65 protein-coding genes and 1 tRNA gene (1 of these 66 only partly in view) are annotated in these 55,023 nt (G+C 65.1%); 24 read left to right on the top strand and 42 right to left on the bottom strand.

Annotated elements, in window-relative coordinates; translation table 11 throughout:
• Both gnd and ACIA76_RS13620 read right to left on the bottom strand, forming a co-directional pair.
• Positions 1-591, bottom strand: partial view of a phosphogluconate dehydrogenase (NAD(+)-dependent, decarboxylating) gene (gnd, locus tag ACIA76_RS13625; protein ID WP_397152095.1) — the 5' portion only. 438 nt of this gene lie to the left of the window's left edge; the window shows 591 of its 1,029 coding nt (coding positions 1-591); its start codon is at positions 589-591; its stop codon lies beyond the left edge, outside the window.
• Positions 592-769: 178 nt separating this feature from the next.
• Positions 770-1,855, bottom strand: a complete 1,086-nt coding sequence (locus ACIA76_RS13620; protein WP_397152562.1) for a DUF4185 domain-containing protein — start codon at positions 1,853-1,855, stop codon at positions 770-772.
• Between the two features lie 180 nt (positions 1,856-2,035).
• Here ACIA76_RS13620 and ACIA76_RS13615 point away from each other — a divergent pair, with 180 nt between their 5' ends.
• Positions 2,036-3,187 carry a diguanylate cyclase domain-containing protein gene (locus tag ACIA76_RS13615; RefSeq protein ID WP_397152094.1) on the top strand — a complete coding sequence of 384 codons (1,152 nt, stop codon included), beginning with the start codon at positions 2,036-2,038 and terminating at the stop codon, positions 3,185-3,187.
• A gap of 121 nt (positions 3,188-3,308) precedes the next feature.
• Positions 3,309-4,472, top strand: a complete 1,164-nt coding sequence (locus ACIA76_RS13610; RefSeq protein WP_397152093.1) for a GGDEF domain-containing protein — start codon at positions 3,309-3,311, stop codon at positions 4,470-4,472.
• Here the strand turns inward: ACIA76_RS13610 and ACIA76_RS13605 are convergent.
• On the bottom strand, positions 4,444-6,270 hold the full coding sequence (locus ACIA76_RS13605) for an acyl-CoA dehydrogenase (RefSeq protein WP_397152561.1): 1,827 nt from the start codon (positions 6,268-6,270) through the stop codon (positions 4,444-4,446). The two genes, ACIA76_RS13610 and ACIA76_RS13605, sit on opposite strands and share 29 nt — an antisense overlap.
• A 434-nt stretch (positions 6,271-6,704) precedes the next feature.
• Between ACIA76_RS13605 and ACIA76_RS13600 the strand changes: the two genes are divergently transcribed.
• The gene (locus tag ACIA76_RS13600) at positions 6,705-7,310 is read left to right on the top strand and encodes an alpha/beta family hydrolase (RefSeq protein WP_397152092.1); all 606 of its coding nucleotides are present in this window, start codon (positions 6,705-6,707) and stop codon (positions 7,308-7,310) included.
• A gap of 1 nt (position 7,311) precedes the next feature.
• On the opposite strand, the gene ACIA76_RS13595 is transcribed toward ACIA76_RS13600, so the two are convergent.
• From ACIA76_RS13595 to ACIA76_RS13580, 4 genes are all read right to left on the bottom strand, one after another.
• Positions 7,312-8,010, bottom strand: a complete 699-nt coding sequence (locus tag ACIA76_RS13595; RefSeq protein WP_397152091.1) for a class I SAM-dependent methyltransferase — start codon at positions 8,008-8,010, stop codon at positions 7,312-7,314.
• Between the two features lie 23 nt (positions 8,011-8,033).
• Entirely contained in the window at positions 8,034-9,137 is a 1,104-nt protein-coding gene (locus tag ACIA76_RS13590) for a DUF4185 domain-containing protein (protein ID WP_397152560.1), read from the bottom strand.
• Positions 9,138-9,329: 192 nt separating this feature from the next.
• On the bottom strand, positions 9,330-10,073 hold the full coding sequence (locus ACIA76_RS13585; protein ID WP_397152090.1) for a crotonase/enoyl-CoA hydratase family protein: 744 nt from the start codon (positions 10,071-10,073) through the stop codon (positions 9,330-9,332).
• Positions 10,070-10,852, bottom strand: a complete 783-nt coding sequence (locus tag ACIA76_RS13580; RefSeq protein WP_397152089.1) for an alpha/beta fold hydrolase — start codon at positions 10,850-10,852, stop codon at positions 10,070-10,072. The genes ACIA76_RS13585 and ACIA76_RS13580 overlap by 4 nt, the downstream gene beginning before the upstream one ends.
• Before the next feature lie 232 nt (positions 10,853-11,084).
• Between ACIA76_RS13580 and ACIA76_RS13575 the strand changes: the two genes are divergently transcribed.
• The 5 genes from ACIA76_RS13575 to ACIA76_RS13555 all read left to right on the top strand — a co-directional run bounded on the left by ACIA76_RS13575 (position 11,085) and on the right by ACIA76_RS13555 (position 14,317).
• Positions 11,085-11,309: a hypothetical protein gene (locus tag ACIA76_RS13575; RefSeq protein WP_397152088.1), complete on the top strand. Its 225-nt coding sequence runs from the start codon at positions 11,085-11,087 to the stop codon at positions 11,307-11,309.
• Positions 11,296-11,592 (top strand): hypothetical protein, encoded by a 297-nt coding sequence (locus ACIA76_RS13570; RefSeq protein ID WP_397152087.1) that lies wholly within the window; start codon positions 11,296-11,298, stop codon positions 11,590-11,592. The genes ACIA76_RS13575 and ACIA76_RS13570 overlap by 14 nt, the downstream gene beginning before the upstream one ends.
• A 93-nt stretch (positions 11,593-11,685) precedes the next feature.
• On the top strand, positions 11,686-12,015 hold the full coding sequence (locus ACIA76_RS13565) for a hypothetical protein (RefSeq protein ID WP_397152086.1): 330 nt from the start codon (positions 11,686-11,688) through the stop codon (positions 12,013-12,015).
• 16 nt (positions 12,016-12,031) lie between these two features.
• Entirely contained in the window at positions 12,032-12,568 is a 537-nt protein-coding gene (locus tag ACIA76_RS13560; RefSeq protein WP_397152085.1) for a YdcF family protein, read from the top strand.
• Positions 12,569-12,673: 105 nt separating this feature from the next.
• Positions 12,674-14,317, top strand: coding sequence for a purine-cytosine permease family protein (locus ACIA76_RS13555; RefSeq protein WP_397152084.1), 1,644 nt, complete (start codon positions 12,674-12,676; stop codon positions 14,315-14,317).
• Positions 14,318-14,342: 25 nt separating this feature from the next.
• On the opposite strand, the gene dcd is transcribed toward ACIA76_RS13555, so the two are convergent.
• Complete coding sequence (gene dcd / locus ACIA76_RS13550) at positions 14,343-14,921, bottom strand: dCTP deaminase (protein ID WP_397152083.1); 579 nt, start codon at positions 14,919-14,921, stop codon at positions 14,343-14,345.
• 80 nt (positions 14,922-15,001) lie between these two features.
• Here dcd and ACIA76_RS13545 point away from each other — a divergent pair, with 80 nt between their 5' ends.
• Together ACIA76_RS13545 and ACIA76_RS13540 are read left to right on the top strand one after the other, a co-directional pair.
• The gene (locus ACIA76_RS13545; protein ID WP_397152082.1) at positions 15,002-15,613 is read left to right on the top strand and encodes a trimeric intracellular cation channel family protein; all 612 of its coding nucleotides are present in this window, start codon (positions 15,002-15,004) and stop codon (positions 15,611-15,613) included.
• A gap of 210 nt (positions 15,614-15,823) precedes the next feature.
• A complete protein-coding gene (locus ACIA76_RS13540) occupies positions 15,824-16,567 on the top strand; it encodes a helix-turn-helix domain-containing protein (protein WP_397152081.1) in 744 nt (247 codons plus the stop codon).
• Here ACIA76_RS13540 and ACIA76_RS13535 read toward each other — a convergent pair.
• A complete protein-coding gene (locus ACIA76_RS13535; RefSeq protein WP_397152080.1) occupies positions 16,541-16,927 on the bottom strand; it encodes a hypothetical protein in 387 nt (128 codons plus the stop codon). The two genes, ACIA76_RS13540 and ACIA76_RS13535, sit on opposite strands and share 27 nt — an antisense overlap.
• A 181-nt stretch (positions 16,928-17,108) precedes the next feature.
• On the opposite strand from ACIA76_RS13535, the gene ACIA76_RS13530 reads away from it, so the two are divergent.
• From ACIA76_RS13530 to ACIA76_RS13485, 10 genes are all read left to right on the top strand, one after another.
• The gene (locus ACIA76_RS13530; RefSeq protein ID WP_397152079.1) at positions 17,109-17,717 is read left to right on the top strand and encodes a 2'-5' RNA ligase family protein; all 609 of its coding nucleotides are present in this window, start codon (positions 17,109-17,111) and stop codon (positions 17,715-17,717) included.
• An 83-nt stretch (positions 17,718-17,800) separates the two neighbouring features.
• Positions 17,801-17,874: transfer RNA gene (locus ACIA76_RS13525), tRNA-Gly, on the top strand.
• A gap of 350 nt (positions 17,875-18,224) precedes the next feature.
• Positions 18,225-18,404, top strand: coding sequence for a hypothetical protein (locus ACIA76_RS13520; protein ID WP_397152078.1), 180 nt, complete (start codon positions 18,225-18,227; stop codon positions 18,402-18,404).
• Positions 18,405-18,523: 119 nt separating this feature from the next.
• Positions 18,524-18,778 (top strand): hypothetical protein, encoded by a 255-nt coding sequence (locus ACIA76_RS13515; protein WP_397152077.1) that lies wholly within the window; start codon positions 18,524-18,526, stop codon positions 18,776-18,778.
• A gap of 76 nt (positions 18,779-18,854) precedes the next feature.
• Positions 18,855-19,088 (top strand): hypothetical protein, encoded by a 234-nt coding sequence (locus ACIA76_RS13510; protein WP_397152076.1) that lies wholly within the window; start codon positions 18,855-18,857, stop codon positions 19,086-19,088.
• A gap of 83 nt (positions 19,089-19,171) precedes the next feature.
• Entirely contained in the window at positions 19,172-19,408 is a 237-nt protein-coding gene (locus tag ACIA76_RS13505; RefSeq protein ID WP_397152075.1) for a hypothetical protein, read from the top strand.
• Between the two features lie 71 nt (positions 19,409-19,479).
• Complete coding sequence (locus tag ACIA76_RS13500; RefSeq protein WP_397152074.1) at positions 19,480-20,190, top strand: DUF2786 domain-containing protein; 711 nt, start codon at positions 19,480-19,482, stop codon at positions 20,188-20,190.
• Positions 20,191-20,280: 90 nt separating this feature from the next.
• Positions 20,281-21,939: a UvrD-helicase domain-containing protein gene (locus ACIA76_RS13495; RefSeq protein WP_397152073.1), complete on the top strand. Its 1,659-nt coding sequence runs from the start codon at positions 20,281-20,283 to the stop codon at positions 21,937-21,939.
• Between the two features lie 68 nt (positions 21,940-22,007).
• Positions 22,008-22,232, top strand: a complete 225-nt coding sequence (locus ACIA76_RS13490; RefSeq protein WP_397152072.1) for a helix-turn-helix transcriptional regulator — start codon at positions 22,008-22,010, stop codon at positions 22,230-22,232.
• Positions 22,233-22,269: 37 nt separating this feature from the next.
• Positions 22,270-23,061: a DUF2637 domain-containing protein gene (locus ACIA76_RS13485; RefSeq protein WP_397152071.1), complete on the top strand. Its 792-nt coding sequence runs from the start codon at positions 22,270-22,272 to the stop codon at positions 23,059-23,061.
• Between the two features lie 297 nt (positions 23,062-23,358).
• Here ACIA76_RS13485 and ACIA76_RS13480 read toward each other — a convergent pair whose 3' ends face one another.
• From ACIA76_RS13480 to ACIA76_RS13450, 7 genes are all read right to left on the bottom strand, one after another.
• Positions 23,359-24,003, bottom strand: coding sequence for an ArsR/SmtB family transcription factor (locus ACIA76_RS13480; protein WP_397152070.1), 645 nt, complete (start codon positions 24,001-24,003; stop codon positions 23,359-23,361).
• 274 nt (positions 24,004-24,277) lie between these two features.
• Entirely contained in the window at positions 24,278-25,003 is a 726-nt protein-coding gene (locus ACIA76_RS13475; protein WP_397152069.1) for a hypothetical protein, read from the bottom strand.
• Between the two features lie 39 nt (positions 25,004-25,042).
• On the bottom strand, positions 25,043-26,323 hold the full coding sequence (locus ACIA76_RS13470) for a hypothetical protein (RefSeq protein ID WP_397152068.1): 1,281 nt from the start codon (positions 26,321-26,323) through the stop codon (positions 25,043-25,045).
• A gap of 21 nt (positions 26,324-26,344) precedes the next feature.
• Positions 26,345-27,796 (bottom strand): hypothetical protein, encoded by a 1,452-nt coding sequence (locus ACIA76_RS13465; RefSeq protein WP_397152067.1) that lies wholly within the window; start codon positions 27,794-27,796, stop codon positions 26,345-26,347.
• The gene (locus ACIA76_RS13460) at positions 27,793-28,197 is read right to left on the bottom strand and encodes a hypothetical protein (RefSeq protein ID WP_397152065.1); all 405 of its coding nucleotides are present in this window, start codon (positions 28,195-28,197) and stop codon (positions 27,793-27,795) included. The genes ACIA76_RS13465 and ACIA76_RS13460 overlap by 4 nt, the downstream gene beginning before the upstream one ends.
• 85 nt (positions 28,198-28,282) lie before the next feature.
• Positions 28,283-28,540, bottom strand: a complete 258-nt coding sequence (locus tag ACIA76_RS13455) for a hypothetical protein (protein WP_397152062.1) — start codon at positions 28,538-28,540, stop codon at positions 28,283-28,285.
• 27 nt (positions 28,541-28,567) lie between these two features.
• Complete coding sequence (locus ACIA76_RS13450; RefSeq protein ID WP_397152060.1) at positions 28,568-29,371, bottom strand: N-acetylmuramoyl-L-alanine amidase; 804 nt, start codon at positions 29,369-29,371, stop codon at positions 28,568-28,570.
• 142 nt (positions 29,372-29,513) lie between these two features.
• Here ACIA76_RS13450 and ACIA76_RS13445 point away from each other — a divergent pair, with 142 nt between their 5' ends.
• Positions 29,514-30,113, top strand: a complete 600-nt coding sequence (locus ACIA76_RS13445) for a hypothetical protein (RefSeq protein WP_397152058.1) — start codon at positions 29,514-29,516, stop codon at positions 30,111-30,113.
• A gap of 21 nt (positions 30,114-30,134) precedes the next feature.
• Here ACIA76_RS13445 and ACIA76_RS13440 read toward each other — a convergent pair whose 3' ends face one another.
• From ACIA76_RS13440 to ACIA76_RS13345, 20 genes are all read right to left on the bottom strand, one after another.
• The gene (locus tag ACIA76_RS13440) at positions 30,135-31,703 is read right to left on the bottom strand and encodes a hypothetical protein (RefSeq protein WP_397152056.1); all 1,569 of its coding nucleotides are present in this window, start codon (positions 31,701-31,703) and stop codon (positions 30,135-30,137) included.
• Positions 31,700-32,530 (bottom strand): hypothetical protein, encoded by an 831-nt coding sequence (locus tag ACIA76_RS13435; protein ID WP_397152054.1) that lies wholly within the window; start codon positions 32,528-32,530, stop codon positions 31,700-31,702. The genes ACIA76_RS13440 and ACIA76_RS13435 overlap by 4 nt, the downstream gene beginning before the upstream one ends.
• Before the next feature lie 33 nt (positions 32,531-32,563).
• Positions 32,564-36,181, bottom strand: coding sequence for a phage tail tape measure protein (locus tag ACIA76_RS13430; RefSeq protein WP_397152052.1), 3,618 nt, complete (start codon positions 36,179-36,181; stop codon positions 32,564-32,566).
• Positions 36,182-36,199: 18 nt separating this feature from the next.
• Positions 36,200-36,586, bottom strand: coding sequence for a hypothetical protein (locus tag ACIA76_RS13425; protein WP_397152050.1), 387 nt, complete (start codon positions 36,584-36,586; stop codon positions 36,200-36,202).
• Positions 36,587-36,597: 11 nt separating this feature from the next.
• Positions 36,598-37,248 carry a hypothetical protein gene (locus ACIA76_RS13420; protein WP_397152048.1) on the bottom strand — a complete coding sequence of 217 codons (651 nt, stop codon included), beginning with the start codon at positions 37,246-37,248 and terminating at the stop codon, positions 36,598-36,600.
• A 16-nt stretch (positions 37,249-37,264) separates the two neighbouring features.
• On the bottom strand, positions 37,265-38,002 hold the full coding sequence (locus tag ACIA76_RS13415) for a phage tail tube protein (RefSeq protein ID WP_397152046.1): 738 nt from the start codon (positions 38,000-38,002) through the stop codon (positions 37,265-37,267).
• Between the two features lie 29 nt (positions 38,003-38,031).
• A complete protein-coding gene (locus ACIA76_RS13410) occupies positions 38,032-38,472 on the bottom strand; it encodes a minor capsid protein (RefSeq protein ID WP_397152044.1) in 441 nt (146 codons plus the stop codon).
• Positions 38,469-38,810, bottom strand: a complete 342-nt coding sequence (locus ACIA76_RS13405) for a hypothetical protein (RefSeq protein ID WP_397152042.1) — start codon at positions 38,808-38,810, stop codon at positions 38,469-38,471. Before ACIA76_RS13405 ends, ACIA76_RS13410 begins: the two co-directional genes overlap by 4 nt.
• A gap of 14 nt (positions 38,811-38,824) precedes the next feature.
• Positions 38,825-39,151, bottom strand: coding sequence for a hypothetical protein (locus ACIA76_RS13400; protein WP_397152040.1), 327 nt, complete (start codon positions 39,149-39,151; stop codon positions 38,825-38,827).
• Positions 39,148-39,576: a hypothetical protein gene (locus ACIA76_RS13395; protein ID WP_397152038.1), complete on the bottom strand. Its 429-nt coding sequence runs from the start codon at positions 39,574-39,576 to the stop codon at positions 39,148-39,150. The genes ACIA76_RS13400 and ACIA76_RS13395 overlap by 4 nt, the downstream gene beginning before the upstream one ends.
• 82 nt (positions 39,577-39,658) lie before the next feature.
• On the bottom strand, positions 39,659-40,549 hold the full coding sequence (locus ACIA76_RS13390) for a hypothetical protein (RefSeq protein ID WP_397152036.1): 891 nt from the start codon (positions 40,547-40,549) through the stop codon (positions 39,659-39,661).
• 30 nt (positions 40,550-40,579) lie between these two features.
• Entirely contained in the window at positions 40,580-41,308 is a 729-nt protein-coding gene (locus tag ACIA76_RS13385) for a hypothetical protein (protein WP_397152034.1), read from the bottom strand.
• Positions 41,309-41,410: 102 nt separating this feature from the next.
• Positions 41,411-41,731, bottom strand: a complete 321-nt coding sequence (locus ACIA76_RS13380; protein ID WP_397152032.1) for a hypothetical protein — start codon at positions 41,729-41,731, stop codon at positions 41,411-41,413.
• On the bottom strand, positions 41,728-41,928 hold the full coding sequence (locus ACIA76_RS13375; protein WP_397152030.1) for a hypothetical protein: 201 nt from the start codon (positions 41,926-41,928) through the stop codon (positions 41,728-41,730). Before ACIA76_RS13375 ends, ACIA76_RS13380 begins: the two co-directional genes overlap by 4 nt.
• Before the next feature lie 47 nt (positions 41,929-41,975).
• Positions 41,976-42,149 carry a hypothetical protein gene (locus tag ACIA76_RS13370; RefSeq protein WP_397152028.1) on the bottom strand — a complete coding sequence of 58 codons (174 nt, stop codon included), beginning with the start codon at positions 42,147-42,149 and terminating at the stop codon, positions 41,976-41,978.
• Positions 42,146-43,942 carry a phage minor capsid protein gene (locus tag ACIA76_RS13365; protein WP_397152026.1) on the bottom strand — a complete coding sequence of 599 codons (1,797 nt, stop codon included), beginning with the start codon at positions 43,940-43,942 and terminating at the stop codon, positions 42,146-42,148. Before ACIA76_RS13365 ends, ACIA76_RS13370 begins: the two co-directional genes overlap by 4 nt.
• Positions 43,943-43,959: 17 nt before the next feature.
• The gene (locus tag ACIA76_RS13360) at positions 43,960-45,618 is read right to left on the bottom strand and encodes a hypothetical protein (RefSeq protein ID WP_397152024.1); all 1,659 of its coding nucleotides are present in this window, start codon (positions 45,616-45,618) and stop codon (positions 43,960-43,962) included.
• A 2-nt stretch (positions 45,619-45,620) separates the two neighbouring features.
• Entirely contained in the window at positions 45,621-46,928 is a 1,308-nt protein-coding gene (locus ACIA76_RS13355; RefSeq protein WP_397152022.1) for a PBSX family phage terminase large subunit, read from the bottom strand.
• Positions 46,925-47,452: a helix-turn-helix domain-containing protein gene (locus ACIA76_RS13350; RefSeq protein WP_397152020.1), complete on the bottom strand. Its 528-nt coding sequence runs from the start codon at positions 47,450-47,452 to the stop codon at positions 46,925-46,927. Before ACIA76_RS13350 ends, ACIA76_RS13355 begins: the two co-directional genes overlap by 4 nt.
• A gap of 255 nt (positions 47,453-47,707) precedes the next feature.
• Positions 47,708-47,980 (bottom strand): hypothetical protein, encoded by a 273-nt coding sequence (locus ACIA76_RS13345; RefSeq protein WP_397152018.1) that lies wholly within the window; start codon positions 47,978-47,980, stop codon positions 47,708-47,710.
• Between the two features lie 202 nt (positions 47,981-48,182).
• On the opposite strand from ACIA76_RS13345, the gene ACIA76_RS13340 reads away from it, so the two are divergent.
• The 3 genes from ACIA76_RS13340 to ACIA76_RS13330 all read left to right on the top strand — a co-directional run bounded on the left by ACIA76_RS13340 (position 48,183) and on the right by ACIA76_RS13330 (position 50,354).
• Positions 48,183-48,530, top strand: a complete 348-nt coding sequence (locus ACIA76_RS13340; RefSeq protein WP_397152016.1) for a hypothetical protein — start codon at positions 48,183-48,185, stop codon at positions 48,528-48,530.
• Positions 48,531-49,163: 633 nt separating this feature from the next.
• Positions 49,164-49,412 (top strand): hypothetical protein, encoded by a 249-nt coding sequence (locus tag ACIA76_RS13335; protein WP_397152014.1) that lies wholly within the window; start codon positions 49,164-49,166, stop codon positions 49,410-49,412.
• 261 nt (positions 49,413-49,673) lie between these two features.
• Positions 49,674-50,354, top strand: coding sequence for a hypothetical protein (locus ACIA76_RS13330; protein WP_397152012.1), 681 nt, complete (start codon positions 49,674-49,676; stop codon positions 50,352-50,354).
• A 398-nt stretch (positions 50,355-50,752) separates the two neighbouring features.
• Here ACIA76_RS13330 and ACIA76_RS13325 read toward each other — a convergent pair whose 3' ends face one another.
• The 6 genes from ACIA76_RS13325 to ACIA76_RS13300 form a co-directional block, all read right to left on the bottom strand.
• A complete protein-coding gene (locus tag ACIA76_RS13325; RefSeq protein ID WP_397152010.1) occupies positions 50,753-51,205 on the bottom strand; it encodes a hypothetical protein in 453 nt (150 codons plus the stop codon).
• 351 nt (positions 51,206-51,556) lie between these two features.
• Positions 51,557-52,297 carry a hypothetical protein gene (locus ACIA76_RS13320; RefSeq protein WP_397152008.1) on the bottom strand — a complete coding sequence of 247 codons (741 nt, stop codon included), beginning with the start codon at positions 52,295-52,297 and terminating at the stop codon, positions 51,557-51,559.
• A 3-nt stretch (positions 52,298-52,300) separates the two neighbouring features.
• The gene (locus tag ACIA76_RS13315) at positions 52,301-52,753 is read right to left on the bottom strand and encodes a hypothetical protein (protein WP_397152006.1); all 453 of its coding nucleotides are present in this window, start codon (positions 52,751-52,753) and stop codon (positions 52,301-52,303) included.
• A 7-nt stretch (positions 52,754-52,760) separates the two neighbouring features.
• Complete coding sequence (locus ACIA76_RS13310) at positions 52,761-53,330, bottom strand: class I SAM-dependent methyltransferase (protein WP_397152004.1); 570 nt, start codon at positions 53,328-53,330, stop codon at positions 52,761-52,763.
• Positions 53,327-53,881, bottom strand: a complete 555-nt coding sequence (locus ACIA76_RS13305) for a ParB N-terminal domain-containing protein (protein ID WP_397152002.1) — start codon at positions 53,879-53,881, stop codon at positions 53,327-53,329. Before ACIA76_RS13305 ends, ACIA76_RS13310 begins: the two co-directional genes overlap by 4 nt.
• Complete coding sequence (locus ACIA76_RS13300; protein ID WP_397152000.1) at positions 53,878-54,957, bottom strand: phosphoadenosine phosphosulfate reductase family protein; 1,080 nt, start codon at positions 54,955-54,957, stop codon at positions 53,878-53,880. Before ACIA76_RS13300 ends, ACIA76_RS13305 begins: the two co-directional genes overlap by 4 nt.
• Between the last annotated feature and the right edge of the window lie 66 nt (positions 54,958-55,023).

Raw genomic sequence — 55,023 nt, 5'->3', positions numbered from 1 at the left:
GATGCCGTTGTGCACCATCTTCACGAAGTGCCCGGCCCCGGCCGGACCGCAGTGCAGATAGCCCTGCTCCGACGGCGTCGGCTCGCCGGTGCGGCCCGGGGTGCGCTCGGCGGCCTCGACGCCCGGCGCGATGGACTTCAGCAGCGGCTCGAGATGCGCCACGGTCTCGGTCTCGCCGCCGATCATCAGGCAGTAGCCGCGCTCCAGGCCCCACACGCCGCCCGAGGTGCCGATGTCGAGGTAGTGAATGCCCTTGGGCTTCAGCGCCTTCGCGCGCTTGATGTCCTCGTGGTAGCGGCTGTTGCCGCCGTCGATGATGATGTCGCCGGGCTCGAGCAGTTCGGCCACCTCGTCGATGACGGCGCCGGTGGCGCCGGCGGGGATCATCACCCAGACGACGCGCGGCGTCTCGAGCTGGGCGACGAAGGTCTTGTAGTCGGTGGCGCCGGTGAAGCTGTCGCCCAGTTCGTCGGTGAATTCCTTGATCTGCTCCTCGTGGCGCGAGTACCCGACCGCGGTGTGCCCGTCACGCACGATGCGCCGCACGATATTGGCGCCCATCCGGCCGAGCCCGATCATTCCCAGCTGCATACTCAATCTCCTCGAGTCGTCCGAGCTCCGGCAGGTCCGAGCTCTCAGGTCGCTGTGCCCGCTTCGATTCTCCCCGAACCCGTGTAACGCCCCGAGCGGGCTGCCGATAATCAGATCGGCTCCGTGCAGTTGCCAGACCCCCGACCCGGCAACCGCACGGGGCCTCTCACGTCGGCGGTCACAGCGGCGAGCGCATCAGCACCACGTTGTACTGGTTGTGAACGCCCAGTGCGAAATACAGATCGCTGCCGGTCTGATACGGATAGATCATCGGCGCGTATGCGGTGGGCAGATCGCGGGCATCGACCAGCACCCGCGGCGGACCCCACGGCCCCTCCGGCGCGGGCGCGGTGCGCAGCACGACCGAGTTGAACGGGTCGGTGGTGAGCATCACATACTGGCCCAGATACTGATTCCACGCGACCGACAGCTCGCCCACCCCGCCGACGATCGGCCTGGCGAGGTTGGCGTCCTTGGGTTTCCACGCGCCGCCGTCCCAGTACTCGTAGGCGTCCCAGTTGGCGACGTCGGCCTCCTTGGCGCGCGCGATGAAACCCGGATTGTCGCGACCCGCCGGGGTGCCGTAGCGATAGACGTAGCCGTCGGCCCGGAGGAAGGCCGCCTGCTGGAAACTCTGGAAGCCGCCATCGTTACCGCGGCGGGTGGTGGGCAGTTGCGCCCAGCTCTGTCCGTCGTCGCCGGAGACGGCCAGCGTCGAGTAGTTGGTATCCCAGTGGCCGTCGGCGCCCCACTGGCGCACCGACATCATGCTCATGTACTGGACGCCGTTCACCGAAACGCCCGCGGTGGGAATGAAGCTGATCTCGATGCCCGGAATCTTGGGACTGGGCAGCGGATTGTCGACGAAGCTCGCGTAGCGGATGCCGTCGGCGGGCAGGAGTCCGGCGGGGCTGCGGTACAAGACATTCGACCGCCACGCCCACAGGCTGCCGGTGAGCAGATTCGGCGCGCCGAGCCCGGCCGTGTCGCCGTAGGCGGTCAGCATCTGGCCGCGGCCGTCGTCCCACATGATGCCCAGATCGGTGCCGAGGACGTTGTTGCCGTCGGTCCGATTCGGGCTGGCCATACCGGTGAGCTGGAAGACCGCCTGGGTGGGTCCGGGCAGATGTGGCAGCCCGTTGGTGCCGTTGAGCACCGGTATCGGATCGACGTCGTTCGGATCGGCGCCGGCGGGCGCTGCCGCCACCGCCACCAGGGCGGTCGCGACGCAAGCTCCGGCAAGCGCGGACAGCGATCGTTTCATCACTCTCATGTCCCTTCCGTGAGGCACGCCGAGCCGTATTCTGCCGCGTTTTCTCGATCGATGCGGAACATGCATCACGTTTCGTCGGGGTCAATTCCGCTCCGGCTAGACTTCACACCGTATTTCCGAGCGTTCGTTCTCCAGCTGGCCCCATGTTTTCCCGACACAGGGCGGTACCCGATGAGCAGCAGTCGTTCGATAGTGCGAGCCTGGTGGCGAGACCGGGTCGACTATCGCTGGCTGCTGGACACTTTCGAATCCCATCATGCGCTCGGGCCGATGCGGATCATGGTCGGTTTCGGCGGCGCGGTGCTGTTGGTGATCACCGTCCTGAGCGCGCTGTCGCGGGCCGGCGTCACCGGGACCGGCGGATTCGTCGTCAGCGGACTGGTGGCCGCGCTGGCCGCGGCGTGGGCGGTGCGCTGGTGGTTCTTCTCCTGGCCGAGTCAGGCCGAATCGCTGATCTGGGTCGCCCTCGCCGATATCGCCTCGCCCGCCAACTGCGTCTTCGAGCAGAATCGGCTCTATGGTGCGCTGGGCGCGATCCTGCTGGTGGTGATCGGCGGCTACGTGACGATCTTCCACGGCCCGCGCGTGCTCGCCCTGCATGTCGGCTGGTCGGTGCTGATGGTGCTGCTGCTGTCGGTGCGAATGGTGCTGGGGGATCAGGAGTTCGGCCGTGACTACGCGCTCGCCGGTGCGGTCGTGCTCATCATGGTCGCCGCGACGGTCGTGGTCCTGCCGCCGCTGCATTTCTGCCACTGGCTGCTGCGCCGGGACGCGCTGTCGGATCCGCTGACCATGCTGTTGAACCGCCGGGGACTCGACTACTACCTGTCCCGCTTCATCACCTCCGGCGCGACGCGCGATTCCCGTGGCGCGTATGTGATCACGCTCGATCTGGATCGCTTCAAGACCGTCAACGACACCTTCGGCCATTCCTTCGGCGATGAGGTCCTGGTCGGCACGGCGGATCGGCTGCGCGGCGCGGCCCCGTCCGGCGCGGTCCTCGCGCGCAACGGCGGCGAGGAGTTCGTGGTGGTCGGGCATCTGTACGAGGAGAGCGTGCGGATGATCGCCGAGCGCCTGCGCCGCGGGGTCGAGGCGATGCATGATCTTCCGGTACGGATCACCGTGAGTGTCGGTGGTGCGATCTCCGATACGGAGCAACTCCTGAGCCAAGGCGCCGAGCAGGCGATCCACAAGTTGCTGCGCCGCTCCGATATCGCGATGTATCGCGCGAAGCGCCTGGGCGGAAACGCGGTGGTCATCGCGGATCCGGAGGGGATGAGCGAGGGTTCGGAGCGGCTGCGTGCGTCCGGACCGGCCTGACTGTCCGACGGTGATCCAGCCCACTGAAGTAGTCGATACGGCGAGTAATAGCTAATCTCGGGTTATTGAAGCGGACTGCCCGATGCCGAGAATTCTGCTGCTGACGTGAGGCGGTGGCCTGATGCCCGACAACAGTGCGATCTTCGGAGTCTGGGTGCGCGACCGGGTCGACTACGACTCGCTGGTCCGGATCCTCGGATCCCATATGGCGCTCGGACCGTTGAAGAACATGATCGGATCCGGCGGCATCGTGATGATGGCGATCACGGCGTTGGCGGCGCTCTCGCCGACGGGACAGAACGGCCCGTGGGGCCTGACCCAGGCCGCCATCGCGGCCACCATCGCCGGGTTGTGGACGCTGCGGTGGTGGTTGTTTCCCTGGCCGCGCGCGGCGGAGTCGCTGGCGTGGGTGGCGTTGATCGACGTCAACATCACCGCCAACAACATCATGGTGTCCGATCGCCTGCTGGGGGCGCTGGGGATCGTTCTGCTGGTGACGATGGGCGGATACGTCACGATCTTCCACGGCCAGCGGATTCTGGGTCTGCACCTGGCCTGGTCGCTGCTGTCGATCGCGGTGGTGACGCTCATGATGACGCTCGGGAGCGGGCACGGGTCGGGCGATATCGCGCTGGGCGTGGGCACCTTCCTGGCCAATGTGGTGGTGCTCATCGTCGTGCTGCCGGTCGTGCAGTTCTGCCACTGGCTGGTGCGGCTGGACGCGCTGTCGGATCCGCTCACCGGATTGTTGAATCGGCGCGGATTGGATTCGTGGGCGCAGCGGCTGTTCGGACCGGGCGCCCGCGGTGAGGCCTATGTGGTGACGCTCGATCTGGATCGGTTCAAACGGGTCAACGACACCTTCGGACATTCCGCCGGCGACGAGGTCCTGATCCGCACGGCCGACTGCCTGCGCGCCGCGGCGCCGTGCGATGCGGCCGTCGCGCGCACCGGCGGTGAGGAATTCGTGGTCCTGGGTGTCCTGCGCCGGCAGACCGTCGACGCCGTGGCCGAGCGATTGCGGTCCGCGATCGAGACGATGCCGGGCCTCCCGGTCGCCGTCACCGCGAGCGTCGGCGCCGCGGTCGCCGATTCGTCGTCGTATTCCCGCAGGGACCTGTTCCGCCGATCGGATTCGGCCATGTACCGAGCAAAACGTTTGGGCGGCAACACGGTTGAGGTCGCCGAACCCGACCGAACGACGAAGACCCCGTCGCCACAGTGGGCGACGGGGCCTGTGTCCGGGCCTGCCGGAACTAGAAGGCGGCTTCGTCCAGCTCCATGATGTCGTTGTCCAGGTTGGACAGGACGGCGCGGGTCGCGGTCAGCTCGGGCAGCACGTTGCGGGCGAAGAACTGCGCGGTGGCGACCTTGCCCTGGTAGAACGGCTCGGTCGAACCGTTGTCCAGTGCGGCGATCGCGATCTCGGCCTGACGCAGCAGCTGCCAGCCGATCAGCAGATCGCCGACCGAGAGCAGGAACCGCACCGAACCCAGGCCGACCTTGTACAGCTGTGTGGCGTCGGACTGAGCGCCCATCAGGTACCCGGTCAGGGTCGCGGCCATGCCCTGCACATCCTCGAGCGCGGTGGCCAGCAGCTTGCGCTCACCCTTGAGCCGGCCGTTGCCCGCCTCGGAGTCGATGAACTTGCTGATCTGCCCGGCCACATGGCCCAGTGCCACACCGCGATCGCGGGCGATCTTGCGGAAGAAGAAGTCCTGCGCCTGGATCGCGGTGGTGCCCTCGTACAGCGAGTCGATCTTCGAATCGCGGATGTACTGCTCGATCGGGTAGTCCTGCAGGAAGCCCGAACCACCCAGGGTCTGCAGCGATTCGGTCAGGTACTGGTAGGCCCGCTCGGAGCCGACACCCTTGACGATCGGCAGCAGCAGATCGTTCACCCGCGCGGCCAGATCGGCGTCGGCGCCCGAAACCTGCTCGGCGACAACCGGATCCTGATGCGCGGCGGTGTAGAGGTACACCGCGCGCAGACCCTCGGCATACGCCTTCTGCGTGGCCAGGCTGCGGCGCACATCCGGATGGTGGGTGATGGTGACGCGCGGGGCGGCCTTATCGGTCATCTTGGTCAGATCCGCACCCTGCACGCGCTGCTTGGCGTACTCCAGCGCGTTCAGGTAACCGGTCGACAGGGTCGAGATGGCCTTGGTGCCCACCATCATTCGAGCGTGCTCGATGACGTCGAACATCTGCGCGATGCCGTCGTGCACCTCGCCGACCAGCCAGCCCTTGGCCGGAATACCGTGGCCGCCGAAGGTGACCTCACAGGTGGCCGAGACCTTCAGGCCCATCTTGTGTTCGACGTTGGTGACGAAGGCGCCGTTGCGCTCGCCCAGCTCGCCGGTCTCGTGGTCGAAGTGGAACTTCGGTACGAAGAACAGCGACAGACCCTTGGTGCCCGGGCCGGCGCCCTCGGGGCGGGCCAGCACCAGATGCATGATGTTCGGGAACAGGTCGTCGGCGTCGGCCGAGGTGATGAACCGCTTCACACCCTCGATATGCCAGGTGCCGTCCTCCTGCTGGACCGCCTTGGTGCGGCCCGCGCCGACATCGGAACCGGCATCGGGCTCGGTCAGCACCATGGTGGCGCCCCAGCCCTGCTCGGCGGCGATCTTCGCCCAGCCCTTCTGCTCTTCGGTGGCGTTGTTGTAGAAGATGTTCGCGAAGCCCGGACCCGCGGCGTACATGAACGCGGCCGGCTGCGCACCGAGGATCAGCTCCGCGATGGCCCAGTAGGCGGTGCGCGGGAAGGCGAGGCCGCCCAGCTCCTCGTCGATACCCAGCTTGTCCCAGCCGCCCTCCTGCAGAGTGCGGTAGCTCTTCTTGAACGACTCCGGCAGCGTGACGCTGTGGGTGTTCGGATCGAAGACCGGCGGGTTGCGGTCGGCATCGGCGAAGGACTCGCCCAGCGGACCCTCGGCCAGGCGACGAACCTCGTTGATCATCTCCTTGACCGTGTCGGTATCCAGATCGCCGAAGGCGCCGGAATCGAGAAGCGATCCGAGGCCGAGCACCTCGAAGAGGTTGAACTCCAGGTCGCGGACGTTGCTCTTGTAGTGACCCATGTCTGTACTCACTCTCCGTTGAGTCGGTGCGGTCGGAGGACTGTTCCGTTCCCGCCCACTGTGTTTCCACCGGGTAGCGGGTCGGAGGTCCGCCTACTACTCGCGGGTAACTTACACCGTATATTACCGACGGGTAATGGGCAGTCCAAGGCTCTGACGGCGGATGTGACGCGAAGAACAAGCCCCATCCGCCCCGCCCGTCTCGAGTCGCAGGTCCCGCCCCTTTCCCCTGCGCGCGGACCCCTTCCCGTGCTGGCGGGTTCCTCCCCGGTTCTTTGCGGGCGGACCCCTCCCCTGCGGGCGGATTCCTCCCCGATCCCTTGCCGGCGTATCCCGCCCCTGACCCCTGTGGGCGGGTCTCCTCCTGTCCCATGTGGACGGGTCCCTCCTGTCCCTTGTCCGGACGAAGTCCGGGCAAGGGTTACGGTGACCCCGTGCGCATCGAAACGAGTGCGGGACCTGCGGAGATCGAACTCGACCGCCCCACAGCGGCGGCACTGTTGCTGCTACTGACCCATGGATCCGGCGGCGGAGTCGACGCCAAGGATCTGCTGGCCGTCCGCGACCGCGCGGTCGATCTCGGCATGGCGGTGGCCCGCGTGACCCAGCCCTATCGAGTGGCCGGCCGCCGCGCGCCCGGCTCGGCGACCGTGCAGGATGCGGCCTGGCTGGAAATCGTTGCCGCACTGCGGAAGAAGGTGCGCGGGGTGCCGCTGGTCCAGGGTGGCCGCAGTAACGGCGCGCGAGTCGCCTGCCGGACGGCCGTCGAGGTCGGGGCGAAAGGCGTTCTCGCGCTGTCGTTCCCGCTGCATCCGCCGGGCAAACCGGAGAAGACCCGTCGCGACGAGCTGCTGGCGGCCTCCGAACACGTCGACGTCGTGGTCATCAACGGCGCCCGCGATCCGTTCGGCATTCCCGATCCGGCCGATGCCGCCGAGGTGAAAATCATTCCCGCACAGCCGCATTCCTTCCGTGCGGGCTTCGACGACATCGCCGCGACCGTCGAACCCTGGCTGCGCCGCTGGGCGGCCGCGGGCTGACTCACTCGGTGAGTGCGGCCTGCTCCTCGAGATCGGGGATCAGGCGGGTGGCGATCACGAGCGCGTCGATGGCATCGCGCCCCTCGGTGGCCCGCGGCACGCGATCGGCCACCCGCACCCGCATATGCTCCCCGGCCGCGGCCAGATCGCCCACGACATCCTCGGGTGTGAACAGGATCGACGGATCCTGCGGTCCGCCATGGCCTTCGGTGAGATTGCGGGAATCGTGCCCGAGCACCAGCAGGGTCCCGCCGGGGGAGAGCCGCTCGGCGGCCTGCGTCAGCACCGCGCGGCGCGGCGCGGCGGGAAGATGCAGGAAGACCATGAGGATCAGTTCGAACGGCCCGCTCACCCCGGCCGCCTCCAGATCCGTCACATCGGCGCACTGCCAGGAGATGCGCCCGCGCACCGACCGCGACAGCCGCGTGGCGACCGTCCGCCCCTTATCGATCGCGACCTGCGAGAAATCCACCGCCCGCACCTGCCAGCCGTGCGTGGCGAGCCACACCGCGTTGCGCCCCTCCCCGCACGCCAGATCCAGCGCGCGGGGCAGGGCGGGCGGTTCGGCGCCGGGCTCGTCGGGCTGCAGCTGAATCCGCCGGTCGAGCCCGTACACATGCTCGACGACGGTCGCGTTCGGCGGCGCGCCCCAGACCAGCTCGCTCTGTGAATACCGGGTGTCCCACTCCGCCGCATCCATGCCGCCGAGTGTATGTGCCGCGCCTACAGCGTTGTTCGCATCAGCAGAACGTTGTACTGACTGTGGACCGTGGTGAGGAAGTAGAGATCGCGTCCGGTCTGATACGGGAAGATCGAGGGCGCGTAGGCGGTGGGCAGCTCGCGGGTATCGATCAACACCTCCGGCGGGCTCCACGGACCCTCGGGGGAGGAGGCGCGGCGCATCACCACCGAATTCCACGGGTCGGTGGTGAGCATCAGATACTGACCCAGATACTGATTCCACATCACCGACAGCTCGCCCACCCCCGCGGCAATGGGCGCCGCGGCATTCGGATCGCCCTTACGCCACCGCTCGCCGTCCCAGTACTCGTATTCGCCGAGGTTCTGGATGTCATGCTCGCGCACCCGCGAGATATAGGCGAATTGGTTACGCCCCGAGGGGGTTCCGTATTCGTAGACGAATCCGCCGTCCTTCACGAAGGAGTTCATCTGGAAGTTCGAATTGCCACCCTCATCGGGCCGCCGCGTGAAGGCCAGATCGGCCCAGGTTTCCCCGTTGTCGGCGGATGCGGCCAGGCCCGAGTAATTGGTCGTCCATTGCCCGACCTCATCCCAGCTCTGCACCGACATCAGGCTCATGTACTGCACCCCGTCCACCGCGATACCGGCGGTCGGAATTCGACTGATCTCGAGGAATGGGATCTTCGGGCTGGGAATCAGATCGCGGGCCTGACCGACTCCGTCGCGGACCACGCTGTCGAAGTAGATGCCGTTGGCCGGGTCTTGGGTATGGCTGCGCAGCAGCACATTCGATCGCCACGCCCAGACGCTGCCGGACAGCAGATTCGGAAAGCCCACCCCGGCGGTATCGCCGAAGGCGGTGAGCATTTGCCCCTCGCCGTTGTCCCACATGATGCCCAGGTCGGTGCCGAGCACATTGTTGTTCTCGGTGTGGTTGGGGCTGGCCATTCCGGTCACCTGGAATATCGCGCGGGCGCGCCCCGGCAGCTGCGGCAGTCCGCTGCTGCCGTTGAGCACCGGAATCGGATTGATGGCATTGGGATTCGCTACGGCAGGCGGGCACACGGTGAGGAGCAAGGCCGAGGCACCCGCTACCGATAGCAGAATGGATCCGGTCTTGGTCAAGGTCGATGGGCCTTCCGGGATCTCGCCGATCCGGTGCGGCCCCACCTGAAGATCTGTGACACCGCACACGATCATCGACTTGGCTGGCAATTGTGAAAATGCTAACAGCGCGCCGAGATCCCGCGGGGTTTCACGCTCCGAGGTTTTGGGTATTAAAGAAAAATTTTTATACGGAAGGACCAGACGCCGACGTCAGCGGCGGCCGAGGGCCTGCCGTATCAGGAGCGGTAACTGAGTGGCGCGCTCGATACCGAGCGTGCGCAGGGTTCCGCTCTGCCAACTGCGGTCGAACAATCGTTTGGCGGCGGCCACCGCATGCGGCGAACGGGCCGCGATTCGCTCGGCGAGCTTATCCGCGGCGGCGTGCGGATCCGCGGTCACCTCGGTAACCAATCCGATTCGCTCGGCATAGGCGGCGTCCACCGGATCGGCGGTCATGGTCAACAGCAACGCCTTATCGATTCCGATCAGCCGGGACAGCGTCGCGGCCCCGGTCATATCCGGAATGAGGCCGTGGCGGACCTCCATAACCGAGAAATCGGCGTCGGGCGTGGCGAATCGGAAGTCGGCCGACAGCGCCAATTGCAATCCGCCGCCGTAGCAATGGCCATGCACCGCGGCGATGACCGGCTGCGGCAGCCGCCGCCATGCCCAGCACGCCTCCTGGAATGCGTTGGTCCCGCGCCACGGCAGCGGTACGAAGTTGCGCACGATGGTCAGCGGATCGCCGGCGGCCTTCGCGATATCGAGACCACTGGAGAAGCTGGGGCCGTTGCCGGACAGGATGACCGCGCGGACATTGTCGCGCCCGCCGATCTCGCCTGCCGCCCGCGCCAGATCCCGCAGCATCGGAATGGTCAGGCCGTTGTGCTTATCGGGCCGGTCCAGCGCGACGAGCGCGCGGTCACCGTCGAAGGTCAGGGATACGTTGCTCATAGCGATCTCTCTGTCGTCTCCAGGAGGATCTTCGCGCATCCGGGGGGATCGTCATAGAACGGGGTGTGGCCGCTGCCCTGCAATGTGTGGTGACGAGCATGCGGCAACCGGGTGCGGGCGCGGCGGCTCTGAGTGGCGTAGGTGAGCAGGATATCGCGATTGCCCCATGCGATGGTGACCGGAATTCGGGCCAGCCGCCCGGCGTCCTGAAGCCGCGCCTGGTCGAAAGAGGCCAGGGCGGGGGAGAATCCGGGCGAATCCATCGCCCCGTCGGCGGTGTCGAGGGCGATGCGGGTGCGCACCGCCCAGGCCCGGCCGAACACCAATCCCAGAAACGCGGTTCGCCCCGCGGCCGTGCCGAGGATCGTCGGCAGCGCGGGCCGCGTCAGCAACGCCAGATCCTTCGAACGCCCCAGCGCCTGCTGACACCAGATCCGCCCCGCCCGCGACCAGAACCCGATCGGCGAAAACGCGGTCACACTGCGCGCGAGCCCCCGCCCCCCGAGATTCAACGAGATCAGCCCGCCCATCGAATTCCCCGCCAGATGCGGCCTGTCCAGACCCTGCTCGACGAGAAATGCGGCCAGCGCATCGGTGAGCTCGTCCACCGTGGTCCGCTCGAGCATCCGAGACTCCCCGAACCCCGGCAGATCCACCGCCACCACATCGAACCGCCCCGCCAACCTCTCGATGACCGGCTCCCACACCTGCCACCGACTACCGACCCCATGCACCAGAACAAGCGGCTCCCCCCGCCCGACCCGATGGTGGTTCAACATCCTCGACTCCCCGCGCATTAGGTGATCGAGCCCACACTAACAACAATTGGCATCCGGCCAACACCACCCTTGACCGGACTTCGTCCGGTCAAGGGACATGGGAGGGCCCGTAGGTCCAGGGACATGGGAGGGCCCGTAGGTCCAGGGGCATGGGAGGACCCGTAGGAGGCACCCTCTTGTCCCTTGCCGCGGAGCGCGGCGCAGCGGTGAGGGGAGCGGTACGATAAAAGGTATGGCAACTCGTAAGGTGACGTTATCCCTGGACGAGGCGGCCTGGTCGTATGCCGAGCAGGCCGCTGCGCGGGCGGGGATATCGCCGTCCGCCTGGATATCGCGGGCCGCCCGCCGTGAGGCCGTGCGTACCGGATGTGGGCCGGTGTCCGATGCGGCCGCCCTCGCGGCCGCCGACGAAGCGGAGCTGCGGGCCGCCGAGAAGGAGATGCGTGCGCAGGGGTGAACTGTGGATCTACAACCCGCACGGTTCGACACGGCGTCGCAATATCGTCCTGATCTCGAGTGACGGCATCAACGAGTCACCGCGCCCCTGGCTGATCGCGGCCGAGGTCGAGGACACCGACCCGAACGATATTCTCGCGGTGACCATCCCGGGCCACGGCTGGGTGCATGCGGGAAATCTGGGCCGCATCTACCGCGGCTGGCTCGCCGAACGGGTGGGCGAGATCGATCCCGACACCGCCGAGCTCCTCGATACGGCGCTGCGCGCGGCCATGGATCTGTGACCCACGTCTGTTGCCGTGCCACGTGATACGGCAGGATCACCACGGCGGTGCTCGCGCTACCGCTGCCGACCATTCGCGAGAATCGAGGAACAGTTGAGGATTTCGCTGATCGCCGCAGCATTCGTCGCCCTGCCGCTGCTGGCGGCCTGCGGTGGCTCCGATCACAAGGACTCCCAGCCGCAGATCACCCAGACCGATGTCTCCAAGTCCTTGCAGTCCGGCGGTCTGCAGGCCAACCTGGCCGACTGCGCGGCGAAACACTTTGTCGACGCCGGTATTTCGCAGGACGGCCTGCGCACCATGACCAAATCCAATGCGGCCGCCCCGACCGGCGATCCGGGCACGGGTATGAGCAAGGAGGATGCGGACAAGGCCCGCGGGGCCGCGCAGAAGATCGCCACCGAATGCTTCAATCCCAACTGATCCTCTGATCGGGCGGATGCGGAGGCGGTACGTCGTCCGAGCCGCGGTACCGGTGATCGGTATCGCGGTATGGGTCGCGGCGCTGTGGCCGGTCTACGTGCGTCCGCGGATCGACGCTCCGATGCCGGCCGATGCCATCGTGGTTCTGGGCGGGGCACATGACGGCCGCGAGGAGCTGGCCCTGCGGCTGGCCCGTGACGGCTATGCGCCCCGGGTACTGTTCTCCGATCCCTACGAGCACAGCGCGCTGATGAACCGGATCTGCCACGGTGGATACCGGTTCGAGGTCGACTGCTTCGATCCCGACCCGCGCACGACCCGCGGTGAGGGCCGGGAATTGGCGGCCCGGGCCCGGGCGGGCGGCTGGCGTCGAGTGATCGTGGTGACCTTCACCCCGCACGTTTCCCGGGCCCGCTATGTGCTCGGAAAGTGTTGGGACGGTGAGCTTCTCATGGTGGTCGCGCATCCACATATCTCGCCACTACGGTGGGCCTACCAGTACGTCTATCAATCGGCCGGGTACGTCAGGGCGGCCGTCGAGAGCTGCCTGTGATGTGACGTAACGCATCCTTAACTGTCCGGCAAAAGTGACTCTACATTCACCCATGACTCTCGAATTCCGAACCCCGCTCGCGACGGGTGGGAGTGAGGAGTGCAAATGGTCGACGTGCAGCCGCGGCAGGCGAATTCGGTCGCCGCGACGAAGGAGACGCTCGAGGACTACACGCTGCGTTTCGCGCCGCGTAGTTACCGCAAATGGAGCCCGGCGGTGGTCGGTGTCTCCGCATTGGGCGGCATCGCCTACCTGGCCGACTTCTCCATCGGCGCGAATATCGGCATCGCCAACGGCACCGGTAACGCCCTGCTGGGCATCGGTATCTTCGCGGTCGTGGTCATGCTCACCGGATTTCCGCTGGCCTACTATGCCGCCCGCTACAACATCGACCTGGACCTCATCACCCGCGGCAGCGGATTCGGCTACTACGGCTCGGTGATCACCAATCTGGTGTTCGCCTCGTTCACCTTCATCTTCTTCGCCACCGAGGGCTCGATCATGGCGCAGGGCCTGAATCTGGGTCTGCACATCCCGCTGTGGCTGGGCTATCTGGTGTCGACGCTGCTGATCTTCCCGCTGGTCATCTACGGCATGAACACCCTCGCCAAGTTGCAGGTGTGGACCACCCCGCTGTGGTTGCTGCTGATGGTGCTGCCGTTCGTCTTTCTCGTGGTGCGCCACCCGAATTCGGTCGGATCGTTCTTCGCCTACGGCGGCAAGGACGGTAATGCCGTGAGCGTCGCGGGCATGCTGGGGGCGGCCGGTGTATGCCTGTCGCTGATCGCCCAGATCGCCGAGCAGATCGACTATCTGCGCTTCATGCCGCCGAGAACCCCGGAGAACTCCCGCAAATGGTGGGGCTGGATGCTACTGGCCGGACCGGGATGGGTGGTCTTCGGTGCGATCAAACAGGTGGTCGGTCTGTTCCTGGCGGTCTACCTGATCGCGAATCTGCCTGGTGCACAGGATATCGCGAATCAGCCGGTGCATCAGTTCCTGGAGATCTACCGCGATATGGTTCCGTCTTGGCTGGCGATGACGCTCGCGGTGGTGCTGGTGGTGATCAGCCAGATCAAAATCAATGTGACCAACGCGTATTCGGGCTCGCTGGCGTGGACGAACTCCTTCACCCGGGTCACCAAGACCTATCCCGGGCGCCTGGTATTCCTCGGCCTGAATCTGGCGATCGCGCTGATCCTGATGGAAGCCAACATGTTCGACTTCCTCAACAACATCCTCGGCTTCTACGCCAACTGTGGCATCGCCTGGATCGTCACCGTCGCAACGGATATCGCGGTCAACAAGTATCTGCTGAAGATCTCCCCGAAGCAGCCGGAGTTCCGCCGGGGCATGCTCTACAACGTGAATCCCGTGGGGCCGGTGAGCTTCGGTCTGTCGGCGGTGCTGTCGATCATGACATTCTTCGGCGTCTTCGGCGCGACCCTGAAGCCGTATTCGCCGATCGTCGCGGTCGTCGTCGCATTCGCCGCGACGCCGCTCATGGCCCTGGCCACCAAGGGCCGCTACTACCTGCGCCGCACCGGCGACGGTATCGAACTGCCGATGCACGACGAGCACGGCAACCCGTCGGGCGAGACGCTGACCTGCCATGTCACCGGAATCGACTTCGAACGCCCCGACATGATCGCCTCGGCGGTTCCGGGACCCGCCGGCGAGATCCAGTACATCAGCTCGCTGGCGCTGTCCACCGACAAGTCCGGCGCACACGTGCTACCGCCGCGCTGAGGGCGCCCGCAGGGCGCGCCGCGATTCAGGAAGGGTTCGACCGGGAGAAGTTCAGATAGGCGCGCGACGGGGTGGGTCCGCGCTGGCCCTGATACTTGGATCCGGCCGCGGCGCTCCCGTACGGATTCTCCGCCGGACTGGACAACCGGAACAGGCACAGCTGACCGATCTTCATCCCCGGCCAGAGCGTGATCGGAAGATTCGCCACATTCGACAGTTCCAGGGTGATGTGCCCGCTGAATCCGGGATCGATGAATCCGGCCGTGGAATGGGTGAGCAGGCCGAGGCGGCCCAGGCTCGACTTCCCCTCCAGCCGCCCGGCCAGATCGGTGGGCAGCGAGCACACCTCGAGGGTCGAGCCCAGCACGAACTCGCCCGGGTGCAGCACGAACGGCTCACCGTCAGCGGGTTCCACGAGGGTGGTCAGCTCGTCCTGTCGCTGTGCCGGATCGATATGGGTGTAGCGAGTGTTGTTGAACACCCGGAACATCCGATCCAGCCGCACATCGATACTCGACGGCTGCACCAGCTTCTCGTCGAACGGCTCCAGCCCGAGCCGGCCAGCGGCCAGTTCGGCACGAATATCGCGATCGGAAAGCAGCACGTCGACAGAGCGTAGTGCGTCTACCTCGGCGCCGGGCATCGGGGAGCGGGCCGCCGAAAGGTTGCTGACATCATGTGCGCATGCTGCACGTGCTGTATCTGGTCGGTGTCGCGGCCTTTGCCGCGAGCGGGGTGCTGGCCGCGTATCGAGCCAATATGGATCCGTTCGGCGGTCTCGCCCTGGCATTCGCGGCGTCGATCTCCGGCGGCACGCTCCGGGATGTGATCCTCGGGCGATACCCGCTGTACTGGACCCACGATTGGGTGCTGTTGACCGTGATCGGCGGGGTCGGGTTCGCGACCATCGCCTATCTGCGGTTCTGGACGCTGCCGCGGAAATCGCTGCTGGTGGTCGATGCCATCGGCCTGGCGGTGGTGACGGTGATCGGTGCCCGCGCGGCAATCGAGGCGGGCGCGACTCCCGTGGCCGTAATCATCTTGTCGGTGATGACCGGCGTAACCGGCGAGGTCGTCCGCGACGTGCTGTGCGGCGAATTCCCACCCTTGCTGCTGCGCGAGGACGTCTACGCCATCGCCGCCCTGATCGGCGCCGTGTGCTACCTCTGCATGCATCAGCTGGGCTCGGGCCCGGGCCCGGCGGCGATGGTCTCGGCCGGATTGGTCTTCGCTCTGCGCATGGCGGCCGTCTACTTCGGCTTGCACCTGCCCCGCCCCCAGCGGCACAAGCCGTAATCCCCTGGGCCGCACGACCCCGGCCCGGGTCGGCGCAGCCGACGGGGCGGACGCCCGGCTCTCCCCTCCGGTGAGCCGGACGCCCGCCCCGACCCCCGGTTCGGGCCAGGCTCGTTTGCCTGACCGCCTACAGCATTGGATAGTTGCCGAGCTGGAGTCAACGGTTGCGACCCGTACAGATTGTCCGGGTCGGAGTAAGGGATCTTTTCGATGTCGTCAGTTCGGAACTTGGGCTCCTACGTCCGCGAGTTCAGGATCAATGCCAAGCTCACGCAGGGTGAACTGGCCAAAATGGTCGCGATCTCCGAGGAGACCCTTTCGGCCATCGAGCGCAACAAACGCCCCATCACCCAGAGCGTGCTCGCCGCGCTGCTCACCGCCCTGAAAATCGAACCGACGCAGGCACGGGCTTTTACCAATCTGTACAGCAATCCGCAGTTGCCGGATTACGACGAACCCATCCCGCATGAGATGTCGGCGCTGGAAGCCATTTCGACCCCCGCGTTCTATCAGGACGTACGTACCTGGCGGGTGACGGCGGCGAATGCCGCCGCCCGCCAGGCGGTCCCAGGCCTGGGACCGGGCAACACCATCGTGGAATGGCTGCTGCTGGATCCGGTCTCCCGAGAGGTGATCGTCGAATGGGAACAGTTCGCGCATAACTTCGTGTATTCGCTGAAGGTGATGCCGACGGGGTTTATGGCCCAGGATGTATACGAGTCGATCATCCGCGCCTGCAGTCGGGCCCCGGGGTGGCATGACATGTGGAACAATCAGCCCGAAAACCTCGGAGCAATGCGGTTTCTCACTCACATCGATCCCATCACCCGCGCCACGCGGCAGTATCACATCACCTCGTTCACCCTGCAGTTCCCACGGTCGGGATGGTGGCTGTGGATGGTGAGCCCGGTCGTCGGCGAGGACGACTCATCCGAGCCACTGGGTGATGGCTGACCCCCATTCCTTGTTCCTGGTGCTCTCCAGAAACTCCTTGCGATCGATCAACAAATAGATCACCCCGGCCGGTGCGGTATTCAGAATCAGCGGTTTACCGGAATCCAGCAACCCACCGATGAACCGCCCGTACAGATCGGTGTATTTCCGTTCCACCGCAGCGATATCCGTCCGTCGCAACACAAGATCGCCCCCGTCTCCCCAGTCCGACAACACCAATGCGTCCCCGGCGAGCGTGATCGGTCCCCGTCGATGGAACAACGCCTTCTGACTGATCAGCCCCGCCGCTTTGTCCACACCCCCGCTCTCCTCCAGCTCCGCCGCGCTGGCCCCGATGTACACACCCGATTTCCCGGTCATCGCCGCCACCTCCCTGTCGTCCGGCCCTCGCACAGCCATCGTCTCGCCGCCACACCCCGGCCGACATCGCCCTGAAGTCGTACCGCCCGAAGGATTCTCGGCACCCCGGTATCGTTCTCGGGACGTACCGCCCGCTGCCGAGAGTGGTAGCGCATACCCGCACGCCATAGGATCCGTTTCCGTGCGGAACTTCTTCGAATCGACCCATTTCGACTGGCCGGAACTTCACGGCTCACTGCATGTCTACGTCTTCCCGGACACCGGGTTCACGACCGCGGTGCAGCCCGCGATCGACGCGATCGCCGAATTCGACGGTTGCGCCGCAGTGCAGCCCCGCTGGCAGCATGCGACGGTGACTCGAATCCCGTGGTGGCACAACGAAGTAGCCGGTGATCGACTCGACCGGTTCACCGCGGCGCTCGCCGCCATCGCCGCGGACAGCTCCCCGTTCGCGCTCCCGATGACCGGACCCTGGTTCCACGAACTGGGCGTTGGAATGGCCACCGCCGAGGACCCGCAATGGAAACAGCTCCTGAGCGCCGTCCGCACCACTGCCGCAGAGGTTTTCGGACCGGACCGCCCGCTGCCCCCGCCTCCGGCGATGCCCCACGTCTCGCTCGGCTACGGCATCGCCGACCGGGACTCGGCAGCACTGGAGCACGCTCTGTCGACCATCCGGACCCCGGCCACACTCCCGGTGAACACGCTGCATTTCCTGTCGGTCCACGCGAATCCGACCGAGGGCACCTTCACGTGGGACCCGATCTCATCGCACGTCCTCGAGCCTTAGCCGCAGCTCGCGACGTCTTACCTGGGAAGTTGGCTCCCGCCTCGACGCTTCTGCTAATCTCTGTCGAGCGCCCACAGGGCAGCGCCGGTGTAGTTTAGTGGTAGAACATCAGCTTCCCAAGCTGAGAGTGCGAGTTCGATTCTCGTCACCGGCTCCACGTCAAAACCCCTCTCTACGAGGGGTTTTAATGTTTTGGCCACCCGATCCGCCACGGCGGGTGTGATGCCAGGTGTGAGGGTTCCCTTCCTGCTCGGTCCTGGTGTGACGAAGCGACTTTCGCGCTACCTCTCAACGTTACCGCCGTGTGGCACGTATCCCAGGACTGCCAGCCCATCGAGATCTTTTCGCCGCGACCGATGGCATGGTTCCCGTGCTGCCCGGCCATCCCCACCTCGATCAATCCGCATCCTATATCGCCTGCTTGCGCCGTACATTAGACTAATGTACATTCACATGTGGCAACAACGCCATGGGGGCCGCCACCCCCGCAACGAAGGGAACCAACCCATGAACACTCGATACACCGTCGTACGCACCGTTAGCGGCGTCGCCGACATCCGTCACACCGTGGCGGACTACCGCACCGCGACTGCCACCGTTGCCGGACTTCGCGGATTCGATATGGCCAACTACGGAACGCGCCCCGGTCACATCGGATATGCGATCGCGCCGACCGTGAGGTCGTAAAGGCCCTGTTTGTGCCGTACATTAATATAATGTATTCTGATCATGTACGGCACAACGGGGCCGCCACCCCGACCGTAGCCCGAAAGGAACCAGAGATGCTCTAGCCGAGCACACCCATCTTGACCGCGTACGAAGCCGGGAGCGGTGAGGTCAAGCTAGGCACCGCGACCGACTACACCATCGAACAAGTCTTGTTCAGCGAACTAAGAGTCGGCGATCAGGTCGTCGTCATGTGGGGCACGCCGGGCGTGTATCTCGCCACGATCACCCGTCACGAAGGGGACTTCGCCATCGCCGACGACACGAACTGGCACGACCTCGAGTTGCGGCCAGCGTGCGACGGCAGCCTGGAATGGCGGTTCACCCGCCGCTGACAAGTTAGGCCGGGGTCCGGAGCCCCGGCCAATCAGACACCCGCCCGGCCGCCACCGGGATTCGAAAGGAACCAGAATGCAGCTGACACACACGGCCGAGTGGCAAGACCTCGGCCCGGGCAGTTCGCTCGAAATCGCCGACTACTTCGGCCTAGTCGGATACGTGCACCGCGAGGGTGCATTCATCTGGCTCGTCGCGTTAAACGTCGGCCCGACGATCATCGACAAGGGGTTTCGTGAGGACGAGCTCGACGCACGAGACGCAGCCGAGGACGCGATCCGCGAACACAACGCCAAGGCGAATCCCTAATCCAGTCCAGTTCAGGTCGGGCCTGTGTGTCAGGCCCGATCACCCCATCACGGGGCCGCCACCTCGAACCGAGAGGGACCACAATGCAACTCGTTTACAGCGCCGAATGGCACGACCACAGCTCTGTCGGCAGCACGGTCGCTATCAGCCAATACGTCGGCAGGGTCGAGTTCTCGTCCTACCGCTGGTCATACCTGTGGACCGTCGAATACGGCGAGGACGCGGCAATCATCGAGCTGGGCCGCTGCGGCGATGACGCCGAAGCGCGAGACGCCGTCGAGAAGGCCATCCGTGCACACGCCGAGTTGAACGTTCGATAACCCACACGAAGACCTGGGGCCGCCACCCCTACACGACTGCCGCCGTCGAAACCCGAAGGGAACCAACGAAGATGACCCATGCGTCCGGCCAGGACATGTTCGACAAGGTCCGCAAGCTCCTCGCGAAAGCCGAGAGCGTCGCAGGCACCCCCGAGGCAGATGCCCTCACCGCCAAGGCGTTCGAGCTGATCGCCAAGTACGGCATCGACGAAGCCCAAGCCCGCCAGCGCAGCGGCCAAGGCCCTGCCCCGATCGAAATGGCACGCTTCACGCTCGGCGGCCAGTATCAGCGCGAGCAGGCATTCCTGTTCCATATCCTCGCCCGCGAATTGCACTGCGAACCGTTGATGCTGGGCGACTACAGCAGCCAAATTGCCTACGGCACAGCCGGACACATCGAACGCCTGCGAGTCCTGTTCGCCACCCTGTGCCCGCAGATGCTCGCCGGAGCCGCCCGCCAACGCCCCAACAGCCATGCCAGCGTTGGAGTGAAGGCATACCGGATGTCCTGGATGCGCGGCTTCTACACCGGAGTCGGAGCCCGCCTCCGGGAAGCGGAGAGCACCGCAGCCACGGAATCGGAGCCCAGCGCCGCGCTGGTGTTGATGGACGATGCCAAGCGCGCCGCCGCTGCCTTCGAAGCCGAAAACAGCGGGCAGTACGCCGACGTCAAGCACCGCTCCCGGCACGACAGCAACGCCGCATCCGCTGGCGCCGCTGCCGCCCAGCGCGTGAACCTCGGACAAACCGGCGTCGGCGGCCAACGCGCCCTCAGCCGGTAACCCATCCCAGCGCCACCCAGGCCGGGCCTGCCCGTCAGGCCCGGCCACCCATCACGGGGCCGCCACCCCACACCCGAGAGGAACCACACCATGAGCGCATTCGCACCTACCGCCGAACAGCTGCACATTCACGACCTGTTCAAGACCGGCCAGCCGATCCGCGTCCGCGCTGGAGCGGGCACCGGCAAGACCACCACGCTCACCCAGCTCGCCGAGATCGTTCAGTCCCAAGAGCGCGCCGGCCTGTACATCGCCTTCAACAAGTCCATCGCGCAGGAGGCGGAAGCCAAGTTCCCCGAATGCATCTCGGCATCGACCGCACACGCCCTCGCGTACCGGAGTCTCGCGAAGACCCGGCACGCGCCGCTGCTGAACCGGATGCGCAGGGGTGCTCGCATCCCGATCGGTGAGACCGGCACACTGCTGAATGTCGATCGGTTCCTCGCGCACGTGGGCGGCGAGACCTTCACCCTCACCGAGTACGAAGTCACCCGGCACGCGCTCGGCGCGGTCGACCGATTCTGCAAGAGCGCGGACCCGGAACTGACCAAGCGGCATATCGCTCGCATCCCGGGCATGGACGACCGCGACCTGCACAGCCAGCTCGTTAAGTTCGTCTACCCAGTCGCACAAGCCATTTGGGCCGATCTGCAGGACCCTTATGGGACTGCGGTCGCATTCGGGCATTCCCACTATCTGAAGCTGTTCGCCCTGGAGCGGCCGAAGGTCGGCCCGGACGGCGGAGTCGTTCTGTTGGACGAAGCGCAGGACACGAGCCCGGTCCTCGCGGGCATTATCGACGACCAGGCACATTTGCAGCTCGTGGCCGTCGGCGACCAGGCCCAGGCCATCTATGGCTTCACTGGCGCGACCGACTACATGACGCAGGTCAGCGACGCTGTCGAGGGCCGCCTCACCCAGTCGTGGAGGTTCGGTCAGCCGGTTGCGGACGCCGCGAACACGCTGCTGGCCCGGCTCGGCGACGATCTGCGGTTGACCGGAAACCCCGGTCGCGCAAGCGTTGTCGATCACGCCGCGAGCGGGCTACGCGTCACCCTGGCCCGGACCAACGCCACGGCCATCGAACATGTGATGGCGGCCCAGTCGGCCGGACGCCGCGTGCATCTCATGGGCGACAACCGCTACGCCGTCCAGTTCTGCTACGACGCCGCCCTGTTGATGAACGAGCAACGGCGGGGGTCGACGAGGCCGCGTCTCGCCGACCTGGCGGCGTTCCGTACTTGGGAACAGGTTGTCGAGCACGCCAACGACTCGACCGATTCGGCGGACTGGAAAGTACTTGTGACGCTGATCGACAAGTATGGGACGGCGAAGGTGCGTGCCGCACTGGGTGGCGTAGTGAGCGAGGACGACGCGGACGTGATCGTCGCGACGGCACACAAGGCCAAGGGGCGCGAATGGCCAAGCGTGCACCTCGCCTCGGACCTGGCTGAGGGCGTCGAGGCTGCGGCTGAAGCGATTCGGCAGTCCGAGGCGTGGATCGGCGACGAAGGCCGGTTGCGGGTCACCCCGACGGGGGAGGAGGTGTCGAAGCATGTGCACGACTGGCGGGTACGTCGCTCCAATGACGGGCAGTCACCGGAGGAAGCGTTGCGTCGCAGCACGAAACGGCTCAAGGACGAATTGATGTTGGCCTATGTCGCCACAACCCGTGCTCAGAACGTGCTCAATCCTGGCGGCCTGATCGCCGCGACGCCCGCTGTCGTGAAGGCACCCGCAGCAGCGTGACTGTCTACAGCTCCGAACGGCCCCGTACACTCGGTGGATGTACGCCACGACGTCGTAAGGAGCCCTCGTTGACCACGCCCGCAGCGGATGATCCGAGCCGCTGGTGGACAAGCCAGCAATGCGCCGACTACCTCAAGGTCAAGGTGACCACCTGGAATTCCTACGTAAACCGGCCGACGAAGTCTCACCCCGCGCCGAAGCCGATCCGTTATATCGGTAACAAGCCGGTGTGGGATTCGCTGGAGGTCATCGAGTGGGACAAGACAAGGCCCGGAAGTCCGATCAGTGCATAGAGCTGGCCGCCACCAGCGCCCGAAAGGAACCAATCCGATGCTCTCCCCTTCCCGGACAGCTGCTGTAGGCACGGTCATCATCGCCGCGCTCTCGTCGGTCCTGTCGTTCGCCGCGCTCAGCGATGTAGCCCGCCGGTCTGGCGTCGCGGTCCCTGTCCTGTGGCCGCTCATTGTCGATGGCCTGATCCTGGTCGCCACGGTCGCTGTGGTCGCTATCCAAGGCTCGGCGTACGCATGGACGATGCTCGGGTCCGGCGCGGCCGTCTCGATCGCTGGCAACGTTCTCGACGCGATCACTCCAGAAGGGCCGATGCCCGCGCAGATCGCCGCGCTTGTCGCGGCGGTCCCGCCGGTCGCGCTCGTCGCCGTGACGCACCTGACCGTGCACCTGGCGCGTCATGCGTCAGCGACGCGCCGTGCCGTGTCGCCGACAGAAAGCGCCGCACAAGGGGAGTCGGCCCAACCGCTGGCGCCGATGGAATATGAGCCCCCGGATCAGTGCCCAGCTGAGTACTCCAGCCCGCGGAGCGTCGCACCCCGGTGCCAAGACGACGCACCCGCGTGCGACGATGACGCGGAAGCTGTTGCGCCCGAGTCATTGACGGAGCCGTACGCGCCTGCGGTCCAGGAGCGCCTCGCTGCGTCAGGCACCGACGAGCGGACCGTCGTTCCCGATGCGTCACGCGAACCGCGTGATGTCGCAGAGGAATTGATGTGCGCGACCGACCTGTCCAACTACGCCATTGCCGATCGTGTCGGCGTCTCGGAGGCAAGTGTGCGCCGCTGGCGGAAAGCCCTGATCACAGCCAGTGTCGCATCTAGCCGGTGACTGAGTATCGGTGCATTTCTCGGCCGCTGCTGTGGTCGATTCTCGAAGTCGGCTGCATGCCTTCCGAAGTCGTGCTCACAGGTCCGGCCTACCAATGCCCAGGGGAGCGCCTTGACCACCAGGTGGGGAGCTGTCGATCATGACGAGCACGAACCATTGCAATGCGACGGTCGAGATCCGAGGATCGGTCAGCGGAACGAGCCATGGCAGCCAGGAGCCGGTGCAACCATCGGAAGGACCGTGTGCCGGGTATGTTATGGACGTCCGAACCTCTTCGGTTACAACGCATCTCCGTTCCTAGCGTTCGCCGGGGACTGGGCCGGCGCCTGTGGGCGGCACATCCAGCTCGGGTAGCAGATGCATAATGACCGAGACCCGTTCGGCCTCCTCGGGAGCGCTCGCTGTCGCTTCCGGCGTATCTCGGCGGTAGCGAGCGATGACCGCATACAGCTCCTGGCCCAGGGCCTCCGCCTCGTCGGAGGTGAGCCGCAGGGCCCAGTCGCTCATGCCGAAGGCGTCCTGCCACACGCGGGGCATCGTCAGTAGCTCGTTGAGCGTCCGCTGAGTGTCCAGGGCGTGGGTGGCGGCGACGGACTGGATGTAGGCGAACGTGGCCTCGGGCTCCTGCTCGGTCAGCTCGGTGTTGTCGAATTGCGTCGTCTGATGCGCTGCACGCCACCAGCGCTCGCGCGCATTACCGCGTTCGGTGTCCTCCTCGACGAAACCGGCCGCACCGAGCTGGCGCAGATGGTAGCTGGCGGTACCGGAATTGACGCCCAGCCGTTCCGCGAGGCGGGTAGCCGTCGACGGGCCGTACCTCCGCAGCAACCCCACCAACTGCACGCGCACCGGGTGCGCCAACACGCGCAGCCCCTTCGCATCCAGAACAACCACGCCTGCTTCGACTTTCGAGCCATCCGGTCCCGTGTTCGCGTCAGTCACACCGCACACTGTAAACCGCAAACAGTCCTTCGCAAAGACTTCTTCGAGAAGAACCGTTTGCGGTTCCGTCGGCCCCCTACGCGCACGAACCTGCCGCCGACATCAAGAGCGCTGTCGTTGAAGGGATCAGAACAAGGTGTCGCGGACGCGCAGTGGTCGGTAGCCGGTCGGCCCGAGCTGGGCCAGGGTCAGTCGTCGGCCCGTCGTGGCCAGGAACCGGCGCCGCTCTGCGGCTCAGTGTCGAGATGCCGAAATGCGGTGGCAGGCAATGTATTTAAACGACCGATTGGTTCTCTGGGAGCCGGGCCTCGAATCGGTCCAGGCCCGGCGAGTTGTACTGGCCTTGGAAGCTGGGGCAGTTGCCGCTGAATGCCACCTTGAACGCGCGGTGATCGGCGTCCATGTAGGTGACGTTGCTGTCGTCGAACCAGGAAGTGACCGTGGCGCCGGTGTCGAGCCGAATCAGAGTGAACGAGCGTCCCACTGCCTTGATTTCGAGGTCGACATTCATCGGTAGTGCCCCCACCGGGCCTTGCGGGGTGGTCGTTCCGCCGACACAGGTGTAGATCTGGGCTTTCAACGCTGTCCCGCCGAAGCAGACAACGCCGATCCAGTCCCGGTTGCTGTCGTCGTTCGTCGCGCGCAGGGCCACGACGGTGTCGTTGTTGTTCGCGGCGTTGTACGGGGTCGGGTTGGTCAGACGGAATCGGATTGCGACACCATCCTGGGGAGCCACGACGTCGGTAGGTCGGAACCAAACAGCCTCGCGCACAGGGCTGAAAGCGGCCGTTGTCGCACCTACCATCGCGTGCCCTTGTGCTACACGGCCTTTCGCCGCACCGGTCTGAGAAACTACTGTCCAGGCGGAGCCGATGCCGGTATTGGTGTCGGTGTCGAACTCGTCGACGAATCCGAACGGTGGCATCGAGGCGTACACCTTCGCCCATGCTGCACCGCTCCAGGTCCACACTTCCCTGATCTTCCGCTCGCCCGAGTTCAACGCCTTGATCTTCCGCGAGTCGACGTAGAGGGGCATCAGCTACTCCGGAATGCAGTAGAGGACACCGGAGATCGGTGTGCTCGGCAGTGACGCGACAACCTGGATCCCGTCTCCGCGCATCGCCGTCGTGGACGTCATGCCGATTGTCACCAGGGCTGCCTTGAGGCCCGTCACGTCGGAGATGTTGTGCGCGTGCACCTTCGGCGTGCGGGCATCCGATAGCCGCGGATCGTTCCCTTGCGCCACGGTGCCCGCTGTCGAGCCGAACAGTGACGCGACAGTCGATGCCACGCGCCCGGTGGTGAAATACCGGTTCGCTGTGCCCTCAGGCACTGCGTCGGTAGAGGGCAGCTGCGTCGCAGGCACCTTGCCGCTTTCGTCGAGCGACGCGTACCCGTTCGCGGATCCCCTTCGGGAGACGAGTTCGCGGGCGTCGATGGCGTCGCTGATCGGGCCCAATGACGCAAGTTTGGTCTGCGACAACGTGCCATCTGCGATGTGCGCGTTGGTGATGCCGTTCGGTGCGATGGACAGGGCACGGTCGGCGCTGAGGTCGCCGCCGCCGGACAGTCCGCCGACGGTAGTGATGGTACGGCTCGGACGTACGCCGCCAGCTGTCGCGTCTTGTGCGGCCTTTAGTGCGTCGGCCGCTGACTTCTCTGCGTCACTCGCCCTTGTGGTCGCGATATCGCGTGCTGCCACAGTCGCGTCACGGGCAGTGAGAGTGTCGGTTTTGGCGGTCTCGGCAGCGGCGCGGTCGGCAGCGGCGCCAGCGGCATTCGTCGCTGCGGCTTCTGCCTGCTGGGTGGCGGTGTCGCGTGACGCGTCAGCCGCGGCGCGTGCCGCGACAGCGTCGTCGCGCGCCGCGACGGCCACGTCACGTGCTGCGACGGTTGTTGCCGTGTTCGCGGCGACCTGTGCGGCGTCCTTGCTGATGTCGCGGACACCAACGACTGCCTTGACCGCTTCGTCGCGGGCAGCGCGAGCAGTGTCAGCGGCCTGCCACGCCTCGGAAACCACCGGAGGCGGCTGCGCTTCGAACTGGCCGAACAGCGGCGAGAGACGAACCGGCGTCGCGGACTGTGGAATGACGATGTCGCAGGGACGAGTCCAGCCGCCGAGCCGCAGCATGACTCTGGCGGGGCCAGGGTCGAGATCCGAGGTGGTGAGGTTCCCGCCGACGATCGCGACGCTGACCCGGTTCGGCGTGGTGACACCGTCACGGTCGACGTCCGGGCTCAGGGTGGGCCGCCATATCTCGCAGAGGCCGTCGACGGGCCCGTCCCCGAGATCGCTGAAATGGTCGAACAGGACGGTCATGAGGGACTCCTTAACGGGCGGCTATCCGAGGACGAACCAGGGAATCCATGGGCCCTGTTCGATATCGGATGCCGTGATGAAGTCAGGGATGGTGTCGAGGTTCTTCACGTAGCCGTAGATGTTGCGCGGGTACACGCCCGGCGGCTGCGCAGGCTGGCTCTGATGCACGCAGGCGAAGGGCCGGTTCGATGTGCCTGGCCTTGGCGAGATCTGGAGCACGCCGACGGCGAAGACGTCACCTTGCTTGGCCCTGATCGCGGGCATGGTGAGCCGGAATTGCGTACCGGCGGCAGTGATCTGGTTCTTGACGTCGCCGCTGTCCCAGATCTTCGAGAGATTGCCGGATCCAGAATCCATTTTGAACACGGCGACGGCGAACGCTTGTGGGTCGAAGCCCCAGCCGCCCCGGCCGGTGATCATGCCGACGGTGTTGTAGTCGCGGTCGCGGGTCGCGCGAATGAAACCCAGCTCGAGGACTCTGGTCTTGGGTAAGTAGTCCGGGGTCCCAATCTCGGAACCGACAGCGGGCGCGTTGTATCCGCCGGACACGACGGTCCAGGTGACCAACTGCGCGATTGGGAACGTGGGATCGTCGATGGCGTTGATGTTCTGCCACAGCGGGATATTGGTCGGGATGTCGCTGAAGTTCGGCTTGCCGTTCGCGGTCGTCTGCGCGTAGGTCGCGACGTTCTGGGCGTTGCGGGCGGTCTCCTGTGCCTCGTTGGCGGCGGTGTGGGTGGTGGCGAGATTGCCCATGCCCGAGCGGGCTACGAAGCTGGCCAGGCCCCACGAGTAGTTGGGGATGATGCCCTGGAAGCGGGTCTCTGAGGAGAATCCGACGGTGCGGTGAGTGGCGTCGACCGGGTAGCCGGAGGTGTCGGTGTGCTCGATCACGCTGGTGCGGTTGACGATCACCCGATAGGTGGTGCCTTCGGCGACCAGCTCGACCGTGTCGGATTCCTGCACGCCCTTGGCGTAGGTCTTCCAGACGGTGAACTTCCAGGTGTCGCCGCTGCGGGTGCCGCGCCCGAGCTGGATCGAACGCTTCCAGATGTTGGCGTAGACGAACTCGGTGAGGTCGGCGTTGGCGCGGACGAAAAGCGCTGTGGGGCAGCCGTCCATCACTCCGGCCGGATTGACGATCGAAGCAACCGAGTGGTTGTCCTCGCTCATCAGCTGCGGGCAGATGGCGTAGCGGATGCCAGTCGAGAAGCCGTGGTTGTCGAGGCGGGCGGCGAAGTCGATGATGCCGAGGCCTTGGCCCGTGCCGCCCTGAATCCAGCCGTTGCCCAGCATGTTCGACTCTTTGCGGTTGAAGTTGTCCACGTAGGACGCGCCGGTCGCGAGGCGAGATTCCAGCTGGGCGATGGCGGAACCGTGCGCGGAGGTGATGCCGAACAGGCTCTTGAGGAACGTGTCGACGAATCCGCCGAAGATCGGCATAACCTCGGGCGGCGGGATAAGACGCTTCACAGGGGCACCTCGTCGGCGATGAGTTGCGGTGGCGGGGGCGCGGATTCGCTGCCGGGCTGTGTGCGCGCCCATGCGAGGAGTTGGCGAATGTAGTCGACGGCGAGGCGGTAGCGGGCGCGCAGAGCGTCGATGACGCTGTGCAGTTCGCGGACCTCCTTGCGGAGGTTGTCGACGTCGTCGCGCAGCGGCTTGACGATGGACTCGAAGTCCGCGCGCTGAGCGTCGAGCAGCATCTTCAGGTGGTCGCCGTCGAGCCGCTTGCGTTCGATGTCGTCGTCGGCGGTGGCGTTGCGGGCCTCCACCCTGGTCTTGAGGCGGGCGGCATGCCAGACGCCCAATGCGCCCGCGAGAACGCCTGCCAGGGTGAGGATGTCGTTGATGTAGGGGGCGATGGTGCTCACCCGGCCTCCCATTCATGGGCAGGAACGGCGGAGGCCGCCTCCCGAAAAATCAGGGGCGGCCTCCGCGGCTGAGGTCGGTGACGGGTCAGGCTGGCGGTTCTGCGAGCAGCCACGGCGCGAAGCGGGCCAGCAGCTCGTTGACGGCGGGTAGCGCCATGACGCGGGTGATGCCCGCGCACGCGGCCAGAACGACCGCTACCGCGCCTGTGGCGGGGATACCGCCGGTGACCACGACGATGGGGATCAGGGTGGCCAGGGCAACAACGACCTGGAACACGGTGCGCACGGTCGCGCGCCACGGGTACGCGGTCTGCGACGGCGCGGGCAGGGAATGGTCACCCATACGGGGTCTCCTTCAGGGACGGGGTGATCAGGCGTCGAGCTTGCCGAGGATGGCGTCGAGCTTGGCGTCGAGGGCCTTGTCTCGTTCGTCCTTCTCGCGCCGCCAGCGGTCGAAAGACTCGACCTTCCTGTCGTTTTCGAGGACGTAGCCGACCAGCGAGTCGCGGTAGTCGGACTGGTGGCCGGTCTCGTCCTTGTAGCGGGACTGGAATCGGTAGCCGAGTTCCTTGGTGATCAGGTTGTACAGCTCGTCCTGCTTGGCCTCGGACAGTGCCATGAGGAAGCCTCCGTTTCGTTGTTCGATCTGCGCCTGGATGTCGGCGCGGAAGCGGTTCATGTCGAGCGCGCCGGGGTCCCACTTGCCTTGCTTGCGCCCCGCCCATTCCTTGTGCGCGATAACGCGATCCGCGCCGTAGCCGAGACGGCGACAGATCGCGGCGCACACCTTCACGTACGCCCAGTACTGTTGAGGTGACCAGCCTTCGGTGCCGTTGTTCGCAGCCTCGATGCCGATGGTGTAGAAGTTCGCGTTGTCCTCGGGCAGGCCCGGCCATTCACCCTGTCCGGCGTGCCAGGCAACGCCGACGCCACACAGGGTGGCCGTGCCGTCCTGGGCGAGATGAATTTGTGACAGCAGACCTTGCAATGCCGGTGTGCCGTACATGATTTCGGTCGCTGGGGTGCGCGAGCCGCCGGTGTGGTGGCAGATGACTCCCCAGATGTTCCGGAAGTCGCCCTCACCCCGCTCGCGCCATCTCGGCGATTCAACGACTTTCAGCCCTTCGGCGCGCAAAACGTCTGCAAGCCATAAGGGATCCCCGTTCCAACCCACTGTGGAACCTCCTTTTGATTGATTCATGGGGACACGTGCAAATTGGGGACTCAAGTCCCTCGCGCGCCAGATCCTGGGCATGCTCTAATTGGCCAGCCAGGAGAAGTCGGGGCCTTGCCTACGGCCTTCGAAGGGACTTGCTGTGCTGCACGCACTGGGTGGAGTTTTCGCGATCGTTTCGATTGCGATGTTCTTCGTCGCCGTGGTCGCGTTAATACGCGGGCGAATCAGCCTGCTGCACATCGGCTCTCGCCTCGCGGGAGTTGTTGTACTCGTCGCGTCGTTCGCGGTGTTCATTGCTGCCGGGTTGATGCTGGGGCCGAGCAAGTCGAGCACGCCGACCGCCGTGACGACCACCACCACGACTACGTCAACCTCCTCGACGAGCCGAGACGTCGCGCCGACCACGACGGCCCCGCCGACGCCGTTTACGCAGGCGACCACAACCGGAGCAACAACCACGACGATCGCGCCGTCGCCGACGACTAGCGACGCTCCTGAAGCTGCGCCAGTTGTTCTTTCGTGCAGTGATATCGGAGGCGTGTTCGTAGCGCACGGAACGGACGGGCGCGGCGACTGCATGTCAGCCGATCCCCGCCCTAAGTGTCACGTATCTCCTGCTGAACAAGATCCGAACTATGTGGCCGAGATGACGATGACGCCGCCATTCCCAACCGGCACTATCGACTACCCGTTCCTGCTCGATTCCGCCAGCAACAAGGACTGCTGGCACGTGCGTTGAGCTCTATCCCACCCGGTGGGATTAGCCGGTGCCGTTGGCGATGGCGCGCGACAGGCCGGCGAAGCCCTTCATGCGGTCGATGAGCTTTTCCCAGGCGTCCTTGACTTCGCCGTCGTCGCCGATGGTGATGAACTCGGTGCACTTCTCGTTTCGGGAGTCTTCGACCTCGACGGCGGAGATGTAGTCCTCGATGACCGTTCCCCGGTCGTAGAAGGTCATGATGTCGCCGACCGTGAAGCGGCGGCCGGAGCCGTCGTCTTCGCCGAAGGAGAATCCGCGCCCGTCTATGCCGCCTGCCTGGACTTCCAGCTTCAGCGACTCGCCGCCTCCTGCGGCCTTGAGCCCGGCCATGCCGATAGCGGGCCCGTCGAGCGAGTAGGCGGAGGTGTTGTCCACGAAGATCTCACCGAACGCGTGCGGGCCGAGGTCGGCCTTCAGCTTGTGGTCGTCGAACTTCTGGTAGGAGAAGAAGATGTCGTCGAAAAGGTCGCCGACGAGGATGTCACCGAGCGCTGCGCCGGGCAGCAGCCAGTTCAGCAGCGCCTTGATGGCTGCGTTCGCGGCCCACTCGACCACCTGGTTGACGAATTCCGGGGCCTTGCCGCCGACGATCGCGGTGTGCGCCTTCGGGTGGCTGACACCGCGCGTGTAGCTGGTAATGTGGCCGGAGTCAGTACGCCACTGCATCCAGCGGCGGTCACGCTTCTTGTGGGTGTCGAAGACGTATCCGGCCTTCTGCGCCTTGCCCCACTGGTCCGGGTCGGCCAGGCCGAGGATGTTGCCGGGGTTCATGAACCAGAAGAAGTTGTCTCCGGACAGGTCCAAGACGTTCTGCAGGCGTGCGAGGGTGTCGGTGTTGAACACCCACGGCGAGGGCCCGTCCTTCGGGGTCCACAAGTTGCACGACAGGCCGAGATCCGCGGAATCGACTGTCGTCTTGTACAGCTCGTCGAGCTGGGTGAACCGGGCCGAGATGATGCACAGGTCGGCGGTCAGATCGTCGATGGCGGCGAGGATGTCATCGAGGGTCTTGAGGTCCTTCAGCTGTGGCAGCTCGGGGATCTCGTAGCGGATCGGCAGCTTCATGTAGACCGGCTTCTGAAGCCGGATGACGTTCTTCGCGAGGAAGTACTTGAACACGAAGTCGGCCGGGCCGAACATGATGTCCTGCTTGCCCGTCGGTCCGATCTGGACCTCCGGCGGGAACGTCGTGTTGACCCACGCGAGGATCGTGAGCAGCCAGTACAGGTTCGAAACGCACGTGGCTGTGACGATCTCTTCGCCGGGCTTGCCCTCGATGGTCGCGGACATCACGCGGCCGTCCCAGGGGATCCCGTTGTAGTAGGTGCGGATCGGCACAACGTCACGCTTGCACTGCATCAGCCGGGCCGCGAGCGGGTGATCCGCGCGAACCTGAATCGTAGCGGTGCCGGGCACATTCCAGAACCAGCCGAACCGCACCTTGATGTACGGGCCGAGCGGGCGGGACTGGGTGTAGTCCTGATTGAAGACGGTGATGTCGAACGCGGGCGGCGTCTTGGTGTTCGGCCGCCACAACGGATTGGGTGGGGCGTACGTCGGGGCGCTCATGCGGCGGCCCGCTGATACTTCTGCGGTAGCCACACCGCGACGCGGCTATCGGCTGTGGTGGCGACGCCCTCAATATTCAGCGGCACAGTCGTTTTCCGAGGCACGCTCTGGTACCAAGCGACGTTGCCTGCCTTGCTCCACACGTCCTTGCCGGTCCAGTCCTTGATGTGCGGAAACTCCGGGTTCGTCTCGACCGTCCACGCCTCGTTGGGCTGAAGCCTGGGCAGCAGCACCTTTTCGGTGCCGACGCCGATCGAGAACGCACCGGGACCAGTGAGCCGCCAGAACGGCCACGTAGGAACGTCGCCGTCGTTGCGGATGCTCCGGCCTGCGAACTGGTCAGGAGCGAAGGCCGGCGGATTGACGGGCTTGCCGTTCCACCAGGATTCGTCGGAGACGAGGACCGCGTCCTCGGTGCACCAGCCGACGGTGTCCAGCAGCTCGTACGGCGGATCGGACATGGCCGTCTCCAGCCGCACGTACTGCCAGCGGTTGCCGCCGCCGGGCGAGATGACGTGCCATTCGGCGAGATTGGTTCCGTCGCCGAGGCTTTCGCGCCAGGTGCTCCACAGGTCGAACGCTTCTTCGCCGGGCTTCACGGGGCCGATGCGGACGGTGATGCTGATCGGGTTGATTTCTCGGTTGGTGCCTCGGTAGGTGGCACCGGCTTGGCGGGCGTTGGCCTGCCGGACATGAGCCATCGGCGCTCCGCCTATACCCAGGGGAGCCTGGGCGAGGCGGAGCGGGCATTCGGGGTCGCCGAAACGCCAGATGGTTCGAGGCTGTCCGGGATACTCGACGCCGCGCAGCTCGTAGCGAACTGCCATTGCAGCTTCCCGTCTAACGAAGAAGCTGGAGCCCTAGAGCCCCAGCTGAGTGATGTTGATGTTCGCGGTGCGTGCCCCGGAGTCGATGTCGACCGAAACCTCTACGGGGTTGGGTTTTTGGGCCGCTGCGACGATCTCGTCGAGTTTTGTGCCCAGCTCCTCCAGCTGGCCGTCCAGCCCGGGAATGGCCGTGTTGCTGGTGTCGAAGCCGACGAACCTGCCGTCCTCGTCCCAGCCGGACCGCAGCGCGAGCGCGCCGCCGACCAGGAAGCTGACCGCCCGGTAGGCGTCCTGAGCGACGCCGTTGAGCCCGCCGGACTTGCCGGGGGTTGACAACGGGATATCGCCCTGATCGCCTTGGGTGAGGACCGTCCACGAGCCGGTGTGCACGCCGCCGTCTCCGGAGCTGCCCACACCACCGAAACCGCCGTTGGCGTACGGGCTGAGGGAGAATCCGAACCGGTCGGCGACCTTGCGCAGGATGTCGGTGGAGCGTGCCCGCTTCGCGGCCGACAGCGGGATGTACGCCTCGCCGCCGGTCTCGGGCTCAGCCCACACCCGCATGTCGCCGCCCTTGGCAATCTGCGCGACGTGATTCTCTGAACCGTTGGCGAAGAACCGTGCCGAGAAGCTGGCCAGTGGTGTCCGCTCGGTTGTCTTGCCGCCCAGGGAATCCGGCCAGTTCGTGACGTAGACACGGGTGCCGTCGGTGGCGGTCACGCTGGCATCGGTTGGTGTGCTCGCCGCGGGCGAGGCGCTGCCGTCCGCGCCGGTCAGCGTGGATGGGACGCCCGCGGCTGTGCCTGCGTCGCCGCCCAACGGGAAGAAGGCGTGATCGGTGAACATCGGATCGTCCGCTCCGACCTTGCCGCCGATGACGACGCCCTGGTTGCCGTTGGACTCGAAATTCGTTCCGTCAGGGAAGGTTCCGGCCGTGTGACCGCCCGCCGCGCCCTGCGTGGTCCAGCCGAGCCGCAGAGTTCCCGCGGCGCCTTTGCCCAGCTGTGCGCCGAGATTGGTCAGCCATGCGCCCTCGGACCCAGTCGACATGCGCGAGTCGTAGGCGTAGCGGCCCATCGCCTTGTTGACGACCGCCGAGACCAAGCCCGAGCAGTCGATGCCGTCAGGACCGAATCCGCCCAGCGCATACGGTGTTCCGGCCATCGTGTTCGCGTACGCGGTGGCACCGGCCAGCCCGTTCTGGCCGACCGTTCCGACCGTGATTCCGCCGTCGGCAAACCGGAGCAGATCGTAGCCGAACCGCTTCGCCACGTCGGAGAGGATGTTCATCGAGCGGGATCGCTTCGACTGTGCGAGCGGGATGAACGCTTCGCCGCCGGTTTCCGGCTCCGCCCACTGCACCAATCGGCCTGTGGCGGGCTTGATTTCAGCGGTGTCGGGCAGCTTGCCGTCCGCATACCGATCGAGGTCGACGCCTCCTGCGGCGCGGTTCGTGCCGTCGGGCATTGTGATCGGGCCCTGCACGAGACCGTCGCTTGGGTCGAGGCCGACATTCCGCGTTGCCTGCACGCGGACGTCGCGGATCTCGTTCGTCGTGTATGTGGTGATCTTGCGGTCGCTGTTATGCGCGATGAATTGGTCGAGGACCTTCTGCGCCTGGTCGGTCTGCGCGACGATGGTTGATGTGCCGTCTGGCAGGTTCTCGACTTTGAAGCCGAACGCTTCCAGGTTGCGCTTCGCCTCATCGGTCAGCGCGGTGACCGTGACCGTGCGGCCGTCAGGGATGTCCGAGATCGCGCCACCGAGCAGACGAGTCATTTCCGCTGCGCCGGAAGCCTGTTCGCCTGCCGAACGGACCGACTCGCGTATCGAATCAATGGATGGCTTGGCCGGGTCGAGCTTGTCGGCGAGCGCGCGTGCGCGATCCGCGGCTTGGTCCATCTGCTGGCCGTACCACTGGGCTGCGTTGCCGCCGCCCTCGATGGCCTCGCCGACACCCCTCATGCCTGGAATGTGCTTGATGATGCCGCCCAGCTTGGACGAGAACCCGCCCAGCACATCCAGCGCCTTGCCCATCGAATCGCCGATGCCCTCTTGCAGGGTCGCGAACATGCGCAGCGCACCCGAGCCGAAAGTGATCAGCCCGTCCAGGCAGGCAAGCCCGGCGTCAGCCAGGTGCGTGAAGAACGAGATGATCTCCGGCCTGTGGACCGAGACCCAGTCGGCGGCCTGCTGCAAGGTCGGCCCGAACGCCTCGGCGATGGAGAACTTCACATCATCCATCGCGGAGGTAATGGAATTCTTGGCGGCCTCGAATCGGTGCGCGGTGGTGTCGCCGATTGTCTGCGTTGCCTTGTCAGCGGCGCCAGCGACATCCCCGAACTGTTGGACAGCGGTATCGAGGTTCAGCGCGAACGCCGCACCCTGGATGTCCTCGAACTTGGTTCCGAACAGCGCGAGGGCAGCGTTGTAGCGGTCCTGTGGGTCCTCAAGCTTCTGGAGCCCGCGGAGCAGCTGCGCCATCATGTCGCGTGCTGCCTCGCCGCCGGAAGCCATGGCCTTCTGCGCATCCGCGGCGGAGACGCCTAGCTTGTCGAAGCCTGCTGCGCCTTCCGCGGTTCCGTCGGTGACGCGGAGTTTGAACTCTTTGAGGCTGTCGATGACGACGTCGGTATCGCGGGCACCGGCCTTCACGCCCTGCGCGACGAGCGCCCACCCTTCCGCACCGACCAGTCCCAGCGCGCGAAGTTCGGTCGAGTATTCGTCGAACGAATCGAGCAGATCGTGTGAAACGTTCAGTTGGTTCTGCTGGGCCCTGACCAACAGGTCGAAGGCTTCTGTGCCGTCCTTGGCGATGCCGTTCTTGATGGCCTGACCGGCGGACCGGGCGACGCTCGGAATGTCCTCCCCCAGAAGGTCGGAGACGACGGTCAGCTTTTCGATCACCGGCTGCATCTGTCCGGCGGTTTCGGTGCCGTTGAGCAAGCCAGATTCGATCGCTGCCTGCGCAGCTTCCATATTGGTGGTGACCGACTCGCCCCAGCCGGTCGAGAACGCATCACCAGCCGCGGTGCCGATGACGGTCATGGTTTCGTCTGACACACCGAGACGAGCCTGGATGAGGGCGGCGTCCTTCTCCATCTGCATCCCGTCGGCAATAGCGCCAGCCAGCACGGCACCGGCCGCGACACCGACGCCCGCGACACCGACCAGCGCCATGGCAATGGGGCCGCCCTTGCCGCCGAGGCCTTGGAGCTTGCCCGCAAACCCGCCGACGAACGAGTCACCCATCGATGAGCCAGCCGATGCCATACCGGAGGCGCGCTCACCCAGCCTGCCCAGCGCGTCGGAAGCGCGAGACGCCGACTGTGCCAGGCCGGCAGGAAGGTCGATGCGGCGAGTTGCGTTGGCGGCCTGCCCCGCGGATCGTTCGATGCGGTCGACGTCGCGGGCAGCGTTCTGCGCGGCGTCGCCGACACGCTGGACGTCACGGGCAGCGTTGCGGGCACCGAGCCCGCCTCGTTCGATGCCGGAGCCGGTATTGCTGAAGCTGCGGTCGACCTGACCGGCGGCCCGTTCGGCAGCGCTACGGAGGCCTGTGAAGCCCTGCTCAGCGCGGTTGAGGGTGCGCTGGAAGCGGGAGTCGTCAAGGGAGAGTTCGGCATAGATGCCGCCGACCCGTGTTTCCATGTGCGGCTCCGTTCAAAGTTATTCGACGCGACTGGCTTCCGCCTCGTCATCGGCCGTGGAGGAGTCGAGAACCGCTTGGATGTCGACAAAGTCGGCGAGCTGGGCGAACTGCCAGTTGACGCGGCCCAGGCTGGGGCTGCCGCCGAAATGCAGCAACGCGGTGCGGCCTGCGTGCATCGCCATCGTGTCGGGCACGCCGTTACGTGCCATTTCTTCGCGGGCCGGGCCCAGGATTTTACGGATTTCCTCGTATTCCTGTGCGGCGGAGAGTGTTTCGTCGAGAATGAGCAGTCGCAGCCGGTCGGCCTCGCTGATGCCGGGGCTCTTGATTTTGTAGATGACGCCGCCGATCGGCAGCGAGAGGTCCGGGTCGTAGAACTCGGAGAGGTCGCGCAGCGCGGCCATAGGTGTAGTCCTCACACGGTAGGGGGAAGGATTGCGCGGTGTAGCCGTGTGCCGGGCGTGCTGGCGAGGTCACGGATCCGCACCTCGAGCCAGCGCCACGGACGTTCGTGCAGCACACCGGAATTGACGTCTACTCCGAATATGGAGTGCATGTCGAGTTCGATCTCGCTCCAGCACGCCAGCACCTCACTCCATGTGAGGGTGGGGGCGGTGGCGTTGATCGGAGCCAGCTCCGGCGGGTTGAACCAGGCGCGCAGGCCGGTTGCCGGGTCGATCGGGCCTCCGCCGGGATCGTCCGCGCCGAGGTAGCCCGGCGCTGAATCATCCACGGCAATACCAGGTTCGCTGTCGCCGTTGGGGTCGATCTCCCCGTTCCAGAACGCCGCCGCGGCATCCGGGCTCTTGCCGAAATGCAGCAGTGCGGCACGCCCGGCCAGCGCGACGACGGTCGAGTCTGCCCCGAGTTGATCGAGTTCGTCCCATGCGTCCCCGAGCAGCCGTCGCACCTCGCCGCGCTCCACTTCGGGGGTGAGCGCGTCGAGGTCGGCGAGGAGCTTGCGCAACCGCAGCCCGTCCCACGCGGAAGGGGCGCCGATGCGTACTTGGTGGTCGCGCACCGGCAGATACAGGGCCGGGTCGAAGAACTCGTCGAATTCCTGCACGATGCGTGCCTCTCTGTTAGGCGACGGTGACGGTGCTGCCGGGCGGAGTCAGGCTGGAGCCCGACGCTGTCACGGTCGTCGCGGTGCCGGGCAAGCCGACGGTGTAGGGGCCGCCCGTGCTTCCGGTCACTTCGGCCTTGCCCGCGCCGACAGTCGACAGCGCCTCCAGCGCGGTCTTCACGGCAGCCGCAGTCGCGTTGTACGCGATACCGGTCGACGTCTGGCCGTCCACGGTGACGGTGAAGGTGCCGCCGGTCGAGGTCGGCAGGGTGATGGTCTTCGTGGTCGGCGCGATCGGCTTGGTGATCTTCTTGAGCTGGCCCTTACCGGTCAAGGAGCACGTGAAGCCGTACAGACCCTCCTTGTCCTCGGCAGCGGAGACCCACTTGACGGCGAAGTAGCCTTCCTTGGCCTCGTCGATCCCGTCGGTGCGCCAGTAGCGGACGTGCGCGGTGTTCGCGGCACCGATTTCCTCGCCGTGCAGGCGCAGCTTCTCTTGCCCGGGATCGGCGATGAAGCCAGCCGCGAGGTTGCCCTTCCTCAGACCGGCGATTTCCAGGTTCTCGCCGATAGCGGTCGCGATCTGCGACTTGCGACCGTTGGAGTGGATATCGCCGTCGTCCTGCAAGGTGATGTCGTTGGACGGCGACACCTTGTTCAGGCCCATGACGAACACCCACTCGGGGGTGGCCTTTTCGGTGCCGTAGTTGATGTCGATCTGGACGGCGTAGTCGCGGGCGAGCGCGGTCGACATACCCGCAGAGTTCGGAGCCTGGAGAGTAGTCACGGGGTCGTGCCTCCTGGGTTGAGGGTGAAAACGTAGGAGTCGGCGCGCTCGTAGCGGCCATTGGAATCGGGGATTGTGAGCCCGCGAACCTTCCTGCGGCACAGCAGCACTCGCACGCCACCAGAGAAGGTCAGGTGTGTTTGGTCGTGCAGTATGCGGCTGGCGGCGTCGGCGGTGAGGTCGACGGTGCGCGGGTCTTTCCCGGCGGTGCGCCAGCGGAGCTGGACGTAGAGGTCCGGGTTGTGGTCGTCGCGGTCGAACTGCTCGTCGTACACGGTGATCGCCAGTGCCGCTTCCGGTTTCGCGGGCAGCAGGTTGAAGAACACTGCCGGGATATCGCCGTCGGGGTATGTGCCGACCGGCTGGTAGCGGGCCATACCGGCGCTGTGGAGGTAGCGGGCCAGGGCATCGACGAACCGGCCGGTGTCGGTGCTCATGACCCGAGCCGCCGGGTAATGGCCGCTCGTGCAATGGCTTCCAGCTCGTGACCGAACTGGTTGAGCGGCTTCTCCAAGTATTTCGCGGTGCGGCCGTTCGCGTGCCGGAGACTCAGGTCCTCATGCTGGCGCGTCGCGTACGGCGTGGAATAACCCACGCGCGCTTTGCCGTCACGGACTTCAGCGGTTCCGGAGTTCTGGAGGGTGCCCTCTTCGATCGGGACGAGCGCGTTCGCCTGCGCGAGTAAAATTTCCGCCGCCTCGAACAGTCCGGCTTCCAGGCCCTCGCGGGCAGCGGCCGAAACCTGCTCGCCGTCCCATCGCATCGACAGTGCCATCGCGCGGGCTCCTTCTATTCGAGGTAGACGACTTGGGTGTCCGGGAACGGCGGGCCAGCGTGAGACACGGAGATGGAGAGAACATCTGCGGTGCCTCCACCGAATTCAGCGGGCAAGGTCAGCTCCGAGCCGGGCGGGATCGCAGCGACGGTCGACGGGAAGACGACCGAGGTCGACGAGGTGACCTCGTCGCCGCTGCCGTCGCGCACAACCTGCCGCTTGGCGGCAATGTTGCAGCGTTCGCCGGTCGGCGTTTCGTACTCCGGTTCGGCCGCACCGTTGCCGACGTAGCGGCGCACCAATATCCAGTGGCGCCAGAACATCGCGAGCGGGTCACTCATCGCCGGGCCACCATCGAGGAGGCGAGCCCAGCATTGCGCAGCTCGGTGCGGGCGGTGTCAGCCAGCTCGGCCAGCAGCCGGGCGCGTGAGGCGGCCTGTTCGGTGCCGTTGTAGCTGACCGATGAGCCGTTGGTGGATGCGGAGGTGACGGTCGGGGTGAGACCGGCCGCACCTGCGAGCGGGTTGATGTCGTTGCGGATCCACTCGCGTACCTGCGCACAGGTTGCGACGGCCAGCGCGCCCGCCAGGATCGGGTCCGTCGGCGTACCGGCCGGGGTCACGTCGTACAGGTCGTTCTTCGTGGCAGTCCGCACAATCTGTGTGGCCGCCTGGATGTAGCGGGCGGCGTCGCCGACGGCGAGCTGGTCGAGCTGGGTCGCCGTGACGTGCTCGGCGAGCTGGTCGACAGTGGCGTAGGTGAGCACGAAACCCCTTCTCGGATACGGCTGGTAACGCGCCCTCAACCTGGTATCAGCAGTCTGGGGGCGCGCCGCTCCAGGCGGTGGATTAGGCCGGCGGGGCCAGCAGCACCGAAGCAGAGGCCAGACCCTCGGGGCGGAATACCTTGCCGCCGTAAATGTTCACGCCACGCACGATGTCAGCGAATCGATTCTGGGCGCGCAGCGTTTCGACGTTGGAGAGCTGGTTGGCGAACGACAGCGCCTCGGAAATGCCAGCGACGACCACGTAGTCGTCCTTGGCGGCAGTCATGCCGCCGACCTTGTTGATGTTGTTCGATTCCAGGATGTCGAAACCAGCCATCCTGCCAACGGTGCCGTTGAGCAGCGGGCCAGCGTTGCCCAGCTTCTCGGCGTTGATGAAGCGCGCGTCCAACAGCAGCGGCGACAGCAGCTCGGGCGGGATCGCTAGGTAGCGGCCCGTCTTGGGAACCGAAGCGCGGTCCAGCTTCTCGCGCAGCTTGACGGCGACGCGGTAGAAACTCAGCTGACCGGCTGTAGCCTTCTCGGGCTCTGCCTCGGTCACTGTGATGCGGCCCAGGTTGTTGGCGGGGAGAACACCGGCCTTGAGCTGGTTGTACAGGAACAGGTCGACCTGATTCTGAAGCTTGTAACCAGCGCGGGCGGTGGCAGGGTCGTCGAAGTTCTCGGCCGACTGGAGCTTGTCGACATCGTTGACGCGGAAGCCGAAGTAGTCGCCCTGGTCGATGACCATCGCGGTCTCACTGTCCGACAGGTCCTCGATCTCGAGATCGGTGTTCTTGTCGTACTTCTTGACGGTCGGATCGCCGATGGACGAGACGTGGACAGTGTCGCCCTTCTCTCGAATCGTGCCCTCGTACTTGCGGTTCGCAACCTTGGGCTGACCGAAAACCAGGTCGGCCTCGAAGGGTAGGAGGACCTGATCAGACCAGAATTCGGGGATGAAATTGATAGCCATGCGGCCACTCCTTGAATGTGTGCGGCGGGGTTACTTGCGGCCGAGGATCTGGTTCGCTCGGCCTTCCTTGACTGCCTTCGCGCGGGCGGCCGGAGTAAGGGCCTGGTACTGCGCGTAGGTGAGCTGCCCGGAGTTCTCGCCCTTACCGGAGCTGGTGTCGGAGCCGGACCGCTTGGGCGGCTTCGGGGCTTCGATTGCGGGGGCGAGGCGGAGCTTCGGGTTCTTCTCGACGGCCTTGGTGATCTCGGCGGCCACCTGGGCGGTGAAGTCGTCGGCGGTGAGGTCGATCTTGGATACCACCGAGGCGAAGGCGCGGGAGTCGAGCAAGGCATCTGCGTCGATGTCCTTACCGGCGGCTCGGTAGACGGCCAGTTCGACACGGGCGCCGTTTGCTTCCTGGACTGCTGACTTGAGCTGGCCGGTCAGCTTCTTCGGGTCGTTGGCCTCGTCTTCGGAGACGAACCCGAACAACTTGCCGACCTGCTGCTTGAACGACGTCAGGTCGTTCTCGGCCTGGCTTGCACGGGTCCGGTACTTGGCGGCGTCGTTGCGCGCGGACCGCAACCGTGGATCGTCGGCCTGGCTGCCTTTCGGCTCATCCGTCGCGCTCTCGTCGGTCTCCGGGGTGCTGGCGTCGTCCGAAACCTGTTCGCCGCCCTGTGCACCGTCAGAGGCGCCAGCGTCGGCAGCCTCATCGGGTTCGGTGCGCATGGTTGGAGTCGTTTCGACCTCGGCGGGAGCGTTCGGGGCAGTGGTCATTGCGGACCCTCCTGGGGTGCTGGTTGATAGAGCACGCTCACGCCGGGTGAGCGCACGAAAAAGGCCCCCAGCGCGTGCCAGGGGCCTTGATGGTCTGCGTAGTTAGAGGTTGAATCGTGCTCGGAGAGCGACCTTTAGGCGGTCCAATTGGGCGGTGGTGAGCTGGCCGGACGGCTCTTTGAGCCAGCCCTTGTCGAATGCGGCGATGTCGTAGGCGGCGATGACCAAACCCTCGTCCAATGGAACGGTGAGCAGCTTCATCGCCGACGGCACTTCCCGGTCGGGGCGGACTCGTGCAGCGAGGAGTCTGCGGCGGCCGAGCATTCCCGGCAGGGCTTCGAGGATGACGACGGTCGCCTCGTCCGCTCCGACAGGGCTGACGGCCTTCCAGAGTTGACCTTGCGTAATGGCCGGGTAGGTCACTCGCCGAACTCCTGCGGGAACTGATCGGCCAGCTCGGGCTGGGCATGGGTGGCGTCGAATTCGGCGAGGGTGCGCAGGTCCTCTTCGAGGAGGCGCTGACGGACCGCGCGGGCGATGTACTCGGACACATTGCCGTCAGCGGAATCGCGCACGGCCTGAGCCAGCTCGTCCGGCATTGTGATGGTCAACTTCGTCATACAGCCAATGATACAGCATTCAGCTGTATCGAAGTATGGCGTTGCTTCTAGGTGTCGTCGGGTACTTCCAACGCGTGCTTGAGCCGCCCGCGCAACCACATGTTCGCCAGCAGCGCGCGGGCAGTGCCGGGCGCGCCGGGGACGTACGGGTTCACCGCACCTACCTCACCGGCCGCCGCCAATCCCTCCTGATAGGCGCGGTAGAGGTCGTGGCCGCTCATCGCAGGAAATCTCCTCTTGCACTTCGTATCCGGTCAGCCTGCTGCGGGTCGAGCAGGTCGGCTTTGACCTCATCGAGCGTCGGGCGACCGTGCTGGTCCCAGTAGGCGCGCAGCTCCTCCGAAGCGTACTTCTCGGCGGTCTTGGCGTTCCCGAACCATAGCGAGCGTGGATCGATACCGGCGGCCTGCCCGGCCTTGCTCAGCATGTAGCCGTTCGTCGCCTCTTCAGCGCGCAACCAATGCTGGTAGGCGTGGTCCTTGAACGCGTGGCGGGCCAGGTCGTTGAACGACTTCCCCTCGTACCCTTGCCCGCGCAGCATCGAGATAGCCGCTTGCGAGCGTTGGGTTTTCACCGAAATGCCGTATGCCTTCTCGACCGCGGATTCGTGGTCCCAGCCTTCGGTCATGAGCTCGTCGTAGTTGCGCTCGTACCCGGCCCACCTCTCCGCCCGTTTGGCGACCAGCTTGCTTCGGTGCCGGTCTTCGGCCTCGATGCGATCGAGGAGGTCCATGTCGAAATCGGTGACGGCCTTCTCGGCGAGATCGGCAAGCTGCCGGTCGTCCAGGTGCTCCAACTCGCGCTTGCGGCGCGTCAACTTCGACACCACCGTCCGAACCGGCATCGCGGCCGGGATCTCGAGCTCGGGTGGGTTCGAGTTGCGGGTCAGCGTCGTCAGGGTGTGCGCGTTGCCTGCGTCGCCGTTGCGCAGTTGCTCGCGGTGCGGGCGGCGCGGGACGCCGGTCCGGTCGATGTGATCACGGACCACGGATAGGCGCGCACGGACTTTCGTGGCCGCCGCCTTCTTCGCGGCCGAGGTGATCGCGGCGGCCTGCTGCCGTTTCGCTTCTCGCACTGACCGTTCCAGACGGCGAAGCTTCTGCTCGTCGGCGTAATTCTGCTCGTCGTACGGCTCGATTCTCGGGCGAGGCGCGCCCGGCACCCACAACGTGTGGGTGTGCTTGCAGTTCGGGTGATGCAAGCCGGCGCCCTCCGCCTCGCTCATCGTCGCGACCACCGTTTCGGAGACTGCCGCGCCGGTCAGCGGCGAGGTAGTCTCTACCTTCCCGGTCGGGGTGCGGCCGGTGAGCGAGACGACGCGGCCCTCGAATCGCCTGCACTGCGGCGCGGGCCGCGGGTGCGAGGAGATGACGACCAAGTCGTAGCCTCGCTGCACCAGCCGGTCCGTATGACCCTGTTTCAAAACGCGCAGTGCCGCTGTGCGAACGGCCATTTCGGTGTAGGTGTCGAGCCGCCACCTGCGTCCAGCTTTGTCGCGGAATCCGGTCACGCCACGGGCGGCGAATCTGTCCAGCGCCGCCTGAGTGGCATCCCGGCGGTCTCCGACACCGGTAACGATGCGGCCCGCGACCTCGGCGACCACTTGCCGGTAGCCGTCGATCGTCGATCGCAGGATCTGCGAATGCGTGCCGACGACAGCCGCGGTGGTTTCGGCTGCGAGTGCGGCGACAGCCTCTTGCGACACAATCGGGGCGGGTGTACTGGATCGCGGTCCGGGAATGTCACCGTCGGCGGCAGCGATGCCGGTTGCGTGTGCGGACGTGAGAGCCGCTTCGATCTGCTCTGCGACGACAGGATCGAGCGCCAGCAGGAACCCGCGGGCCTCCTTGGATAGTCGGCTGATTTCGCTGAGCTGCACGTTCACCCACTGCGGGGTATCGATGCCCTTCTCGATCGCCTTGGCGACGCGGGCGAGCAACTGCACCTCGGCGTCGGCGTAGATCTGGGCGACTCCGTCTTGCAGTCCCGCGACGGCGGCGGGCTCGAATGCCATGGGCAGGCCGCCTTCCGTTATGCAGCGAACGGCAGCTCCTCGCCGTCGTCCTCGGTGTCGTTTTCGGGGTCCACCTCGTCGGCGTCCTCGGCCGGATCGGGTTCGGGGAATGGCTGATCCGGGCCGAGTGTGAGCGGGTCGGCGACTGCGCCTTCGTCGAGAATCCGTGCGACTTCATCGGCAACCTGCTGGTCGTCGTAGTCCGGATTCAGGTAGCGGACCTTCCATTCCGTCGATGCCGCTTTCGCGGACTCGATCGCCTGGAGGGTCTGCCCCATGGACAGCAGCGACTGCCGGGCGGCGGGCGGCCAGCGCACTTCGAGTTCCTGTCCGAGCGTCGCGCCGGTGTCGAACACGGCGGCGTCCACTTCGATCAGCGTGCGAGTGGCGCGGGCGAGAACTGCCTTCCAGATGCCGGAGCGGGTCTTGAATGTCGCGGTGGTGGCGTCCTTCTTGGCGTCGACCTCGGTCGCGGTCATGGCAGCGCCGGAATCGTCGGACAGCCCGAACGTATACGGGGAGAATCCGACTCGCCGCAGGATCGCGCGCAGGAACCCTTCGCCGGTGCGGAGATGGTCGTCGACCCGGATCGCGAACTGGTGCGCCTCGATGACCGGGGTTCCGTTCGGGACGCCGCCGACTTTCTCGTACACCTCCTGCTCGACGTTGAACATCGTGCCCTTGCCCGGCCCCTTCACCTCCAGCAGGTGCTCGGAGACCATGAGCCGGGCCTTGGCCAGGCGCACGTCCCGCGCCAGCGACGAATAAGTTTCGTCGATCTGGTCCATCAAGCCGATGACGGCAGGATCGCCGATATCGGAGCGGCCGAAGTGCTGGAGGGTGCCCTTGCCTCGAAAGACCGGGTTGGGCAACGCGTTCGGGAAGTAGAAAGCGGTCAGGCCGGCGGTGCCGGTGTCGACGTAGCCCTCTTCGTGGACCGGAATCCCCTTGGTCTCAGGGTGTTCGGTCAGGTCGATCTGGCGGCCGAGAGTGATTGCCGTGCCTTCGTACAGTCCGTGGTAGATGCGCCCGTACACCTGCGTTTCGGTGCCGTCGGAGTGGTATTCGACGTACCCGGGCTCGTGCCGCTCCAGATGCCGCAGGACGCGGTCCTCAGATTCGTTCTGATCCATCACTTCCCAGAAGGTGACCGCAGCCAGCTCCCCGTAGATGAACTCAGGCGCGGCCCGATCGGCGTCCACGAAATCCAGCCACGCGTGGTCTTTGACCGCCGCGTTCCACACAATCCGCGCGTACACGCCGCCCAGCGCCGAACCGGATTCCGCGCCTCGCAGCATCGCCGAATGCATCTGCGGTGAGTTCAGGATCTTGTCGACCCGCTCGCGCGCCTCGTCGTTGGCGTCCTCGTCATCCTTCGCCACGCGGAAGGCGATCGGGTCGGGCAGCAGTAGCGACGCGGCGGTCTGCACGATGTCGGCGGCTACCGGGATGTGGATCTGCCGAATCTGGTTCGACACATCGGGTTTGGTGCCCCAGAACAGGCGCTTGATCCGATCGCGCAGTGTGCCGCCGATGCCCGAGCGGGTGGGCTCGCCGTGGTTTGCGGACAGCTTTTCGGCGTCGCCTTCCCACCACACCTGGCAGGTGGCGAACATCTGGAATGCGGGCGCGAGGTGGCGCGGCGGCCACGGCATGTTGGCGTTAGGCAACGGCATGTCTACCCTGCCTCCTTGGCTGAGAGAATCGGGGTCAGAAGTTGTGAGAACCAGCTGAATTGCGAGGACACGACTGCATAGCGGAGAGCATCGACGAAGTGGTCGTCGAGTTTGATCGGCTTGTCGATGCCCTTCTCCGATTGCTTCGAATCCCAGACGTAGCCGTGGATCTCGGTCAGCAGCCGTTCGCAGCGATCGGAGATGAGCAGTTGCCCCGTGGAGAACAGCGCCGCCACGGTACGGATACCGTCGATCACCTCGTTCGTGGCGTCGGCGACGCGGGCAGTGTCGTCGCGGTACAGCTGAAGCTTGAAGCTCGCCGCAGCTGGGTCGACGAACACCCACTCAGGTTCGTGCTTGGTGTCGCGCAGCCATTCCGACAGAGCCGCAGACAGTTCCGCATCGGTGCCGCGCGGCGGCGACCATTCGTCGATGGCGTACAGCCGCCCGTCCGGGCCGAGGCCGAGCACGATTCCGGCGGTCGGATTCGTTGTGCCATAGTCGATCCCCAGCGCCAGCACCCGCGACATCGGCGGAAGCTCCTTGTAAGGCATGCGGTGTTTCGCTTCGTCGAACGCGGAGTAGACCGCGCCGTCGGCGACGACCCACTTGCCCAGCACGAATCGGAGGTACCAGACGCCGGTATAGCTGGATTTCAGCGAAGCGACGAAGTCCGGGTCGAGGTTCGGGTTGTCGTCCAAGATGAACGTGAACCGATGCAGGTCCAAGGGCCGGTCCGGATCGCCGGCTCGGAGTCGCGCGTAGTCGGCTCGGCGGTCCAGGATACTGCCGTTGTCCTGAATCCAGAACTTCGCCCGGTCAAGCCATTGCGTCTTGAACCAGTGGCGCGGCGACTCCGGGTTGCCGGTAGCGAACATCTGCGCGCCCGGTACCGAAAGCCGCGAGAACAGCATGTTCCAGTAGCTCTCGGGCAGCGTTGGCGCCTCATCGACGTACGCCCCGGCCAGGGTGAGGCCCTGAATTTTCGTCCTGGCTGCCTCATTGTTCGCACCAACGAGAATCACTGTGCGACCGCAGATGTTGACGGTGCCGTTGCCCCGGTTGATCGAAACGCGGCCCGGACCGAGCATGTCCTGAATGGGCAGGATCAGGTTGTTGATGATCGTGCGCTCGGTGCGGCCGGTCATGAGCAGCGTGCCGGACGGTCCCTTGCGGCAGTAGCGGATCCAGTCGATCAGCGAGCAGATCGTTTTCGATGAGCGGACACTGCCTTCGTACACATTCAGGCGGGCGGTCGAGTTCGCCACGGCGAGACGCTGTTTGCCGACGAGCGGCCGGATCGCGGTCACGCCGCCATGCCTAGGTCGTCGAGGTCGCTGGCGCCGCTGCCGAGCATCGCGTCCAGCCACGCGTCCACGGCGGGCATGTCCTTGCCGTCCTGCGCCATCTTCAGCGCGGCCAGCTGGTCGAGACCGGTGTACTTCGTGCGGCGCTCCATGATTTTCAGCGCACGGTCGATCGCCTGTAAGTCGCCGCGAGATGCCTGTCGCCAGATGCCGAGCAGCATCGCGTCCAGGCGAGATAGTTCGAGCTGGAGTAGCGACTCCGCGGGCTCGCGGGTCAGTTCCTTCATCGCCTCATCGACGTACGCGTGCGCGGTCGACGTCGATATGTCGAGGGCCTTCGCGATCTGCCGATAGCTCGCTCCGGTCTCGCGCAGCTGAAGCGCTTGCGCCATGCGTTTGCGTTTGTCGATGGATGCGGGGCTGGTCTTGCTCTTGCCTGGCACCTTGAGTGCCTCCTTGCCGTACGCCGGGCGCACCTGGCGGCCGGATCGGGGGCCGCGCCGTGTGAGCTGGCCGCCCTCGCCCATCCCCGTGGCGGCCGGACCTCATCCGCCAATCAGCGTTGAGAATGTGTGCGGGGGCGGCCTGCCGGGGGAGGGGCGAGGAAGCGAGACGCCCACGCTGCGACCAGCAAGGGGCGCTGGGAGCGTGGGCGTCTGCTGAGGGCGCGCGGCGTTATCTCGCCTGCTGCTGCCCTCGGATCTATCCGGCGTGCGTGGTGTGGATGCACGACGCCGACGGCTGAAGTCTATCGGCGACTCTGCGACACTGCGGAATTGGAGTCACGAGCAGTTGGACGTGTTGGTCCAGGGCAGGCGCATCGACGCGATGGCCTTGGCTTCTTCGAAGTAGGTGGTGGCCTCGTCGAAGAGAGACTGCGCAGCATCGTAGTGGCCGAGGCTGACGAAACGTTCCGCCATCGCGGCAGTATTGTCGGCTACTTCCAGGGCCACTGTGTACCGCTCGTCAAGCCGCTGATGCCATTCGGCGATGCTGGTCGGTCGCGGAATGAACAGGCTGGGAAGGCTGGGTAGGCGGGTATTGAGGTTAGGCATCTGTGGTTCCTTTCGGTTGGACGGTGGCGGCCGTCTGTGCGATTGCATATTAAGTGAATGCCCGTATTTCCGCTAAACCGAGAGGGTGATTGAGTCGTGCATCACCAACCTGTTAACCCTGCTTGGGAAGTGCATCAATCTAATGTACGATCGGTGATCGTCAACCAACGGGGCCGCCACCCTGAAGCGAAAGGGACCAACAATGCGATCAAATATCAGACTGAGTTACGTCGCAGACGAATTCGCTGAGATGTTCGCCAAGGGCGACGTTTCGCGTGCGGTCGCAACAACCTTGCAGTGCACCGAAGTCGAGGCCCTAGCGGCACTTCTGCGCGCAGCTGGCCGTTCCCACGCCGCCGACTACTGGATTGAAGACCACGCCCTGGAAGACGACTGTGGCGATATGCACCACACGTGCAATGAATGCCTGGCCGAGAATGAAGAAAAGTTCGGGCCGAAGCCTGCGGAACCGCAGGCCGAGAACCGCACGGTCGCAACCAAATCCCGGCAAATCTGGGGCCGCTGGATCGAAGGGATACGCAATAGGTGACTGAAACCAGAATGCCCCGGACTGATTCAGGTTCGGGGCATTCTGCCATCTAAATGAGTGAGTCTGAGGTCTCTGGTCCCTCACGATGTTGTCGAGTTGGGCTGGGCCACGGCTCGGGCGCTGCCGCCAACGCTCCCGAACGGCACTCCTGAGCCAACCTATTTATGCGATGAACGCTACTCGATGGCCGACCCGCGGGCAGATTCATCAGCAGCGCCTAACCGGTTGCGGCGCATAGAACCTGGCGGCCGACACAAGCACTGTCCGGGCGTGCGGACTGCGAAGCAACTGACCAATCTGAGTTTAACTCAGCTGTTCGCCAGGCCAGTCGTGTAGCAATGGGGCTTGACGAAAGTTGCATAGCCACAGGCTTATCGGTACCTTGACCAGCGTTTGGCGACAGCCCTTCTATCGGTGCAACGGAGAAGGGCCTCTGGTGTTCCCCACCGGCTGAGGGATGCTGGAACTGGTTTGTCGCTGACCTAGTGTCAGCGAATTTGCTTAACTGCTACGACATCTCAAGATCCTGCTTAGCCGGGGCCGGACCTTGGTTTAGCCAGACCGTACATACGTTCTGGCCGAGCCCAGGCTGCCCCGTGCCCTCACTCGGTCAGGGAGAGGGCGCAGAACTTGATGGACTCAACGACATTCGCCGCCGTTAGCATCCCGGCCGTCGCCTTCACTGCCGCGCTGTTCCGCTATCTCACCTTCCGCGATGCGCTCAAGGATACGAAGCCCCGGGAGCGGGAGAAGATCATCCGTGCCATCGGGCAGATGAACAAGGACACGCGTCTCAGCTTCCCCGAGACTCGACGGCAATCGAAACCCTCGGCCAACGAAGACGACGAGCCTCCTGCGCTCCTGATGGATCACGATCTTTGAACCTCAGCCGCAGCAGACCGGCGCGGCGCATGCTCCTCCGGTCTGGCGTATTCATCGAATTGGTCTGCCGCCTCCGGCGCCACATAGCCGGGGAGAACGAACTGGCCTCTAGCAACCCTGCTCCTCGCCGGAGAGGCAGGTCTTCTCAGAGGTGCGCTATGCAGTGCCACATTTGGCAGGAGAACACAATACCCAACCAGTGTCAGCCCAGAGCGCTACCATTAGCCCTAGCACTGGCAAGTCCGCGAAGGAGATGCAGGGATGGGGTCATATTCCGGCGCTAGCGATGCAACAAAGGAGATCTTCGATTTTTATTGTAAAACGGAAGGGTTTGCGATCCGTGACATCGAGACTCAATCGCTACCGGAATTGAAACGCTCTCTGCGGAAACTTGAAGACTTCCTTGTCGGCTACCCAGACGGCTTGCGCTTTCCTTCGGAGTACGCAGACGACCCCTACAACTCGCTCACATTGCTTCGATTGCTCCTGCATCGAGAGAGTTATATTACCGCACGAATAGCAGAGCTGTCGCAGCGGGAACAAATGGACGAGTTTAAGGATGCGATTGAGCAAAAGGTAGAAGACCCCAGTTTGCGTCAGGAACTATCGGGGCTACTGTCCGAGATCGAGGGCAGGCAAGAGGAGGTCTCTCGTGAAGCACGCTCGCGCGCAGAGGTGGAAATTAACACAGAAATGCGCCGCGTCGAACTTCAAGAACGAAAATGGAATATGCGCAAGTCGCTATTGGATCGGGAACCTGCTGCTGTGCTTATCGGCGCGGTACTGCTCGGGTTGATAACCCTGACGCTGATTTTTGCGACGTTCACGCACACTCAAATGCCGGACATTTTTGCAAACGCATTCTTGTTGATTCTCGGATACTTCTTCGGTCAAACGACGAGCAGTCGGGAAAGAAGTTCCTCTAGAGAAAAGAAACAATAGTCCGCAGGTTTCTAGTGCCGTGTCCAGATAGGTTGGTGCGGTAACCGAGTGTCGAGTTGATCGTGTCCAGTCAGGCGGTGATGCTGCCATCGGAGGTGGTTGTGGTGGCACTCGAATTCGACGGAGGCAAAGCAAGATCGAGGATGCCGCCCTCAACCAGATGCAACGTTGGCGGCCGATCGAGAATCACCGCATACGGTCGGTAAAGCGCGCGAAGCCCATGCTTACCTGTTCGGCGACCCGCCACACCGACGCCTACATGATCGAAGGTCACGTTCAGCGTCCGGCCGAAGCGCACAACCAAGAGTTCGCGCGGTGAAAACGGTTGCTCGCCCCTGCCTCTGGGGCGTGCCGATGGGTGAGCCGAACTTTTCGACCCACCCACGCGGCGTGTGTTGTCAGCCGCACATGCTGAGGGCTACGACCGAGATTGCATCGGCCTCTGCTGCGGTTTGGCCGAACTGAACCGCGTCGATCGCCGCATCATCGCTGCCGGTCGTCTCCACGGTGTCCGGTGCTTGCTCGTCGGTGGTGTCGGGCACGTACACGCAGAGCACACCCGGGATCGAGAGCACGAAGTTACCCCATGAGGTGTAGTACGGATCGGTATTGTTGACGAACCTGTCGATGTTCTGAGTCTGTCCGGTGTTCCGCTGGCCGCTCTTGATGTTGTTCCTGGGCTCCGCTGCGAGGACAGTGGGAGGCACATTGACGTTGCCGCTGTATCCGCAGGCGAGGCCCGGCGGGCAATCGTCGACAGTGTCGGCCTGTGCGGGTCCGGCCGTTGCCAGCGCCATCCCTGCGACGAGGACGGGGCCGCCGAGCAGGGCGATGAGTCGAGTGATGCTCATGATGGTTTCCTTTTAGCAATCCCTCCCCGTATGTGACCCTTGTCACGCTAATGCGCGATTCGACTGGACTCTGTGAGTTTGCTGCCAGTTCGATCAAGATCGTGCAACAGCTCGTCACCATCGGCGTCGTTCCGATCGTCAATACATTCGCTCGATCAACAACCCGAAGTAGTACTCGTTCATCACCGGCGGCTATCCAGCCAGCAGAAAAACCACGTACGCGCTCAAATAGGTTGCCGCAGCTCCGAACCCGGGCCACGGCTACTGAGACGACCTCTCGGTTACCGCACCAACCTGTCTGGACACGGCACTAGTTTCGACAGCCCTGCAGACGAGCCACTCCCTACTCGTCTAGGCCGAGAACGGCACTGGCCGCGTTCGCACGCCTTGAGCACGATGCAGTACCAAGACGTCACCGAGACGGAACACCGTGACACCCGCTTCGGTGTGACCTGCTAACTTGCCGCTCTGGTGCCACTTTGAGATCGTCGACTCCTTGATCGGCGCCCTGTCGAAATGCGGTAGAAGCCGTGCCAACTCGGCTGCTGTGCCCGAAACCTGTTGCGCTTCCTGCCACATCCAGGCGCGATACTCGGCCGCCTCATGCTCTCGCCCGCACATTCGGCACGGCACCGTACGCAGGTGTTCAGGCGCGGAGACAGGAGCCCCGCAATCGAAGCAGTAACCCGAGAACCGAAGGTCGGCAGGAGCGTCCACGGCTCCCCATGCCTTCGTGATCTCACACATGACCGAGCGGACCCAGAACTCCGCTCCTGTTCCGCGATTGATGAGTGGGAGCTGATCGAGGATGGCAAGCGCAGCATCTCGTGGCGTTAGCGTGCGTGGCGCGTACGGCACCTGGGTAGCGGCGTAGCGCAGGACACGTAACAGTGCACGGCGCTGCTCACTGGCGCGGTCGTTGAGGATCAGCGGGCGGTCATGCCCACTGCCTGCCGATCCCTCGCAGCGAGGGCGCGTGACATCAGTTCTAGTGATCGTCACGTCCAGCTGGTCGAACAGCTCCGGAATGCGTCGCAGGTCTCGCGCGAAGGCGGACAACAAGGCATCGGATACGGCAGGCAGCGGGATCACCTCTCAAAGCAGTTGGCCGGCTGGCGCATTCGGGTGGACGAACCTCACGGGTGCGAGGGCATCGAGATATGTTGCTCGCCGGATCGGATTCACCTTCCGGCCGGGCCAATGCTCGGATTGCCCGGCGAGGTATCGCTTCTTGATGGCGTAGAAGCCGCCGCGTTGCGTCTGGGGGTCGGGTCGGTGCCCGGCGCGAACCCAGGCGGTGTACTCATTCCACAGGTCCGGTTGACGAAACCGCATATGCAGAATGAGATGGCAGGTGATGCACAGCGGTACATATGTTTCCGGCCGTGAATAGTCCTCGAGGTGGCCGTGAATCGCGCCGTCGGTCTGCGCGCATACGGCGCATTCCGACGGAGGTTCCCACAGGCCGGATGTCCACATCGCGTGGAGTTCGTCCTGGACCCGTTGCCGGTATTCGCCGTCGAAACCGTTGTATGTGGACATCCCCATGGCAGAGCTACTCCTTCAATGTCAGGTAAACGCGATGCTTTCCGTCGAAAGTCGTTGCCTGCCAGCGCTCACCGAGTTCAGCAATCTCGTCGTTAACTGAGCTTAGCCTGTGTCTCGAACCCTGCCGAGGGGCACGTCCTTCCAGAAACGTATGTCGCACACCAGCTTTCGTCAGCGTCGCACCCAACAGTCCGGGCGTCACTCCCGCATTGTCCAACTCTGGCAACACTCGCCGGGCCACAACGACTGTCACGCCGTTTTCGCGCAAGAATTCGCCGAACTCCGGCATCTGGCCGGGCGTAAGCATCCAATGCCGCACCGGCACGTTCGGCCCGTAGGTGCCCGCCGTGCGTCCGGCGTCGATCGCGGTGGCGTCGGCTTCGACGGCGTGAACCACGAATTGGGCTTGGTACAGGCGCCGCGCCAGCAGGCCGGTGGAGGAGCCGAGATCGAGCACTGGGCCGTCCGCGGGGGACACCTCGGAGCGGATCAGGTTGTAGATGTCGTCATGAATGCGCGGGAATCGGCCGGACCGTTGCCAGTCGTACAGGTGCTCGGCACTGTCGAAGCGGCTCACGCGGCGGACTCCTTCGGGTACCAGGCCGGCGAGTACGCCCACTCATTGATCTTCCGTGCTGTGAACACGTCATCCTGGGCAAGCAGGTCGACTTCCGTTCGAGTGCCACCGATCTCGGCCGCGACCTGGTCAGGGTCCATGTGGAAGGTGTCGAGCAGCTCGCGCACAATGACCGACATCTCGACGGCGGCGTGCGAGCCCTTCGCACGGTTGATGCGGATCGTCATCAGCATGGCTGTTGGCTTATCGACATCGAGCACGGCGACCGGGGCGCGGCCCCTCCACCGCTGCCGCACCAACTTGGAGTCCTGAGACAGCCGCCAACGGTGAAAGCCGTCGATGATGATGCGGTCCGGGTTCACCATGAGTGGCTGAATCCAGCCGGTATGCAGTAGCGACCGCTCCAACAGCCGCAGCTCCGGCTTGTGAACCCTGTTGGGGTTCCACACGTTCGGGTCCAGGGTGTCGGCCGGGATCCACTGGATGTGGTCGATCGGGTTCTCGCCCGCCGGGGTCGGCGCCAGGCGGGGGAGACCTTCGGTGTTGCTCACTTGGCGGCCCTTCTCTTCTGGTCGGCCTTGGTCAGCGGGGTGATGGTGCGCTTGTAGGCACCGGCCATGACCTGCTTGAAAACGTGGTCGGGCGGGTAGGCGGCCGGGTTGCGAGCGGCCGTGATCCGGATCCGCCGGAGTACGGTGAGCGCCTTCTTCTGCTGCGCCTCGTCGGTGATCGTCTCCTCGACGTACGCCTGCACGCCGTCGAGCGACTGCCCGTACCGCTGCATGAGCGCGTCGCGGTCCAGCTCGGCGTAATAGCGTTCCTGCACAGCCATTTCCGGCACGAGCGAGATCACCTGCTCGTAGAACGTTGGCGCGTAGGCCCGCAGCCGGCCAAACGTCTTCGCCGACTCCGCGTGCAGCGGCGTCGAAACCCGCAGCGGCGTACCGGAAAGCACCTGCGAGTCATAGATCGGGCAGTACAGGATGCCCTGGTCGTAGAAGTACCGAAAGATGTCGTTCTCTTGCCAGTCGAACAACGGCTTCACGGTCATGACGCGCGGGTCTTTGGTGGCGTTGATGTAGTTGTCGTGCAGCTTCGCCTTCAAGGCGTTGAATCGCATGATGGACTCCGCGGCTCGCACGCCGGTCACCATGGCGACCTTGCCCTTCTCGCCGCGCGAGACGACGGTGTCGGCGGTGTACTGGTCCAACACCAAATCAGCAGGCAGGCCCAGCTTTTCGGGCGTGAGCGCCCACTCCGGCACCGGCCGCATGTGCTCCCGGCTCGGGTCCCACTGGATGTAGCGGGTGGACTGGCCGAGGATGTACTTCGTCGACTCCAACGGCACGCAGTACCAGCGCAGATCGATCCACTCGAGCTGCCGGTACTTCTTGACGAACTCGATGACCTGATCGGGGAGCAGCTCCTCGTCCCGGAACACGACCTTGAGGGGCCGGGTGTCGCCGCGCTCCAGCGCGACCTCGCGCACCAGGTGCAGAGCGGCAAGGGAGTCCTTGCCGCCCGAGAACGCAACCATGACCGTGTCGAACAGGTCGAAAACGCGATGCATCCGCTTCTTCGCCTCCTCATACACGTCGGTGTCTATGAAGCCTCGGACGCGCGCCATCAGGCGGCCCTCTCCTGGGCGGTGGCTTCGAGGTATTCGGTCAGCCGCTCGGCGACGGTGTCTCTG

This window comes from Nocardia sp. NPDC051570 (assembly GCF_044454005.1).
GTDB lineage: Bacteria > Actinomycetota > Actinomycetes > Mycobacteriales > Mycobacteriaceae > Nocardia.
Note: the sequence above shows the minus strand (reverse complement) of the source record. Positions and strands in the feature narration are given on the sequence as shown.

Bases quoted from the DNA above. Each gene is read 5' to 3' on its own strand.
- ACIA76_RS13620 (WP_397152562.1), bottom strand. From the start codon at position 1,855: ATGAAACGATCGCTGTCCGCGCTTGCCGGAGCTTGCGTCGCGACCGCC.
- ACIA76_RS13615 (WP_397152094.1), top strand. From the start codon at position 2,036: ATGAGCAGCAGTCGTTCGATAGTGCGAGCCTGGTGGCGAGACCGGGTC.
- ACIA76_RS13610 (WP_397152093.1), top strand. From the start codon at position 3,309: ATGCCCGACAACAGTGCGATCTTCGGAGTCTGGGTGCGCGACCGGGTC.
- ACIA76_RS13605 (WP_397152561.1), bottom strand. From the start codon at position 6,270: ATGGGTCACTACAAGAGCAACGTCCGCGACCTGGAGTTCAACCTCTTC.
- ACIA76_RS13595 (WP_397152091.1), bottom strand. From the start codon at position 8,010: ATGGATGCGGCGGAGTGGGACACCCGGTATTCACAGAGCGAGCTGGTC.
- ACIA76_RS13585 (WP_397152090.1), bottom strand. From the start codon at position 10,073: ATGAGCAACGTATCCCTGACCTTCGACGGTGACCGCGCGCTCGTCGCG.
- ACIA76_RS13580 (WP_397152089.1), bottom strand. From the start codon at position 10,852: ATGTTGAACCACCATCGGGTCGGGCGGGGGGAGCCGCTTGTTCTGGTG.
- ACIA76_RS13575 (WP_397152088.1), top strand. From the start codon at position 11,085: ATGGCAACTCGTAAGGTGACGTTATCCCTGGACGAGGCGGCCTGGTCG.
- ACIA76_RS13560 (WP_397152085.1), top strand. From the start codon at position 12,032: ATGCGGAGGCGGTACGTCGTCCGAGCCGCGGTACCGGTGATCGGTATC.
- ACIA76_RS13555 (WP_397152084.1), top strand. From the start codon at position 12,674: ATGGTCGACGTGCAGCCGCGGCAGGCGAATTCGGTCGCCGCGACGAAG.
- ACIA76_RS13545 (WP_397152082.1), top strand. From the start codon at position 15,002: ATGCTGCACGTGCTGTATCTGGTCGGTGTCGCGGCCTTTGCCGCGAGC.
- ACIA76_RS13540 (WP_397152081.1), top strand. From the start codon at position 15,824: ATGTCGTCAGTTCGGAACTTGGGCTCCTACGTCCGCGAGTTCAGGATC.
- ACIA76_RS13535 (WP_397152080.1), bottom strand. From the start codon at position 16,927: ATGACCGGGAAATCGGGTGTGTACATCGGGGCCAGCGCGGCGGAGCTG.
- ACIA76_RS13520 (WP_397152078.1), top strand. From the start codon at position 18,225: ATGAACACTCGATACACCGTCGTACGCACCGTTAGCGGCGTCGCCGAC.
- ACIA76_RS13510 (WP_397152076.1), top strand. From the start codon at position 18,855: ATGCAGCTGACACACACGGCCGAGTGGCAAGACCTCGGCCCGGGCAGT.
- ACIA76_RS13505 (WP_397152075.1), top strand. From the start codon at position 19,172: ATGCAACTCGTTTACAGCGCCGAATGGCACGACCACAGCTCTGTCGGC.
- ACIA76_RS13500 (WP_397152074.1), top strand. From the start codon at position 19,480: ATGACCCATGCGTCCGGCCAGGACATGTTCGACAAGGTCCGCAAGCTC.
- ACIA76_RS13495 (WP_397152073.1), top strand. From the start codon at position 20,281: ATGAGCGCATTCGCACCTACCGCCGAACAGCTGCACATTCACGACCTG.
- ACIA76_RS13485 (WP_397152071.1), top strand. From the start codon at position 22,270: ATGCTCTCCCCTTCCCGGACAGCTGCTGTAGGCACGGTCATCATCGCC.
- ACIA76_RS13470 (WP_397152068.1), bottom strand. From the start codon at position 26,323: ATGACCGTCCTGTTCGACCATTTCAGCGATCTCGGGGACGGGCCCGTC.
- ACIA76_RS13455 (WP_397152062.1), bottom strand. From the start codon at position 28,540: ATGGGTGACCATTCCCTGCCCGCGCCGTCGCAGACCGCGTACCCGTGG.
- ACIA76_RS13440 (WP_397152056.1), bottom strand. From the start codon at position 31,703: ATGAGCGCCCCGACGTACGCCCCACCCAATCCGTTGTGGCGGCCGAAC.
- ACIA76_RS13435 (WP_397152054.1), bottom strand. From the start codon at position 32,530: ATGGCAGTTCGCTACGAGCTGCGCGGCGTCGAGTATCCCGGACAGCCT.
- ACIA76_RS13430 (WP_397152052.1), bottom strand. From the start codon at position 36,181: ATGGAAACACGGGTCGGCGGCATCTATGCCGAACTCTCCCTTGACGAC.
- ACIA76_RS13425 (WP_397152050.1), bottom strand. From the start codon at position 36,586: ATGGCCGCGCTGCGCGACCTCTCCGAGTTCTACGACCCGGACCTCTCG.
- ACIA76_RS13415 (WP_397152046.1), bottom strand. From the start codon at position 38,002: ATGTCGACCGCGCTCGCCCGCGACTACGCCGTCCAGATCGACATCAAC.
- ACIA76_RS13410 (WP_397152044.1), bottom strand. From the start codon at position 38,472: ATGAGCACCGACACCGGCCGGTTCGTCGATGCCCTGGCCCGCTACCTC.
- ACIA76_RS13405 (WP_397152042.1), bottom strand. From the start codon at position 38,810: ATGGCACTGTCGATGCGATGGGACGGCGAGCAGGTTTCGGCCGCTGCC.
- ACIA76_RS13400 (WP_397152040.1), bottom strand. From the start codon at position 39,151: ATGAGTGACCCGCTCGCGATGTTCTGGCGCCACTGGATATTGGTGCGC.
- ACIA76_RS13390 (WP_397152036.1), bottom strand. From the start codon at position 40,549: ATGGCTATCAATTTCATCCCCGAATTCTGGTCTGATCAGGTCCTCCTA.
- ACIA76_RS13385 (WP_397152034.1), bottom strand. From the start codon at position 41,308: ATGACCACTGCCCCGAACGCTCCCGCCGAGGTCGAAACGACTCCAACC.
- ACIA76_RS13375 (WP_397152030.1), bottom strand. From the start codon at position 41,928: ATGACGAAGTTGACCATCACAATGCCGGACGAGCTGGCTCAGGCCGTG.
- ACIA76_RS13370 (WP_397152028.1), bottom strand. From the start codon at position 42,149: ATGAGCGGCCACGACCTCTACCGCGCCTATCAGGAGGGATTGGCGGCG.
- ACIA76_RS13365 (WP_397152026.1), bottom strand. From the start codon at position 43,942: ATGGCATTCGAGCCCGCCGCCGTCGCGGGACTGCAAGACGGAGTCGCC.
- ACIA76_RS13360 (WP_397152024.1), bottom strand. From the start codon at position 45,618: ATGCCGTTGCCTAACGCCAACATGCCGTGGCCGCCGCGCCACCTCGCG.
- ACIA76_RS13350 (WP_397152020.1), bottom strand. From the start codon at position 47,452: ATGGGCGAGGGCGGCCAGCTCACACGGCGCGGCCCCCGATCCGGCCGC.
- ACIA76_RS13345 (WP_397152018.1), bottom strand. From the start codon at position 47,980: ATGCCTAACCTCAATACCCGCCTACCCAGCCTTCCCAGCCTGTTCATT.
- ACIA76_RS13340 (WP_397152016.1), top strand. From the start codon at position 48,183: ATGCGATCAAATATCAGACTGAGTTACGTCGCAGACGAATTCGCTGAG.
- ACIA76_RS13335 (WP_397152014.1), top strand. From the start codon at position 49,164: ATGGACTCAACGACATTCGCCGCCGTTAGCATCCCGGCCGTCGCCTTC.
- ACIA76_RS13330 (WP_397152012.1), top strand. From the start codon at position 49,674: ATGGGGTCATATTCCGGCGCTAGCGATGCAACAAAGGAGATCTTCGAT.
- ACIA76_RS13325 (WP_397152010.1), bottom strand. From the start codon at position 51,205: ATGAGCATCACTCGACTCATCGCCCTGCTCGGCGGCCCCGTCCTCGTC.
- ACIA76_RS13315 (WP_397152006.1), bottom strand. From the start codon at position 52,753: ATGGGGATGTCCACATACAACGGTTTCGACGGCGAATACCGGCAACGG.
- ACIA76_RS13300 (WP_397152000.1), bottom strand. From the start codon at position 54,957: ATGGCGCGCGTCCGAGGCTTCATAGACACCGACGTGTATGAGGAGGCG.